Source organism: Burkholderia sp. 9777_1386 (assembly GCF_015712265.1).
Lineage (GTDB): Bacteria > Pseudomonadota > Gammaproteobacteria > Burkholderiales > Burkholderiaceae > Burkholderia > Burkholderia cenocepacia.
Genome location: NZ_JACCQB010000017.1, coordinates 57,672 through 112,337, shown reverse-complemented (window position 1 = coordinate 112,337; position 54,666 = coordinate 57,672). Strand labels below are relative to the sequence as shown.

The window sequence follows — 54,666 nt, the reverse complement described above, 5'->3', positions numbered from 1 at the left end:
GCGTCGCGCTCGGCGGGCTGTTCTTCAATTTCGTGTTCTGGGGCTTCGGCTTCCTGCGGATGGGGACGACCGGCCTCGTCGCGCAGGCGCATGGCGCCGGCGACGCCGCCGGGATCCGCCTGAACCTGCTGCGCGCGCTGATCGTCGCATTCGCGCTCGGCGCCGCGGTGCTTGCGCTGCAGGTGCCGCTGCTGTCGTTCGCGCTGTCCGCGCTCGGCGGCAGCGAGGCCGTCCGCGCGACGGCGCTCGGGTACAGCCACGCACGGATCTGGAGCGCCCCGTTCGCGCTCGCGAACTACGTGGTGCTCGGCTACCTGCTCGGCATGCAGCGCGTCCGACTCGCGCTCGTCGCGCAGGTGTTCATCAATGCGGTGAACATCGGTGCCGTGCTGCTCTATGTGTATGGTTTCGGCTGGGGGATCGCCGGCATCGGCGCCGCGACCGCCACCGCGGACGCGTGCGGCTTCGCGCTCGGTGCATGGATGCTGTGGCGGCTGCGGCCGCGCGGCCTCGCACCGCTCGCGGTACGCGCGCTTGCCGACCGTGCGGCGCTCAAGCGGCTGATCGCGCTCAATCGCGACATCTTCCTGCGCACGCTGTGCCTGCTCGGCGCCTTCGGATGGTTCGCGCATCTCGGCGCACAACAAGGCGACGCGACGCTCGCCGCGAATGCGCTCTTGCTGAATTTCCAGACCTTCATGGCGTACGGCCTCGACGGCTTCGCGCATGCGGCCGAGGCGCTCGTCGGCGCGGCGGCCGGCGCGCGCGATCGCCGCGCATTCCGGCAAGCCGTGCGCGTCACGCTGTTCTGGTCGGCACTCGGCGCGCTGCTGTTCGCGCTCGTTTATTGGGCCGCAGGCGGCTGGATCGTCGCGCGCCTGACCGATCAGGCCGAGATCCGCGCCGTCGCACTGCGCTACCTGCCGTGGGCCGCGATCTCGCCGATCGTGTCGGTCTGGGGTTTCCTGCTCGACGGCGTGTTCATCGGCGCCACGCAGACGCAATCGCTGATGCGCGCGATGGTCGCGTCGTTGTCGATCTTCGTCGCGGCCACGCTCGCCGCCGTCGGCACGTTCGGCAATCACGGCCTGTGGTTCGCGCTGCTGCTGTTCATGGCGGCGCGCGGCGCGACGCTCGCGCGCTATCTGCCGGCGCTGTTGCGGCGGGTCGGCGCCGACCCGCAGGCCGCATCGGCAGCCCGCGCGTGACAGCGGCCCCGGCCGACCGTTACTGCGACTGCACGGGTTTCGGCGACGGCGCGTCGAGCATCGACGGCGGCGTCATGTCGGTCGGCACGCCGTGATAGTCGGCCGGATCTTCCGGCGGGTGGCCGCGGCGCGCTTGACGGGGATCGCTGCTGCAAGCGGCAAGGAGGGATGCGGCCAGCACGGCCAGCACGAAACGGGTCATCAGGTAGGGCTCCGGAAAACGGCGCGCCGAACGCACGCCGAGACCGCGCCGAGTCTAGCGGAAATCGGGTTTCGGGGTTGCGCCGCGCATGTCCTACTATGTACGCATGGCGCTGTGCCGTTGAAAGGAGGCTGCCATGTCGTCTGAAGAAATTGCGGGCCTGATCGGCCTGTTCATCGGTCTGATGGTGCTCGTCGCGCTGTCGTACTTCGAGTCGCGCGAATACAAGCGCAGCCATGAAGGCGAAGGGATGATCCACCACTGGATGGCGGAACACCACCTGCTCGACTGGCGGCGCAAGCACTGAGCGCGTCGCTGCCGTCCGGCCCGTCCCCGGGGCCGGCGCGAACGTGCCGCTCGGCGGCACGGTGATCGCCGCATGTCGCCGAAATTATCGGGGCCCGATACACACACATCGACCGGATACACGAACGCCGTCGCGTGACGTCTGCCACGCGACGGCGTTCGCTTGCGCGCAGCGCGCCCTCAGAGGGCGCGATGCGATTCGGACCGCTCAGCCCAGGAAGTGGCGGGCGTAGCGCGCGTTGATGTCCGACAGGCGGAACAGCGTCAGGAAATCCGCGCAGTTGAAGTCGGGATCCCAGGCCGGTGCGCCGCAAATCTTCGCGCCAAGACGCAGATAACCCTTGATCAGCGGCGGCGGCGCAACGACGGTGCCCGTCTGCAGTTCGTCGACCGGCAGGGCCGTGTGCGGGAACGCGCGATACTCGGGCGCAGTCAGTGAGCCGGCCGACAGCGACTGGTACAGGTTCGCCGCGTAGTGGCCGCCGTCGGCCATCGACACGCTCGCGCAGCCGAGCATCGTCTCGTAGCCGTTCTGCATCATGTACGCGCCCAGCCCGCCCCACAGCGCCATGATGACGGCGCCGCTGCGATAGTCGCTGTGCACGCACGAGCGGCCGACCTCGACCATCTTGCCGCGCAGGTGCGTGAGGCGCGACAGGTCGAATTCGCCTTCGGCGTACAGGCGGCCGACCCGCGCCGCCTGGTGCGGCGGCAGCACGCGGTACGTGCCGACGACTTTCAGCGTGTCGAGATCGCGGACCAGCAGGTGGTCGCAATACGCGTCGAACGGATCGACGTCGAGACCGGACGGGCCGCTGACCTGCGCGCCCATCTCTTCGGCGAACACGCTGAAGCGCAGGCGCTGGGCTTCGCGCAATTCGTCTTCCGTGCGCGCCCATGCGGCGCGCAGGCGATACTCGGATGTGACGGTTTCACTGGCGCGCGGCAGGTGGCGCCGCGACGTGTCGAGGGGCAGCGAGGCAAAGGGGAGCGTAGGCGTCGGCAGTTCTCGCATTAGGCTTTCCTGATCGTAAGGAATAGGACGACATGCCCGCCAATGTAGTAATCGGCCGTGACCGTTATGTGGCACGACCGTGTCCTTTCAATGACGTGTCGCCGAATTGACTTTAGCAGAAAGCTTGCGAAACCGTATGATCAATCCCTTCAAACCTATTCAGACGGGGCTTTACACCAGTTCGGGCGTCAGTACCGCCCGCAGCACGGCCTGCCGGTTGCCGTCGCGCGTGCGGCTCGCCAGCCACACGATTCCGCCCTTCTTGACGCTCCAGCTGTCGTCGCTGCCGGCGACCAGCTGCGCGGCGACGCTGCCGAGCGTCGGCTGGTGGCCGACGATCACGACCGTCGGCGCGATGCCTTCCGGCCAGCCGGCCGCCGTCAGCACGTCGTCGACGCCGCCGCCCGGCGCGAGCGCGTCGACGGTCCGGTACTGGTCGGTCAGCGCCTCCACGGTCTGCACGGTGCGCGCCGCCGGGCTCGCGAGAATCACGGTATTCGTCTCGAGCCGCCCGCGCAGCCATTTGGCCATCGCCTGCGCGTCCTTGCGGCCGCGCACGGTCAACTGGCGCGCGAGATCGCTCGTTGCGTAATCTTCGGCTTCGGCGTGACGCCACAGGATCAGGTTCATCATGATGTTCTCCTTGCTTCGGCGAGCGCCCGCGCGCGCATGCGTACGGGCCGGCCGATCGTCCCGTGAATTGTCGCAAATCGCGGACCGCTCGCCGCCGCGGCATTTACCCGCATATCGTGATTGACCGAATCGGCCATTCGACGTTATTATCTTTGGCTCGTCGGAGCGTAGCGCAGCCTGGTAGCGCATCTGATTTGGGATCAGAGGGTCGAAGGTTCGAATCCTTTCGCTCCGACCACAGGAATCAAGGGGTTACGGTTGAACACCGTAGCCCCTTTTCCGTTTACGGGCGCTTTTTACCGGCCCTGGAATCGCCTACCCATTTCCCGCAGCGCGCGGCGGCCCGGGTACGGGCCCGCCACCACGTCGATGCGCCCGCGCATCCGCCGTCAAGCCCGCGCACGAAACTTGCTGGAACACGCGATAATACGTGTGAAACAACCCGGCAACCGCGCATGAAAAACAACGTTCTCAAGCCAGCCCTCTGCGCGTCGCTGCTCATGCTCGCGACCACCGCCGCCGGCACCGCGTCGGCGAAAGCGCTCGACGACGCGCTCGACTGCCATTCGACCGGCCACAAGTTCGTCGCACCGTTGCTCGCCGCCGGCGACATCCAGTCGGAGCCGATGCACGTCGAATCGAACTCGGTCAATGCGTTCCGCACGAACCACCCGCTGACGGCCTACGGCTTCGGCGTCTATGTCGTGCTCGGCTACCAGGCGAACGACCCGATCTTCCGTCCGGGCGACGGCACGCCGATCGGCGACTGGGCCTACGGCGTCGTCGTACGCGGCACGAAGGGCTCGGTCGAGGAAGCCGTGCGCAAGGCCGGCAGCGACGCCACCGTCAAGCAGGCATTCCCGTTCCTGACCGCGATCGTCTGCTCGTCGGACTGAGCGGGCCGCCAGCACGAGCGTGCGGCCGCGCCGAACGGATGGCGCAGCATACCGCCCACCCGGCTCGTGGCATCCCGAAACACCTTCCGGGCCCGCTATCGCCCCGTCACGCGCCGGTATACACCACGCGATACGGGATACCGACCTTCTCCCACTCCGCCGCCTCCTGGCTGAGGCTGTAGTCGGTCAACGGGTTCTGCTCGACCCACGCGTTCGGCAGGCGCACCTCATAACCGCCCTTCTTCATCTGCGAGACGGAAATATCGGGGAGCCCCGCATCGGTCCGGCGCCGGCACAGCAGCGCCGCGAGCCGCAGGCAGAACAGCAGCGGCCACTCGACCTCACGCGACTGCGACAGCTTGCCGAGCTTGCCCGCATGGCCGAGCACGAGCGCGGCGAGCCGGGCCTGGTCGGTGCGCGAAAAACCCGGCATGTCCGCATTGCTCGCGATATAGGCCGAATGCTTGTGATACGCGCTGTGCGAGATCGACAGGCCGATCTCGTGCAACGCAGCCGCCCAGCCGAGGAACATCCGCCCTTCCTCGCGCGCTTCCTCGTCGTCTTCCTCGAGCTCGTCGTAGAAACGCGCCGCGAGCGCCCCGATCCGCTCGGCCTGCGCGCGATCGACGCCGTAGCGGCGCGTGAAACCCTCGACGGTCACCGCACGCATGTCCTCGTGCTGCGTCCGGCCGAGCAGGTCGTACAGCACGCCGAGGCGCAGCGCGCCGTCGGTCGTGTCGACGTAGTCGACGCCGAGTTCCTCGAACACCGCCAGCATGATCGCTAGGCCACCCGCGAGCACCGGCACGCGGTCGGGCTTCAGCGCGATCAGCTTCAGCCGGTTGACGTTCTCCGACTTGATCAGCGCGCGCTTCAGCCGCTCGAGCCCGCCGCGCGAAATGCCGTGCGTGATGCCCGGATCGTTGAAGCCGTTCGCCTCGACGAGTTCCGCGAGCGCGCGCGCGGTGCCGGACGAGCCGATCGCCTGGTCCCAGCCGGCCTTCTTGTACTCGCTCGAAATAATCTGGATCTCGCGCTTGGCCGCGAGTTCGGCCTGCCGCATCGTGTACTCGTCGACGTTGCCGGCCGGGAAGAACGTGCGGCTATGGCTCACGCAGCCGATATAGAGGCTCTCCATCACGATCGGCGTGTAGTGCGAGCCGATGATGAATTCGGTCGAGCCGCCGCCGATGTCGACGACGAGCCGCTTGCCGGCGCTCGCCGGCACCGAGTGCGCGGCGCCCGCATAGATGAGGCGCGCCTCTTCGCGGCCCGCGATCACTTCGATCGGGAACCCGAGCGCCGCCTCGGCCTCGCCGAGAAATTCCGCGGCGTTCTTCGCGACACGCAGCGTGTTGGTCGCCACCGCGCGCACATGATCGGGATGAAAATCGCGCAGGCGCTCGCCGAACCGCTTGAGCGCCTCCCAGCCACGCTCCTGCGACGCGCGGTCGAGCATCTTGTCGCTCGACAGGCCCGCGGCCAGCCGGACCGGCTCGCGCAGCGCGTCGACCGGATAGATCTGGCTGCCTGCCGGCGTTTCCTCGACGCGCCCGACGATCAGCCGGAAGCTGTTCGAGCCGAGATCCACGGCAGCCAGCAAGTGGGGAGTTGTAACCATCAGAAGGGGGCTCCGTGCGCGTTCTTCCGCGGCAGCCGTTCCGGCAACCGAGGGCGATCAATCAAAGGCGACATTTTAAGCGTGGAACGCTTGCCGTTGCCACGCTTCACGGGCATGCACACTGCTCGATTCCATATAGCCGAAACATTTATGCGACGAAAGGGTTACGGCGTAGAATTTCCCGATATAAAACCATTATTGTCATCAGCACGTCATCGTACCGTGAGAGTTTCCGAGCGTCCTTTCGAATCATCGCCTGAATTACCCCCTACTCTGCCGATGTCCGTCCGTTACCCGCTTCTCAATCGTGAACTCGGCATCCTCGGTTTCAACGAGCGCGTGCTGGCCCAGGCGGCCGATCCGCAAGTCCCGTTGCTCGAGCGCCTGCGCTTCATCTGCATCACCAGCAGCAACCTCGACGAATTCTTCGAAGTCCGGATGGCCGGCCTGCAGGAGCAGATCCGCGACAACCCCGGCGCGCTGACGCCCGACGGCATGTCGTTACAGCACGCTTACGATCTCGTCGTCGAACGCGCGCAGCGGCTCGTCCATCGACAGTACACGATGCTGCACGAAACCGTGCTGCCCGCGCTCGAACAGGAAGGCATCTACTTCCACGCGAGCGACACGTGGAACGACGAGCAGCTCGAATGGGCGCGACACTACTTCCTCGACGAGCTGCTGCCCGTGCTGACGCCGATCGGCCTCGATCCGGCGCACCCGTTCCCGCGCGTGCTGAACAAGAGCCTGAACTTCGTCGTCGAGCTCGAAGGCCGCGACGCGTTCGGCCGCCAGGCCGTGATGGGCATCGTGCAGGCGCCGCGCGCGCTGCCGCGCGTGGTGCGCATGCCGCACGCGCTGTCGGGTTTCGAGCACGGCTTCGTGCTGCTGAGCTCGTTCATGCAGCGCTTCGTCGGCGAACTGTTCCCGCAACTCGTCGTGAAGAGCTGCAACCAGTTCCGCATCACGCGCAACAGCGAGCTGTTCGTCGACGAAGACGAAATCACCAACCTGCGTGTCGCGCTGCAGGGCGAGCTGCCCGCGCGCCACCTCGGCAACGCGGTACGCCTCGAAGTATCGGCGGACACGCCGCTGCACATCGTGCGACGCCTGCTCGAGGAAAGCGAACTCGGCGACAAGGACTGCTATCGCGTGGCCGGGTCCGTGAACCTCGTGCGCCTGATGCAGATTCCCGATCTCGTCGATCGACCCGACCTGAAGTTCACGCCGTTCACCGCGTCGACTCCCGCGGCAATCGCCAACGCGCCGACGATGTTCGATGCGATCGACGCCGGCGACCTCCTGCTGCACCACCCGTACGAGAGCTTCCAGCCGGTGCTCGAGCTGCTGCAGCAGGCCGCGAAGGATCCGAGCGTCGTCGCGATCAAGCAGACGATCTACCGCACCGGCACCGACTCGCCGCTGATGGACGCGCTGATGGAAGCCGCGCGCAACGGCAAGGAAGTGACCGTCGTCGTCGAGCTGCTCGCGCGCTTCGACGAGGAAACCAACATCAACTGGGCGTCGCAGCTCGAAGCCGTCGGCGCGCATGTCGTGTACGGCGTGGTCGGCCACAAGTGCCACGCGAAGATGATGCTGATCGTGCGGCGCGTCGTGCAGGCCGGCAAGGCATCGCTGCGCCGCTACGTGCACCTCGGCACCGGCAACTACCATCCGCGCACCGCGCGCCTCTACACCGACTTCGGGCTGATGACGGCTGACCAGAAGATCTGCGAGGACGTTCATCACGTGTTCCAGCAACTGACCGGCATCGGCGGCGAACTGACGCTGCACGAGCTGTGGCAGTCGCCGTTCACGCTGCATCCGCGCATCATCGATTCGATTCGCGCGGAGATCGACAACGCGCAGGCCGGCAAGCGCGCGCGCATCGTCGCGAAAATGAACGCGCTGCTCGAGCCATCGGTGATCGCTGCGTTGTACGAAGCGTCGCAGGCCGGCGTCAAGGTCGACCTGATCGTGCGCGGCGTCTGCGCGCTGAAGCCCGGCGTGCCGGGGCTGTCGGAAAACATCACGGTGCGCTCGATCGTCGGCCGCTTCCTCGAACACCACCGGATCTACTATTTCCACGCAGGCGGCGCCGAGGACGTCTACCTGTCGAGTGCCGACTGGATGGACCGCAACCTGTTCCGCCGCGTCGAAGTCGCGTTCCCGATCCGCGATCGCAAGCTCAAGCGGCGCGTGATCGCCGAGGGGCTGTCGGTGTGCCTCGGCGACAACCAGTCGGCATGGCAGATGCACAGCGACGGCCACTATCGCCGGCGCCGCGCGGGCAAGACGATTCGCAACGCGCAACTCGGGCTGCTCGCGAAGTTCTGTTCGTGAGCCGTCGGTGCGATGCGGGCGACGTACCGCATCGCCATGAAAAAAGCAGCCCGCGGGCTGCTTTTTTAACGCCGGAACGCGACGCGATCATGCTTCGTAGGCGGCCGGCCGGATCGCGATGATGCGCGAGCCCGGGAACCGCGCGGTGAACGTACTGCCGCGCCCTTCCTCGCTCTGCACGTACAGATGCGCATCGTGCCGCTGCAGCACGTGCTTGACGATCGCGAGGCCGAGGCCCGTGCCGCCCGTGTCGCGCGAACGGCTGCGATCGACGCGGTAGAAGCGTTCGGTGAGCCGCGGCAGGTCGGCGGCCGGAATCCCGAAGCCGCTGTCCGTGACGGAAAACACGCCCTGCGCGCCCTCGCGCCGCCACGACACGACGATCTTGCCGCCGTCCGGCGTATAGCGGATCGCGTTCGTGACGAGATTCGCGAACGCGCTGAACAATTCCGTCTGCGCACCGGTGACACCGAGCGTCTCGTCGATCGAGAACGCGATGTCGTGATGCCCGCTCGACAGCGTCTGCGCATCCTCCTTCAGATGGTCGAACACCGCACGCATGTCGATCGCGTGATCGACCGGCGGCTTGCTCTCGCCTTCCAGCTTCGCGAGCACCAGCAGGTCGGTCACGATGTGCCGCATCCGCGACGCCTGCTGCTCCATCATGTCGAGATAGCGCGCGCGGTCCTCCTCGTTCAGCGGCAGCTCGCGCATCGTCTCCAGGAAGCCCGACAGCACGGTGAGCGGCGTCTTCAGCTCGTGCGACACATTCGCGACGAAGTCACGCCGCATCGCGTCGGTACGCTCGAGCTCGGTGATGTCCTGCGTGAGCAGCAGCTTGCGGTTCTCGCCGTACGGAAACACCTGCACGGCCAGCACGTTCTGCCGCGAGTCGCCCATGCCGCGCATCAACAGCGTCTCGTCGTAATGCTGCGCGTTCAGGTAGCGGACGAAATCGGGATGGCGCACCAGGTTCGTGATGTGCTGGCGCAGGTCGCGCTTCGCATCGAGGCCGAAATGGACTTCGGCGATCGCGTTGCACCACTCGATCTGGTCGTGGTCGTCGAGCATCGCGACGCCGTTCGGCGACGCCTGGATCGCCTGGATGAAGCGCGAATGCTGCTGTTCGACCTGCCGCACCTGCGCATGCCACTGTTTCGCGAGCTTGTGCAGCCGGTAGTAGATCTCGCCCCAGATGCCCGGCGCGCTCGGCACTTCGCCGTAGACCGGCGCATCGAGCAGGCGCCACAGACGCTGCGTATGGAAGGTGCTGAAAAAGCCCTGCGCGACCAGCATCACGACCACGAACACGAGGCCCGCGGTCGGGCCGGCGAAGACGCCGACCAATACGCCGATCAGCACGAGCAGCACGAGCGACACCAGGAAGCGCGCCCAGATGATGTTCATGATTCAGCGTCCGAAAGAAGGAACGGCATGCCGCGGCACACGGCATGCCCGGATACGTTACGCGTGCTTGGCGAGGCGGTAGCCGCTGCCGCGCACGGTTTCGATCATCGCATCGCAGCCGGCCGGTTTCAAGGCCGCGCGCAATCGTTTGATGTGCACGTCGACGGTACGCTCCTCGACGAACACGTGGTCGCCCCACACCTGGTCGAGCAGTTGCGTGCGGCTGTGCACGCGCTCCGGATGCGTCATGAAGAAATGCAGCAGGCGGAACTCGGTCGGGCCGAGATCGAGCTTGATCTCGCTGCCGTCGCCGTGCGCGGCGACGCGATGCGTGGCCGGGTCGAGGCGCAGCCCGTTGATCGACACGACGTCCTCGGTCAGCTGCGGCGCGCGGCGGCGCAGCACGGCCTTGATCCGCGCCATCAGTTCCTTCGGCGAGAACGGCTTCGTCACGTAGTCGTCCGCACCGATTTCGAGGCCGAGCACCTTGTCCTGCTCGTCGCCGCGGGCGGTGAGCATGATGATCGGGATGTGTTTGGTCCGTTCGTTGTTGCGCAGGTCGCGCGCGAACGCGATGCCGGACTTGCCCGGCAGCATCCAGTCGAGCAGCACGAGATCGGGCAGCACGTCGCTGATCAGGTTCTGCGCCTGTTCGGCGTTGTACGCACGGATCGGGCAGTGACCGGCGTGCTGGAGATTCACCGAGATCAGTTCGGAAATCGCGGGCTCATCTTCAACGACGAGAATGTTGCTGGGCATCGGCACCTCTGTTCTTCCTGTACGGAGTCGATTAACTGTTGGCTTCGCGATCGAGCGTGTCGCGCGGCTGGTGCCGCACGTCGGTGCCCTTCACGATGTAGATGATGAATTCGGCGATGTTCTTCGCGTGGTCGCCGATCCGTTCGATCGCCTTCGCGATGAACAGGTATTCGAGGCCGACCGAGATCGTGCGCGGGTCTTCCTGCATGTACGACACGAGCTTGCGCACGAACGCGCGGAATTCCTGGTCGATTTCCTTGTCGTCCTTGACGATCTGCGCGGCGGCCACCGTATCGAGGCGCGCGAACGCATCGAGCGCGCGGCGCAGGATCGTCACGGCCATCTCGCCCGACACCTTGATCTCGGCGATGTTGACCGCGCGCGCGGCCGGCTCGTCGATCAGGCGGCGCACGCGCTTCGCGATCTTCTCCGCTTCGTCGCCGGCACGCTCGAGGTTCGTAATCGTTTTCGAGATCGACATCAAAAGACGCAGGTCACGCGCGGCAGGCTGTCTCCGCGCGATGATGTTGCCGCATTCCTGGTCGATGTCCACTTCCATCGCGTTCAGCGTTTCCTCGGCCGCGATCACCTTCTCGGCGCGCTCGCGATCGAATTCGTTCAGCGCGTGCATCGCGCCGACGATCTGCGACTCCACGAGTCCGCCCATTTCCAGTACTTTCGACGACACGGCATTCAGGTCCGCGTCGAACTGGCTCGACAGATGTTTATCCGACATGACTGTTGTTCTCCGTCATCAGCCGAAGCGGCCGGTGATGTAGTCTTCCGTTTCCTTGCGCACCGGCTTGATGAAGATCTTTTCGGTTTCGCCGAACTCGATCAGCTCGCCCAGGTACATGTAGGCCGTGTAATCCGAGCAGCGTGCGGCCTGCTGCATGTTGTGCGTGACGATCACGACCGTGTAGTCGCTCTTCAGCTCCGCGATCAGCTCCTCGATGCGGCCGGTCGAGATCGGGTCGAGCGCCGAGCACGGCTCGTCGAGCAGCAGCACTTCCGGACGGATCGCGATGCCGCGCGCGATGCACAGACGCTGCTGCTGGCCGCCCGACAGCCCGTAGCCGCTCTGGCCCAGCTTGTCCTTCACTTCGTTCCACAGCGCGGCCTTCGTGAGCGCCCACTCGACGCGGTCGTCCATTTCCGAGCGCGTGAGCTTTTCGAACATCTTCACGCCGAACGCGATGTTGTCGTAGATCGACATCGGGAACGGGGTCGGCTTCTGGAACACCATGCCGATCCGTGCGCGCAGCAGCGAGATGTCGCGCTTCGTCGTCAGCAGGTTCTCGCCGTCCATCAGGATTTCGCCTTCGGCGCGCTGCTCCGGATAGAGCGCGAACATCTTGTTGAACGTGCGCAGCAGCGTCGACTTGCCGCAGCCCGACGGGCCGATGAACGCCGTCACCTTCCCTTCGGGAATGCGCAGGTTGATGTTCTTCAGCGCGTGGAACTTGTTGTAGAAGAAGTTGAGGTTGTTGACCTCGATCTTCGCGTTCAGCGGCGCGAGCGGACGGCCGTGCGCCGCGTCTTGCGTGCCGGCGGGCGCAGCGGTGCGCTCGACGGGATTCAGGTGGCTTTCTGCCATATTCATCGGATTGCTCCGCCGTTACTTTTTCGAGAAGATCGAGCGCGCCAGGACGTTCAGTCCGAGCACCCCGAGCGTAATCAGGAACACGCCCGCCCATGCGAGCGACTGCCATTCCGCGAACGGGCTCATCGCGAACTTGTAGATCGTGACCGGCAGGTTCGCCATCGGCTGACTCATGTCGACCGAGAAGAACTGGTTCGACAGCGCGGTGAACAGCAGCGGCGCCGTTTCGCCGGCGATCCGCGCGACCGCGAGCAGCACGCCCGTCACGATCCCGCCGACCGACGCGCGCAGCGTGATCTTCAGCACCATGCGCCACTTCGGCGTGCCGAGCGCGACGGCCGCTTCGCGCAGCGCGTTCGGCACGAGCTTGAGCATGTTCTCGGTCGTGCGGATCACGATCGGAATCTGCAGCAGCGCGAGCGCGATCACGCCGGCCCAGCCCGAGAAACGCCCCGACTTCGCGACGACGATCGCGTACACGAACAGGCCGATGACGATCGACGGCGCCGACAGCAGGATGTCGTTGATGAAGCGGATCGTGCTGGCGAGCAGGTTCTTCTGGCCGTATTCGGCGAGATAGACGCCCGCGAGGATGCCGATCGGCGTGCCGACCAGCGTGCCGAAGCCGCACAGCAGCAGGCTGCCGACGATCGCGTTCGCGAGACCGCCGCCTTCCGTGTTCGGGGCCGGCGTCGACTCGGTGAACAGTTGCAGCGACAGGCCGCCGACGCCGAGGTGCACGGTCGTGTAGAGAATCCACACGAGCCACAGCAGGCCGAAAGCCATCGCGCCGAGCGACGCGGTGAGCGCGATCGCGTTGACGACCTTGCGCTGGCGCTGCAGACGATTGCGCATCGCGTCGAGCACGGCGCCGTCCGGCCCCGGGAAATTCATGATGGGCTCGCTCATTTCTTGCCCTCTCCCTTCTCGAGACGAAGCAGCAGCAGTTTGGAGATGGACAGCACGATGAACGTGATCACGAACAGGATCAGGCCAAGCTCCATCAGCGCCGACGTATGCAGGCCCGGCTGCGCTTCCGCGAATTCGTTCGCGAGCGCCGACGTGATGCTGTTGCCCGGCGCGAACAGCGACACGCTGTCGAGCAGGTTCGTGTTGCCGATCACGAACGTCACGGCCATCGTTTCGCCGAGCGCGCGGCCGAGGCCGAGCATCACGCCGCCGATCACGCCGGTCTTCGTGTAGGGCAGCACGACCTTCCACATCACTTCCCAGGTCGTGCAGCCGATCCCGTATGCCGATTCCTTCAGCAGCACCGGCGTGACTTCGAACACGTCGCGCATCACCGATGCGATGTACGGGATGATCATGATCGCGAGGATCACGCCGGCCGCGAGGATGCCGATGCCGATCGGCGGGCCGGACGTCAGCGGGCCGAGCACCCACACGTCCTTGAACAGGCGGCCGAGCGGCTTCTGGAAGTATTCGGCGAAGATCGGCGCGAACACGAGCAGGCCCCACATGCCATACACGATCGACGGGATCGCGGCGAGCAGCTCGATCGCGATGCCGAGCGGACGGCGCAGCCACACGGGCGCCAGCTCGGTGAGGAACAGTGCGATGCCGAAACTGACCGGCACCGCGATGACGAGTGCAATGATCGACGTCACGATGGTGCCGTAGATCGGCACGAGTGCGCCGTACACATCCGAGTTCGGATCCCACTCGGATTGCCACAGGAAGCCGATGCCGAACTTCTGGATGGTCGGCATCGACGCAATGATCAGGGAAACGATGATCCCGCCCAGCAGCAGCAGGGTCACGATCGCGGCGAGCCGTGCGAGGCCGCCGAACAGGACATCCCCGAGACGGCTCGGCGCGCGCTGCTGCGCACTGTCGGGCGATCGGGAGGACGTGTATGAAATATCAGACATGGGTGCCTGCTTTTGATCGCCGGGCGCCGTGACGCCCGGCTTTACCGCACACACTGCCCGACCGGCACGGCCGGGCAGCGAACCGCTGGATGGCTTACTCGGCGGCGACCGGCTTGCCCGAAGCGTCCGTCACCTTCGTCTTCCACTGCTTGCGGATTTCCGTCTCGACCGTCGCCGGCAGCGAGATGTAGTCGAGGCTGTCGGCAGCCTTCTCGCCGTTCTTGAACGCCCAGCTGAAGAACTTCAGCGTTTCCGCGCCCTGCTCCGGCTTGTCCTGCTTCGCGTGCAGCAGCACGAACGTCGCACCGACGACCGGCCATGCTTCCTTGCCCGGCTGGTTCGTCAGGATCTGGTAGAACGACTTCGACCAGTTCGCGCCGGCTGCCGCGGCCTTGAACGTTTCCGTCTTCGGCTCGACCACCGTGCCCGTCGAATTCTTCAGGGCCGTGTAGGTCATGTTGTTCTTCTTCGCGTACGCCCACTCGACGTAGCCGATCGCACCCGGCAGGCGCTGCACGAAGGCCGCGACGCCGTCGTTGCCCTTGCCGCCCGTGCCCGTCGGCCAGTTGACCGTCGTGCCTTCGCCGATCTTCGACTTCCACTCGTCGTTGACCTTCGACAGGTAGTTCGTCCAGATGAAGCTCGTGCCCGAACCGTCAGCGCGGCGGACCACGGCGATGTCCGTATCCGGCAGCTTGACCTTCGGGTTCAGCGCGGCGATCGCCGGGTCGTTCCACTTCTTGATCTTGCCGAGGTAGATGTCGCCGAGCACCGGGCCCGACAGCGTCAGTTCGCCGGCCTTCACGCCCGGCACGTTGACGACCGGCACCACGCCGCCGACCACCGTCGGGAACTGGAACAGGCCTTCCTTCGCGAGCTCTTCATCCTTCAGCGGTGCGTCCGAACCGGCAAAATCGACCGTCTTCGCGACGATCTGCTTCAGGCCGCCCGACGAGCCGATGCCCTGGTAGTTGACCTTCGAACCGCCGGACTGCTGGTAGTCCGCGGCCCATTTCGTATAGATCGGCATCGCGAACGTGCTGCCTGCGCCCGTGATGTCGGCAGCGTGGGCGGCGACGGCGAAAAGCGCGCCAGCCAGGCCGGCAATCGCGGTTTGCATCAATTTCATGAGACCTCCAGTGTGTGAGCGGATGACTACGGCACCGCGAAGGTTAGGGGCTGCTCATGACGGTAATGTGACAATCGATGAAACTGGCGTGACAGTAACATGACTGGTTGAAAGGGAGTATCGGGTGGCGCGTCGGGGCGCCGCAGCGGCGCTGGCGGCAAGAATTGCCTGCCTCGGAGGGGCGGGGTGAACGCCCGTTTTCAAGGGCGTGCGCGCGCATCGTAGCGCAGGGTCGGCCGGAGGGGGAGCCCGGTCCGGCGGCAGGCGTGATTCCGGGGTCGGATGCCTGAATTGATCGGAAGAATGCGTTTGGCGAAGGACCCTTCTATTAGGTGTCGCAAACCTTTGCGTCCGACAAAACCGCGGCGCCCGAGGGCGCCGCATGCACATTCACCGAAAACGGGCGCGCAAGCGGCCGGGCCGCCGCGCGCCCTGTCCCGGTCAGGTCGTCGCCGCCCGCACCGCGTCGGCGATCGTCTCCGCATGGCGCACCGCGTCGGCCGCCTGCTGCGCCTCGACCATCACGCGCAGCACGGGCTCCGTGCCCGATGCGCGGATCAGCACGCGGCCGCTGCCGGCAAGCGCGGCTTCGGCTGCGTCGATCGCCGCGCGAATCGACGCGCTGCCCTTCCAGTCGGCGCCCGGCTTCATCCGCACGTTGATCAGCTTCTGCGGGAACAGCGTGACGCCGTCGAGCATCTGCGCGAGCGTACGGCCGCTGCGCTTCAGCGCGGCCAGCACCAGCAGCGCCGACACGATGCCGTCGCCGGTCGAATGCCGGTCGAGCGACAGGATGTGGCCCGACCCTTCCGCGCCGAGCTGCCAGCCATGCTCGCGCAACTGCTCGAGCACGTAGCGGTCGCCAACCGCCGCACGGACGAACTTCACGCCCTCGCGCTGCAGCGCGACTTCGACGGCGAGGTTGGTCATCAGCGTGCCGACCGCGCCTTCGACCTTGCCGTCGGTGACGATGCGGTCCTTCACCAGCACGTAGAGCAGCTCGTCGCCGTTGTACAGGCGGCCGGCCGCGTCGACGACCTGCAGGCGATCGGCGTCGCCGTCGAGCGCGATGCCGAGATCGGCGTGGTTCGCCCGCACCGCGCGCACCAGCGCGTCCGGCGCGGTCGCGCCGACGCCGTCGTTGATGTTGAAGCCGTTCGGCGCGACGCCGATCGGAATGACGTCCGCGCCGAGTTCGTGGAACACGTGCGGCGCGATCTGGTACGCGGCGCCGTGTGCGCAATCGATCACGAGCTTCAGTCCGCGCAGGTTGAACGCGGCCGGGAACGTGCTCTTGCAGAATTCGATGTAGCGGCCGGCTGCGTCGTCGAGGCGGCGCGCCTTGCCGAGCCCGTCGGACGCCGCGCATTCGAGCGGCTTGTCGAGCCACGCTTCGATCGCGGCTTCGGTGTCGTCCGGCAGCTTGTTGCCGTCAGCCGAGAAAAACTTAATCCCGTTGTCGTGATACGGGTTGTGCGACGCGCTGATCACGACACCGGCCGACAGGCGCAGCGCACGCGTCAGGTACGCGACGCCGGGGGTCGGCATCGGGCCGGCCAGCATCACGTCGACGCCGGCTGCCGAGAAGCCGGCCTCGAGCGCGGCTTCGAGCATGTAGCCCGACACGCGCGTGTCCTTGCCGATCAGCACGGTCGGACGCGAGCCTGCCGCGACGTCGGCCGAGCCGGCCAGTACCTTGCCGGCCGCATAACCGAGACGCAATACGAAATCCGGCGTGATGGGCGCGTCGCCCACCGTGCCGCGAATACCGTCCGTGCCGAAATATCGACGTCCCATGGGGTCCTTCCTCCTTCGTTTTCTGACTTATCGTTGCCGCGCGGCTGCGCGCACGGCGTTCCAGACTCTGAGTGCATCGACCGTCGCCGCGACATCGTGCACGCGCACGATCGCGGCGCCACGCTCGACAGCGCACAACGCGGCCGCCACGCTCGCCGCGACGCGCTCGAGCGGCGGCTTGCCGTCGATCACCGCGCCGAGCATCGACTTGCGCGACATGCCCGCGAGAATCGGGTAGGCGCGCCCGTCGGGCCGCGCGGGCGCCGTGTCCGGCAACGCGGCCAGCAGCGCATAGTTGTCGTCGACGACCGCCTTGCCGAACCCGAAGCCGGGATCGACGCAGATGCGCTCCGCCGCCACGCCGGCGTCGCGCAACGCCTGCGCGCGCGCGGCGAGAAAATCGCGCACGTCGGTCACGACGTCGCCGTAGTCGGGCTCGCCGACCTGCATCGTCTGCGGCTCGCCGAGCATGTGCATCGCGCACAGGCCGCTGTTGCCGTCGCGCACCGCGTCGATCGCGCCCGGTTGGCGGAACCCCCAGATGTCGTTGATCAGGTCCGCGCCGGCGGCCAGCGCCGCGCGCATCACGGCCGGCTTGTAGGTATCGATCGACAGCGGCACGTTCAGCGGCCGCAGCGCCTCCACGAGCGGGATCACGCGCGCGAGCTCTTCGTCGAGCGGCACGGGCGGCGCACCGGGGCGCGTCGATTCGCCGCCGATATCGAGCAGGTCGGCGCCTTCGGCAATCATCCGCTCGGCCCGGCGCAGCGCATCGTCGCGCGCGAGGAAGCGGCCGCCGTCGGAGAACGAATCGGGCGTGGCGTTGAGGATGCCCATCACGAGCGGGCGTTCGAACGTCAGTTCGAAGCGGCCGCACTGGAGCGGCGCGGGAAGGAACGGGGACACTGCGGAGTCGGACACGAGCAACGGATGTGGATGAATGCAAAACGGGCCGGTGTGAAGCCACACCAGCCCGTGAACGGCGTTAAAGCGGAGATTATGCCGCCGGCGTGGCCGGCGCCGGCGCGTTGCCGGGTTTCACCTCGGCGCTGCTGCCGCCGCCCGACGAATCGCCGCCGACAGCCGGCGAACTCTTCGGCGAGCGCGGCGGACGGCCTTCCATGATGTCGTTGATCTGATCGGCGTCGATCGTCTCCCACTCCATCAGTGCGGCCGTCATCGCTTCGACCTTGTCGCGGTTCTCTTCGAGCAGGCGGCGCGCGAGGCCGTACTGTTCGTCGAGCACGCGGCGGATTTCCGAGTCGACCTTCTGCTGCGTCGCTTCCGAGATCGTGCGCGTGAAGCCCCGGCCAAACGGCGACGCATCGTTCTCGTCGTCGACATAGACCATCGGCCCGAGCGCGTCGGTCATGCCGAACCGGGCGACCATTGCACGCGCCGTCTGCGTGGCCTTGTTGAAGTCGTCCGATGCGCCGGTGCTGACCAGGTTCATGAACAGCTCTTCGGCCACCCGGCCACCGAACAGGATCGCGAGGCGGTCCAGCAGGTAATCCTTCGAATACGTCTCGTTGTCATGCTCCGGCAACTGCCACGTGACGCCCAGCGCGCGACCGCGCGGGATGATCGTGACCTTGTGCACCGGGTCGGCCTTCGGCAGCAGCTTCGCGATCACCGCGTGGCCCGACTCGTGATAGGCGGTTGCGCGCTTCGCTTCCTCGCGGATCACGGCCGACTTGCGCTCCGGACCCATGAAGATCTTGTCCTTCGCGTCCTCGAAGTCCTGCATCTCGACGATGCGCTTGCCACGACGTGCGGCGAACAGCGCGGCCTCGTTCACGAGGTTCGCGAGATCGGCGCCCGAGAAGCCCGGCGTGCCGCGTGCGATGACTGCCGCGTCGACGTCGTTCGCGATCGGCACCTTGCGCAGGTGCACGCGCATGATTTGCTCGCGGCCGCGGATATCCGGCAGGCCGACATAGACCTGGCGGTCGAAACGGCCCGGACGCAGCAGCGCCTTGTCGAGCACGTCGGAACGGTTGGTGGCGGCGATCACGATCACGCCGGAATTCGCCTCGAAGCCGTCCATCTCGACGAGCATCTGGTTCAGCGTCTGCTCGCGCTCGTCGTTGCCGCCGCCCATGCCGGCGCCGCGATGACGGCCGACCGCGTCGATTTCGTCGATGAACACGATGCACGGCGCATGCTTCTTCGCCTGCTCGAACATGTCGCGCACACGGGCCGCGCCGACACCGACGAACATTTCGACGAAGTCCGAACCCGAGATGCTGAAGAACGGCACCTTCGCTTCACCCGCGATCGCGCGGGCAAGCAGCGTCTTGCCGGTACCCGGAGGGCCGACCAGCAGCACGCCGCGCGGAATGCGACCGCCCAGTTTCTGGAATTTCTGCGGATCGCGCAGGAAGTCGACGAGCTCGGACACTTCTTCCTTCGCTTCGTCGCAGCCCGCGACGTCGGAGAAGTTCACCGCGTTGTTGTTTTCGTCGATCAGCCGCGCACGCGATTTCCCGAACGAGAATGCGCCGCCTTTGCCGCCCCCCTGCATCTGCCTCATCATGTAGAACCAGAACACGATGATCAGGATCGTCGGCCCGAGGTAGTACAGCGCGGACATCAGCGCGTTCGGCTCGTCGTCAGCCTTGCCGCTGACCTGCACGCCGTACTTCATCAGATCGCCGACCATCCAGATGTCGCCGGGCGACACGATCTGGTATTTCTGGCCATCAGCCGGAGTGACGGTGAGGTTGCGCCCCTGAACGATGACGTTCTTGACCTTGCCGTTCTTGGCGTCGTCCATGAACTGCGAATAGGACACGCCTTCCTGGACGCGGGGCTTGTCGAACTGCTTGAACACCGTAAACAGCACCAGTGCGATCACCAGCCACACCGCTGCCTTCGAAAACATATTGTTGTTCAAAGCACCACTCCTTCACTCGTAGACGAGCGCCTACATTTTCCTTGCGGCGCCCCTCGGTCATTCTAATCCAGTCCGACCACCCCCGCCATAAGCATTGACAACCGGGGCGATAGCGCTTCGCTTGTCTGGCAAGGGCCGGAGCCCGTTTGCGGCACCGCACTCCGCATCAGCGCGGATGCTTCAGCTGCCGACCCAAAATGAACGTTTCGGACGATTTGTCGCGGGATGCCTTGGGCTTGCGCGGCGCGACAACCTTAAACTGCTGTTTGAATTTCTCGACGATCTGGCTGTAGCCGCTGCCGTGAAAGCACTTCACGAGCAGCGCACCGTCCGGCTTCAGATGGTTCTGCGCGAATTCGAGCGCCAGATCGCAGAGATGCTCGATGCGCGCCGCGTCCGCCGAGGCCACGCCAGAGAGGTTGGGGGCCATGTCGGAAATAACAAGGTCCACCGCGCGGCCTTCGAGCACTTCTTCGAGCTGGTGAAGGACCTCGTCCTCGCGGAAATCGCCCTGCAGGAAGTGGACGTCGGCGATCGGCTCCATCGGCAGGATGTCGAGCGCAACGATCGTGCCGTCGATGCCGCCTTCGCGCTCCGCGTCGCGCTTCTTGCCCTGCGCGAGCTTGTTGCGGGCATACTGGCTCCAGCTGCCCGGCGTGGCGCCGAGATCGACGATCACCTGGCCCGGACGGATCAGCTTGTCCTGCTCGTCGATTTCCTTCAGCTTGTACGCGGCGCGCGCGCGATAGCCCTCCCGCTGCGCCATTTTGACGTACGGGTCGTTGATGTGGTCGTGCAGCCAGTGCTGGTTGAAGCGGTTTTTTGCCATTCGAGAGAGAGATTGCTGCCAATTGCTTCGTGAAGCCGCGCTTTTAGCGGATAATACGCGTGTTCTTCGCGCGGCTGCGGCCCCTTTTCAGGCCCAAGCCGCGATTTTACGTGGTTTCGGCGCACGGCTGACGCGGTAACGTCCCGCGATCGCTTTTCAGCCAGCGCGCCCTTATTTAGATTTCGACATTTCCATGCCCGCCCTTTCGCTTTCTCCCGCCGAGCGCTCCGCGCTGCGCTCCCAGGCCCATGCGCTCAAGCCCGTCGTGCTGATCGGCGCCGAAGGGCTGACCGACGCCGTGCTGAAGGAAATCAAGGTGCACCTCGATGCGCACCAGCTGATCAAGATCCGCGTGTTCGGCGACGAGCGCGACACGCGCATCGCAATCTACGACGAGATCTGCGACCGCCTGAACGCGGCGCCGATTCAACACATCGGCAAGCTGCTGGTGATCTGGAAGCCCGAGGCCGTGGTTGCGGCGCCGGCCCGCGGCCGTCGTGCCGGTGCGCTGCCGAGCGCGGCAGAAGCCGCGGACGACAAGAAAGGCCGTGCACCGCGCACCGTCAAGGTCGTCAAGGTGTCGCCGAACGCGAGCCCCGTGCGCCGTCCGCGGCCGGTCAAGGTCACGGTGCGCGGCAACGAACGCGTGACGGCAGGCGGTACCGTGAAGCGCGCGAAAAAGCGCCAGGCCAGCACCAAGCGGCCGTTCCAGGACAAGTAACGCGCCGGTGCGGCACGGATTGCCGTGCCGCCCTGCCCCGTCGTTGCGCAACGCGCAGCGACGGGCGTTCAGGCGTCGCGCGCCGGCAGACGCCAGATCAGCATCAGCCCCAGCACGCTTTCGACGAGATAGAACACGCTCGAGACGCCGTGCAGCATCCCGAAGCGGCTCGCATACGGCGAATTCGCGATATCGGTGCCCGCATCCATCGCGGCCACGCGCAGCGCGTTCATGAACGGCTGCAGCGCAAAATACCCGACCAGCACGCATACGACCATCGCGGCGACGATCCAGCGCACGCGGCGATACTCGCTGCTGCCGCGCCGCACCTGCTGATTCGACAGCGCGAGCAGCAGTACGCCGCACACGACGCCGAGGATCGCCTCGATACGGAACAGCTGGGCGGCGACCGAACCGGCCGTCATCCGCTCCAGCGTCTTGAACAATACGGGCGCGACCGCATACCCGATCGTCAGCAGGCTGCCGACCCACACGGCCGACAGCAGACGGAACACGCGATGCGGCATCACGTCGCCCCGCTTCAGATGTAGCTGACCGAGATGATTTCGTACTCGCGCACGCCGCTCGGCGCCTGCACGGCCGCGACGTCGCCTTCGGACTTGCCGATCAGCGCACGCGCGATCGGCGAGCTGACCGAGATCAGGCCGTGATCGATATCGGCTTCGTCGTCGCCGACGATCTGGTACTTGACGGTGTCGCCCGACTCGAGATCCTCGAGTTCGACCGTCGCGGCGAACACCACGCGGCCATCGGCGTCGAGCACCGTGGGATCGATGATTTGCGCGGCGGACAGCTTGGATTCGAGTTCCGCGATGCGGCCCTCGATAAAGCCCTGCTTTTCCTTCGCTGCGTCGTATTCGGCGTTTTCGGACAGATCGCCCTGTGCGCGGGCCTCCGCGATCGCGTTGATCACGGCCGGCCGCTCGACGGACTTGAGGCGCTGCAATTCATCGCGCAGTTGCTCTGCGCCACGCTTTGTCAACGGAATGGTGCTCATAAACGGCTCAATCGCTAAAAACGGCTATAAAAAAAATCACCGCGATTAAGCGCGCTTCCGATGCACTGGAAACACCGCCTAATCGCGGCACGTGTTGCTTCGACAGGTAACTGACCGCTTAGTTTAGGCGAGCGTGAAGACCTTGTAAATCATAGACTTCCAGATCCTTCAGGTAGCGCAGGCCTTCGACCGCCGCGCGCGCGCCCGACATCGTCGTGTAGTACGTGACCTTGTGCGCCTGCGCGCTCATGCGGATCGAGCGCGAATCGGCGATCGCCTGGCGCGTCTCGTCGACCGTCGTGAACACGAGTGCGATCTCGCCGTTCTTGATCATGTCGACGATGTGCGGACGGCCGTCCTTCACCTTGTTCACGACCTTCACCGGCACGCCGGCCGCTTCGATCGCGGCTGCCGTCCCCTTGGTCGCGACGATCGGGTAGCCGAGGTCGTGCAGCATGCGCGCGACTTCGACGGCCTTCGGCTTGTCCGCGTCCATCACGGTCAGCAGCACCGTGCCCGACTCCGGCAGGCGCGAACCGGCCGCGAGCTGCGACTTGAACAGCGCTTCGCCGAACGTCTGGCCGACGCCCATCACCTCGCCGGTCGAGCGCATTTCGGGCCCGAGGACCGGATCGACGGTCGGGAACTTGACGAACGGGAACACAGCTTCCTTCACGCTGAAGTACGGCGGCTCGACTTCCTTCGTCACGCCCTGCTGCGCGAGCTTCTGGCCGACCATCGCGCGCGCCGCGATCTTCGCGAGCGGCAGGCTGGTCGCCTTCGACACGTACGGCACCGTGCGCGACGCGCGCGGGTTCACTTCCAGCACGTAGATGATGTCCTGCTTCGAGCCGTCCGCCTGCGGCACCTGCTGGATCGCGAACTGCACGTTCATCAGGCCGACCACGTTCAGCGCCTTCGCCATCGCGCCCGTCTGGCGCTTCAGCTCGGCCACGGTTTCCTTCGACAGCGAGTACGGCGGCAGCGAGCATGCCGAGTCGCCCGAGTGAACGCCCGCCTGCTCGATGTGCTCCATCACGCCGCCGATGAACACCGCTTCGCCGTCGCAGATGCAGTCGACGTCGCACTCGATCGCATCGTTCAGGAAGCGGTCGAGCAGCACCGGCGAATCGTTCGACACCTTCACGGCCTCGCGCATGTAGCGCTCGAGGTCGCGCGGCTCGTGGACGATTTCCATCGCGCGGCCGCCGAGCACGTACGACGGGCGCACGACCAGCGGATAGCCGATTTCGTCGGCCAGCGCGAGCGCTTCGTCTTCGGCGCGGGCGGTACGGTTCGGCGGCTGGCGCAGGCCGAGGTCCTGCAGCAGCTTCTGGAAGCGTTCGCGGTCTTCGGCCGCGTCGATCATGTCCGGCGACGTGCCGACGATCGGCACGCCGTGCGCCTCGAGGTCGAGCGCGAGCTTCAGCGGCGTCTGGCCGCCGTACTGGACGATCACGCCGACCGGCTTTTCCTTGTCGACGATCTCGAGCACGTCCTCGAGCGTCAGCGGCTCGAAGTACAGGCGGTCGGACGTGTCGTAGTCGGTCGACACCGTTTCCGGGTTGCAGTTGACCATGATCGTTTCGTAGCCGTCCTCGCGCATCGCGAGCGCCGCGTGCACGCAGCAGTAGTCGAACTCGATGCCCTGGCCGATCCGGTTCGGGCCGCCGCCCAGCACCATGATCTTCTTGTTCGTGGTCGGCTGCGCCTCGCACTCTTCCTCGTAGGTCGAGTACATGTAGGCGGTTTTCGTCGCGAACTCGGCCGCGCACGTGTCGACACGCTTGTAGACCGGGCGCACGTTCAGTTCGACGCGACGCTTGCGGACGTCTTCCGGCGTCGCGCCGAGCAGCTTCGCGAGGCGGCGGTCGGAGAAGCCGCTCTGCTTCAGGTAGCGCAGCTCGTCGAACGTCAGCGACGCGAGCGTGCGGCCCGACAGCGCCTTTTCCTTCAGGATGATCTGCTCGATCTGCTCGAGGAACCACGGGTCGATCGCGGTTTCCGCGAAGATTTCCTCGGCCGTCATGCCGATGCGGAACGCATCGCCGACGTACCAGATGCGGTCCGGGCCCGGCTCGTGGATCTCGATCGCGATCTCGTCGCGGTTGGTCGACTTCTCGTCGAGGCCGTCGACCCCGACCTCGAGGCCGCGCAGCGCCTTCTGGAACGATTCCTGGAACGTGCGGCCGATCGCCATCACTTCGCCGACCGACTTCATCTGCGTGGTCAGGCGCGAATCGGCTTCGCGGAACTTCTCGAACGCGAAACGCGGGATCTTCGTGACGACGTAGTCGATCGTCGGTTCGAACGACGCCGGCGTCTGGCCGCCGGTGATTTCGTTCTTCAGCTCGTCGAGCGTGTAGCCGACCGCCAGCTTCGCGGCGACCTTCGCGATCGGGAAGCCGGTGGCCTTCGACGCGAGCGCCGACGAACGCGACACGCGCGGGTTCATCTCGATGACGACCATGCGGCCGTCCTTCGGGTTGATCGAGAACTGCACGTTCGAGCCGCCCGTGTCGACGCCGATCTCGCGCAGCACCGCGAGCGATGCGTTACGCAGGATCTGGTATTCCTTGTCGGTGAGCGTCTGCGCCGGCGCGACCGTGATCGAGTCGCCGGTGTGCACGCCCATCGGGTCGAGGTTTTCGATCGAGCAGACGATGATGCAGTTGTCGGCGCGGTCGCGCACGACTTCCATCTCGTATTCCTTCCAGCCGAGCAGCGACTCTTCGATCAGCAGCTCGCGCGTGGGCGACAGGTCGAGACCGCGCTTGCAGATCTCCTCGAACTCTTCGCGGTTGTACGCGATGCCGCCGCCCGAGCCGCCGAGCGTGAACGACGGACGGATCACGACCGGGTAGCCGCTGCCGCCGGTGGCCGCCATGATCTCGGCGTGCACCTTGGTCGCTTCTTCCATCGAGTGCGCGATGCCCGACTTCGCGGAGCCGAGACCGATCTTGGTCATCGCGTCCTTGAACTTCTGGCGGTCTTCAGCCTTGTCGATCGCTTCCGGAGACGCGCCGATCAGTTCGACGCCGAACTTCTCGAGCACGCCGTGGTGGTGCAGGTCGAGCGCGCAGTTCAGCGCGGTCTGGCCGCCCATCGTCGGCAGGATCGCGTCCGGGCGCTCCTTCTCGATGATGCGTGCGACGACTTCCCACGTGATCGGCTCGATGTAGGTCACGTCGGCCGTGTTCGGGTCGGTCATGATCGTCGCCGGGTTGCTGTTGACGAGAACGACCTTGTAGCCCTCCTCACGCAACGCCTTGCAAGCCTGCGCGCCCGAATAGTCGAACTCGCACGCCTGGCCGATGATGATCGGGCCGGCGCCGATGATGAGGATGCTCTTGATGTCTGTGCGTTTTGGCATGGCTTGTGAATTCAATAAGTAATCGTTGTCGTGGGTCGGCCGGCGGCGCTCAGCTCATGGTCGCGAGCGCCAGCTTCACCGAGAAACCGATGAACAGGCCGCCCACGCTGCTCGCCGCGCCTGCCGCGAGCTTGCGGCGGCGGCGGAAATGCTCGGCGAGCCGCGCGCCCGCGAAGATCAGCGTGCTCAGGTACAGGAAGCTCGCGCATTGCGCGATCGCCCCGAGCACGACGAACGACAGCGCGGGATGCGGAAATGCCGGGTCGACGAACTGGATGAAGAACGAGATGAAGAACAGGATCGCCTTCGGATTCAGCAGGCTCACGATCAGCGCCTTGCGGAACGGACGTTCGCCGTCCACCGCCTGCGGCGCATCGACCGGTGCATCACCGCGCGCGCGCAGCTTGCTCCACGCGCTGCGCAGCATCCCGGTGCCGATGTACAGCAGGTACGCGGCGCCGCCGTACTTGACGACGGAGAACAGCAGCGGGTTCGCCTTCAGCAGCGACGCGACGCCCGCGGCGGACAGCACCATCAGCACCGTATCGCCGACGAACACGCCGCAGGCCGCGCGGTAGCCGGCCTTCACGCCGCGCTGCGCGGCGAGCGACAGCACGTACATCGAGTTCGGCCCCGGCAGCAGGATGATGAAGATCACGCCGAACACGTAGGTCCAGATATCCGTGATGCCGAGTGCGTGGCCGAACATGATGTGAATCTCCCGTCCTTCGGTTGCGTCAGTGACTTAGGCGTTGCGCTGCTTCGCCGCATCCATCAGCGCGGTGAAACGGTCGAACAGGTAGCCGATGTCGTGCGGGCCGGGCGACGCTTCCGGGTGGCCCTGGAAGCAGAACGCCGGCTTGTCGGTCAGCTCGAAACCCTGCAGCGTGCCGTCGAACAGCGACACGTGGGTCACGCGCGCATTGGCCGGCAGCGAATCGGCGTCCACCGCGAAGCCGTGGTTCTGCGACGTGATCACGACCCGGCCGTCGCCGAGGTCCTTCACCGGATGGTTCGCGCCGTGGTGGCCCGTCTTCATCTTGAGCGTCTTCGCGCCGACCGCGAGGCCCATGATCTGGTGGCCGAGGCAGATGCCGAAGGTCGGCACGCCGCGTTCGATGAATGCCTTCGTGGCCGCGATCGCGTAATCGCACGGCTCCGGATCGCCGGGGCCGTTCGACAGGAACACGCCGTCCGGATTCAGCGCGAGCGCATCTTCCGCGCTCGCCTGCGCCGGCAGCACCGTCACATGGCAGCCGCGCTCGGCCAGCATGCGCAGGATGTTGTACTTGACGCCGAAGTCGTACGCGACGACGCGGTACTTCGGCGCTTCCTGCATGCCGTAGCCGCCTTCGAGACGCCATTCCGTCTGCTTCCACTCGAACGGCTTGGTAGTCGACACGACCTTCGCGAGATCCATGCCGGCGAGGCCCGGGAACGAGCGCGCCAGCTCGATCGCCTTCGCTTCGTCGTCGGAGCCCGTCAGGATGCAGCCGTTCTGCGCGCCCTTGTCGCGCAGGATGCGGGTCAGCTTGCGGGTATCGATGCCGGCGATCGCGACGACGCCTTCGTCGCGCAGGTAGTCGCCGAGCGTGCGGTCCATGCGGAAGTTCGATGCGAGCGTCGGCAGATCGCGGATGATCAGGCCGGCGGCATGGACTTTCGTGGCTTCGACGTCCTCGGCGTTGACGCCGACGTTGCCGATATGCGGATAGGTGAGCGTGACGATCTGGCGCGAGTAGCTCGGATCAGTCAGGATTTCCTGATAGCCGGTGATCGCGGTATTGAACACGACTTCGCCGATCGTATGGCCTTCGGCCCCGATCGAATAACCACGAAAGACCGTGCCGTCGGCGAGTGCAAGCAAGGCGGGAGAAAAAGACGGCAACACGGGAGGCTCCTTGGGGAACACCCTGCTGCCGACCTGTTTACCCTGCCGCGCGAGCGCCGCGCTGCGTGGGCGCGCGTGGTCGCTAGCTGGACGCGGCCTGCGTTGTCGAGACGCGAACCCGGCGCGTGGCGCACGAGGCTTCGCGGCATCGCCCGGCAGGCGGCGTGCGGCGGATGAACGGGATGAATGAGGTAGGCGCTAGGGTGCGAGGTTGATCAGCACAAACTTTCAAATTATAGCCTGAAAATGGGCCTATCTTCAATCGATATGGCCGTCCGATCGTGCGCGCGCCGCGCCCTGCCGCCCGGCGCGACGTGCTGCGGCCCTGTTTTCGCGGCCGCCCTGCCCGTCAGCGTACCGCCGGATCAGTGCGCTTGGCCAGCGCCGCGCGCGGGCCACACATACCAGACCGCGCTCGCGAGCTGCAGCGCGAGCAGCACGCCCCAGGCGGTGAAGTGCGCGGCGGCCGGATAACGGCCGTCGACCGCCGGCCAGTGCGACAGCACGGCGCCGACGCCGATCTGGAACGCGAAGATCAGCAGGAAGATCACGAGCGTGAGCGTCGTGTTCGCGCGGCCGATCAGATGAGCGGGAAAGTGGCCGGCCATCACCGCGTAGGTCAAGATACCCACGCCGCCGAACACTCCGTAGGCGGCCCACAGCATGGCGGGCGGCAACGGCACGCGCGCGACGATCGCGAATTGCGTCGCGACGAACAGCGCCATGCCGATGCCGCAAGTCGCGTAGACCGACACGCCGCGCCGCTCGAGCACGCGCGCCGCCGCGCCGAAGCCGACGCAGCCGGCCATCATCGCGAAGCCGAGCACCGACACGAGACGCGCGGCATGCTGCGCATCGAACCCGCCGACATCGCGAAGATACGGACCGACCCATAGCGACTGCATCGCATAGAACACGCCTTGCGTGACGACGGAGAACGACGCGATCTTCCAGAACGCGCGGCTGCCCAGGATGTGCCACGTGCCCTTGAACTGGCTGACGAGCCCGCCCTGATGGCGTGCCTGCTGCGCGTCGGGCGCGCCGAAGCCGATCGATGCCGCGACGACCACCGTCAGCACCGCGAGGCCGAAACAGATCGCGCGCCAGCTCGCCCAGCCGAGCAGCCAGGTCAGCGGCGAACCGACCATCACGCCGCCGAGGCCGCCCACAGCCATCACGAGGCCGTTGACGAGCGGCAGCCGGCCGACGGGGAAATGTTGCGCGAGCGCCTTGAACGCCGCGCCGAGACACACCGATACGCCAACGCCGATCAGCAGCCGGCCGACCATCATCGTGCCGATGCCGTGCGCCGCGCCGAACACGGCCGCGCCGGCCGCCGCAAACAGCAGCATGCCGGCCGTCACGCGGCGCGGGCCGAAGTGGTCGAGCATCACGCCGGCCGGAATCTGCGCCCCCGCGAAACCGAGGAAATAGAGGCTGGTGAGGAGACCGAGATCGGCGGCCGACAGGCCGAGCTCGTGCGTGACGAACGGCGCGAAGCCCAGATTGACGCCGCGGAACACATACGATACGAAATACCCGACCGAAAACAGCGCGAGCACCCTCACCTGCACCGACGACATCGCTCCCCCTTGCCCCATGAAGATGAAGACGCGCGACGTAGCGCCGCCCGCCGCGCACAAACGAAAACGCCGTCACCTCGGTGACGGCGTTTCGTCGAATTCGTCGGATGATAGCGCAATCGTGCCGGCCTGACCGGCCGCCACGCTAGCCGCGCTTACTTCTTCTTGCCCTTGTGCGCGGCGGTCTTGGCCGGCGCGGCTTTCGCGGGAGCGGCCTTCGCCGACTTCGCCGCCGGCCGGGCCGACGACTTGGCGGCGCCGCGCTTGCCGCCGTGCGACTTGCCGCCGACCGCCAGGCTCGCGCGCTCGATGTGCGCACCGCCCGTCGACGTCGCGATCCGCTCCGGACCGGGTTCCGCCGGCACCGAACGGCCGACCGGCACGTGCAGCACGAGCGCCTGCCCCGGCATCACGACATCGCGGTGCGTCCGGTTCCACGCCTTCAACTGGCCGACCGACACGCCGTAGCGGCCGGCGAGCGCAGCCATCGACTGCTTGCGACGCACGCGGATCAGCATCTTGCGCGTATCGGGGACGTCGGGCTCCATCGCGAGTGCGCCGTTTTCGGCGACGTCGGCGCTGATGTCCTCGTCGTCGTCATCGCCGCGCGGCACGACGATCGTCGAGCCCGGCTTCAGGCGCATGCCGGCCGGAATCTTGTTGACCGACATCAGCGTATCGGCGTCGACGCCGATCTTCTCGGCGATCGCAGCCGGACGCGCACGCTCGCTGACCGTATAGGTGGTCCACGACGACAACTGGCCGCTATAGGCTTTCAGGTTCTTCTCGAACGCGGACGCGTTGTCGAACGGCAGCAGGATCTGCGGCTCGGTCGCGCCGAGGATCACGGGCTTCGAGAACGACGGGTTCAGCGAGCGGAACTCGTCGAGCGGCAGGTTCGCGAGCTTCGCGGCCACCGCCACGTCGATGTCGCGCGACGTCGTGACCGTCACGAAATACGGGTGGTTCGGGATATCCGGCAGCGTCAGGCCGTACTGCTGCGGGCTCGCGATGATGTTCTTCACCGCCTGCAGCTTCGGCACGTAGTTGCGCGTCTCGTTCGGCATCCGCAGGCTCTGGTAGTCGGTCGGCAGGCCGGCCGCCTGGTTGCGCGCGATCGCACGCTGCACGTTGCCCTCGCCCCAGTTGTACGCGGCCAGCGCCAGATACCAGTCGCCGAACATGTCGTGCAGACGGGACAGGTAGTCGAGCGCGGCGCTCGTCGACGCGAGCACGTCGCGGCGCTCGTCCTGCCACATGTTGCGCTTCAGGTTGTACGTGCGGCCGGTGCCGGGCATGAACTGCCACATGCCGGCCGCCTTCGCGACCGACAGCGCCTGCGGGTTGTATGCGGACTCGATGAACGGCAGCAGCGCGAGCTCGGTCGGCATGTGACGCGCCTCGAGTTCCTCGACGATGTGATACAGGTACTTCTGCGAGCGCTCGGTCATGCGCTGCACGTAATCGGGACGCTGCGTATACCAGGTCGTCTGCATGTCGACGAGATCGCTCTGCAGATCGGGCATCTGGAAGCCGCGGCGGATGCGCGCCCAGAGATCGGAGTCTGCACTGGTCAGGTCGCCGACGGATTGCTTGTCGACGTCGACAGTTTCTTTGGCGGTGGCTGATTTACGGAGGTAGTTGGACGTCGCCTGCGAATCGGCGGCGTTGTTGGCGACAGGAGGCTGGCTCGCACAAGCGGCGAGTAGCAGCACCACCATCGCACTCAATATAAGTCGCATGAAAATCTCGGCTTCCGACGGCTGGAAATTGCAGGCGATACTACGGAAGTGCGTGCTTCACGTCAATAAAAACACCGAAAACTCAGCGAAATCCTACATTTGGAGCAATTTTTACAGACACCGCTTGAGCTTTGGAGTCCTCCGGAAAACGTCATCGGAACCGGTTTTTCCATTCGCGCATCAGCGTGAATGCCGCCAGACGATCCGTCACCGTTTCGTGCAGCTCGGCCGCGAGCGTCGCGTGGATCGCCGCGCTGTCGGCCCGCATGAACGGGTTAACGGCACGTTCGTGGGCGATCGTAGTGGGCAGCGTCGGCACGCCACGCGCACGCAGCGCCTGCGCGTCGTCGCGCCACGCGGCGAGCGCCGCATTGCCCGGCTCGCACGCGAGTGCGAAGCGGATGTTCGACAGCGTGTATTCGTGTGCGCAATGCACGCGGGTATCATCCGGCAGCGCCGCGAGCGCGTCGAGCGACGCGAGCATCTGCGCGGGCGTGCCTTCGAACAGGCGGCCGCAGCCACACGAGAACAGCGTGTCGCCGCAGAACACGTGCGGCACGGCGTTGCCCCGCCCGCCCGCGCCTTGGCCGGCCGCCTGAAAATACGCAATGTGGCCGCGCGTATGGCCCGGCACGTCGAGCACGTCGAATGCGACGGCCGGCGCGTCGAGCGTCACGCGATCGCCGCCCGACAGCGGCCGCGTGACCACGTCGATCGCTTCGGCGGCGGGGCCGTAAACGGTGAGCGGCGCATCGGCCGGTTGGCTATGCAGCAGCGCATCGACACCGCCGACGTGGTCGGCGTGGTGGTGCGTGAGTAAAATAGCGGTCAACCGCCAGCCTCGTTCGGCAAGAACCCGGCGTACGGGCGCGGCTTCACCCGGGTCGACGGCGATCGCATCGCGGCCGTCCGAGACGAGCCAGATATAGTTGTCTTCGAATGCCGGAACCGGCACGTATTCCAGCTCGTTCATAGGCGCGCAATCATCGTTATGTCTGACCGTCAAATTATAGACTGGCCCGCCTGGACCGACTCGCCGCCCGGCCGCTACGTGCTGGGCTGGGAGCAGGCGCAGCTCGACCGGATCGTATCCGACGTCTTCGGCTTCCACGCGCTGCAGCTCGGCCTGCCGCAGCTCGACGCGCTGCGCGAGAACCGCATGCCGTATCGCGGCCTCGTGCTCGACCCGGCGAGCGGCGCGAGCGCGCCGTACCAGTATCCGTGGGCGCGCGAAGCACACACGGCGGTCCACGCGCCCGCCGATCGCAGCACGACCTGGTGCGACCTGCTCGACCTGCCGTTCGAGTCGCAGAGCGTCGACCTGATCGTGATGCCGCACACGCTCGAATTCACGTCCGACCCGCACCGTCTGCTGCGCGAGGCCGAGCGCGTGCTGATGCCGGAAGGCCAGCTCGTGATCACCGGCTTCAATTCGCTGAGCCTGTGGGGCATGCGGCAGTCGTTCGGGCGCATGGCGAACCGCCCGTTCGTGCCGGCCACGCGCGACCAGATCGCGTTCATCCGGCTCAAGGACTGGATCAAGCTGCTCGGCTTCGACCTCGAACGCGGCCGCTTCGGCTGCTACCGGCCGCCGCTCGCCACCGACAAGTGGCTGGCCCGCTACGGCTTCATGGAGGCCGCCGGCGACCGCTGGTGGCCGATCTTCGGCGCCGTCTACATGGTGACGGCCGTCAAGCGCGTGCGCGGCATGCGCCTCGTCGGCCCGATCAAGATGAAGAAGCCCGTGCTCGCACCGGGCCTGACGCCGGCGGCCTCCCCGACCACCCACCAAGAACGTTCATGACAACCGACACCATCGACATCTATACCGACGGCGCCTGCAAGGGCAACCCCGGCCCCGGCGGCTGGGGCGCCCTGCTGCGCTACGGCAGTCAGGAAAAGGAACTGTTCGGCGGCGAGCCGAACACGACCAACAACCGCATGGAGCTGATGGGCGTGATTGCCGCGCTCGAAGCGCTGAAGCGGCCGTGCCGGGTGATCGTGCATACCGACTCGCAATACGTGCAGAAGGGCATCAGCGAGTGGATCCACGGGTGGAAGAAGAAAGGCTGGGTCACCGCGGCGAAGACGCCCGTGAAGAATGCCGACCTGTGGAAGCGGCTCGACGCGCTCGTCGCGCAGCACGAGATCGAGTGGCGCTGGGTCAGGGGTCACGCGGGCCATCCCGAAAACGAGCGCGCGGACGCGCTCGCGAATCGCGGCGTCGAATCGCTGGTCGCCTGAACCGCGGCCGCCCTCTCCTGTTTTTGTTGCTTTTCCCGATATGCGCCAGATCATTCTCGATACCGAAACCACCGGCCTGAACGCCCGCACGGGCGACCGCCTCATCGAAATCGGCTGCGTCGAGCTGCTGAACCGGCGGCTCACCGGCAACAACCTGCACTTCTACGTGAACCCCGAGCGCGACAGCGATCCGGGCGCACTGGCGGTGCACGGCCTCACGACCGAATTCTTGAGCGACAAGCCGAAATTCGCGGAAGTCGCCCACCAGATCCTCGACTTCGTGAAGGACGCCGAGCTGATCATCCACAACGCGCCGTTCGACCTGGGCTTCCTCGACGCCGAATTCGCGCGGCTCGGCCTGCCGCCGTTCACCGAGCATTGCGGCGGCGTGATCGACACGCTGGTGCAGGCCAAGCAGATGTTCCCCGGCAAGCGCAACTCGCTCGACGCGCTGTGCGACCGCTTCGGCATCAGCAACGCGCACCGCACGCTGCACGGCGCGCTGCTCGACTCGGAGCTGCTCGCCGAGGTGTATCTCGCGATGACGCGCGGCCAGGACAGCCTCGTGATCGACATGCTCGACGACGCGAGCGCCGACGGCGGCGCCGCGAACGGCAAGCGCGTGTCGCTCGCCGCGCTCGACCTGCCTGTAGTGGTCGCAAGCGACGACGAGTTGGCCGCGCACCAGGCTCAGCTCGACGAGCTCGACAAGTCGGTCAAGGGCACCTGCGTGTGGCGCCAGCCCGCCGACACGGATACCGCCGAAGCGGCCTGACGCACGCGGCCCGCGCCGCGGCCGCGCTTACGCGCGCGGCTGCAGCGCGATGACGGCCATCCCGCCGAGCGCGAGCACCGCGCCGGCCACGTCCCAGCGGGTCAGCGCGACGCCGTCGACCACCCGCAGCCAGACCAGCGCCACCGCGATGTACACGCCGCCGTACGCGGCATACGTGCGCCCCGCCGCACTGGGGTGCAGCGTCAGCAGCCACGCGAACAGCGCGAGCGACAGCGCGGCCGGCACCAGCAGCCAGGCCGGACGCCCGGCCTTCAGCACGAGCCACGGCAGATAACAGCCGACGATTTCGGCCAGCGCGGTAGCGGCGAACAGCGCCGCGATCCTGATCAGTTCGGTCATCCGGTTCCTCGCGAATTCAGCCCCGTCGCGACGGGCGGCACGGCCGCGCCGCGCGCCGCCGATCATACCCGAGCGGAGCGCGCCGGAGGCCCCGCCAGACGGGCGACTCCCGGCAATTTGCACGATCATCCGTCATCGTGCTATCATGTCGCCTGTTTCAACATTCAATCTCTGTCTTTTCGATTTTGAGAGAAGTCCGTCCGCACGCTGCGGGCCGGTGCCTCGATCGAAATTGCATCCACAGGAAAGCCCGCCCGACAGGCCCGCTTTTCTCGTTTCGCTGCCCCTCCGGGGCGTTGCCGGCACGCCGGACACCTCGTCCGCACCGGCATCCGCCGCCTGCATCACGCGGCCCATTCTTCATGAGCGCACTGTCGCGACGGCCCACCGGGCCCGCGTCGAAGCAGCCCCTTGCAGCCCGTTACTGCCCCCTGTGCAGTAAGTGCTTAATGGTCTGCCCCGACGCGCAGCACACGACGCCGCGCTCGCCGGCAAACCGTGTCGGACGGCCCGCCCGTTCCGGCGCTGTCAAAGGAGTGCATGACCTTGACCGCAACACACGTCAGCCCGACCGCTGTCTCTTCCCCCGCTTCGTCGTCCGGCGAGGCCCCGCTCGCCGCGGACGACATCACCGTCGTCGACCAGAGCCTGCTCAAGCGCGCCGTCAGCGCGATGGCCATCGGTAACGCGATGGAATGGTTCGACTTCGGCGTCTACAGCTATATCGCCGTCACGCTCGGCAAGGTGTTCTTCCCGTCCAGCAGCCCGTCCGCGCAGCTGCTCGCGACCTTCGGCACGTTCGCGGCCGCGTTCCTCGTGCGCCCGCTCGGCGGCATGGTGTTCGGCCCGCTCGGCGACCGCATCGGCCGCCAGCGCGTGCTCGCCGCGACGATGATCATGATGGCCGTCGGCACCTTCGCGATCGGCCTGATTCCGAGCTATGCGTCGATCGGCATCATGGCCCCGGTCCTGTTGCTCGTCGCCCGCCTCGTGCAGGGCTTCTCGACCGGCGGCGAATACGGCGGCGCGGCGACCTTCATCGCCGAGTTCTCGACCGACAAGCGCCGTGGTTTCATGGGCAGCTTCCTGGAGTTCGGCACGCTGATCGGCTATGTGCTGGGCGCGGGCGTCGTCGCGCTGCTCACCGCGTCGCTGTCGCAGGAAGCGCTGCTGTCGTGGGGCTGGCGCGTGCCGTTCCTGATCGCCGGCCCGCTCGGCCTGATCGGTCTCTACATCCGGATGAAGCTCGAGGAAACGCCCGCGTTCAAGCGCCAGGCCGAAGAGCGCGAAGCGCAGGACAAGGCCGTGCCGAAGGCGCGCTTCCGCGAAACGCTGCTGCGCAACTGGCGTGCACTGCTGCTGTGCGTGGGCCTCGTGCTGATCTTCAACGTGACCGACTACATGGTGCTGTCGTACCTGCCGAGCTTCATGTCGTCGACGCTGCACTTCGACGAATCGCACAGCCTCGTGCTGGTGCTGATCGTGATGGTGCTGATGATGCCGATGACGCTGTACGCCGGCCGCCTGTCGGACAAGGTCGGCCGCAAGCCGGTGATGCTCGCCGGCTGCGTGGGCCTGCTGGCGCTGTCGATCCCGTCGCTGATGCTGATCCATGCGGGCACCACCGCGTCGGTGTTCGGCGGTCTGCTGATCCTCGGCGTGCTGCTGTCGTGCTTCACCGGCGTGATGCCGTCGGCGCTGCCCGCGCTGTTCCCGACCGAGATCCGCTACGGCGCGCTCGCGATCGGCTTCAACGTGTCGGTGTCGCTGTTCGGCGGCACGACGCCGCTGGTCACCGCGTGGCTCGTCGACGTGACGCACAACCTGATGATGCCCGCGTACTACATGATGGGTGCCGCGTTGATCGGCATCGTGTCGGTCGTCGCACTCGCCGAAACCGCGCGCCAGCCGCTGAAGGGCTCGCCGCCCGCCGTCGCGACGCGCCGCGAAGCACACCAGCTCGCGCTCCAGTTGCGCGAGGAGGACGACGAACAGGAAATCTACGGCGTCGCGACTCCCGCCCGCGCGTGAGCGTCACCCCATGAAAAAGCCCCGGCCGAAGCCGGGGCTCGATCGAAACCGATCCGCCCGACCGGCTTGCGCCGGCCGGGCTTTTTTTCATCCTTCCGATGCGGATGCCTTCACGCGCGCGCTTCGCAATGGCGGCAGAAGATCAGCGCACGCGAGCGCGACACCGCCGCCTGGGCACCGCGCGTGGCCATGATCAACCCGACCTGGCCGAGATTGAAATCGCGCTCGACCATCAGTTGCGTCAGCGCGGCAAGCGGCAACACGACGGACGGGTGGTACAGGCTCGATTCGATCAGGGCTTTCATCATCGGCTCCATCTGGCAATGCGTGATTTGATGGAGTGGATTCTAGGGATCGGTCGGGTCCGGATAAACAGCGCGAATGCGAAGTCACTTGTCAGCCGTTGAGAACAATCGGCCGCGGCTTGCCGGACAAGGCCGCGCGGCCGCCGACAGCGGCGTGCGACAGCCCGGCGCCCCGCTTCGAAGCCTAGACGAGCGGCGTGTCGACGAAGGCCGGCAGCGCTTCCGCCCGCGCGGAATGCGCGGCGAGCGCCGGATAACGGGCCGGATCGATCCGCGCGAGCACCGGATAGTCGGCCGCCATGAACTGCGTGAAGCGCCACGCCACCGCGACGGTCACGTCCGACTGCAGCAATCGCGCACCGCCGAACCAGCCGCGGGTAGCCGCGACCAGTGGTTCCAGCGCGCCGTATGCCCCTTCGAGCTGGCTCAGCACGCGATCGACCCACGGTTCGTGCTGCTTGTCCGACGGGCGCAGCGCCTGCTCGTAGACGACCTGCACGGTTTTCTCGGCCGCGGCCAGCGCGAACCCGATCGGCACCAGCGCGCGCAGCCGGGCCTCGACGGCGTCGGGCAGCAGGCGCCGCTCCGGCGCGGCCAGGTGGTCGAGATAGTCGACGATCAGCGACGAATCGAGCAGCGTCGCGCCGCCGTCGGTCACGAGCGTCGGCGCCTTGACGGCCGGGTTGAGCGTCCTGAACCGCTCGAGATGACGGAACACCGAGATCGACTCGTGTTCGAACGGCAGGTCGAGCAGCTTCGCCGAAATGGCGACGCGGCGCACGAACGGGGAATCCAGCATGCCGATCAGCTTCATCGCGAACGCTCCGCTTCGAGGGAATGGGACTGACGACTGTAGCAGCGGCGCGCGGCAATGCCTAGCGTGCCCGTGCGCTTGATGTGCATCAGCCGGCCGCGCACCGGGCTCCCGCTGCCCGGCCACTGTGACCATAATGGAGATTCACGCTTCTTCCGCCCCAGGGTCCGCCATGTGGTATGCCGTCGTCGAGCAGCAGCGGGAATGGATGCGCGCATGGCGCGCGGCGACGCGCTACGCGTTCGACGCATGGCCCGCAGCGTCGCTGCCGCACGCCGCGTCATCGTGCTACGACGACCTGTTCGAACCGCTGCTCGGGCCGCAGGCCGCGCCGCCGGGCTTCGACCTCGCGTGGCCTGCCGTCAGCGAGCAGATCGTCGCGCACACCCCGTTTTGCGACCTGCGGCGCTTCGCGCACGCCGATGCGCACCGCACGGTGCTGCTGTGCGCGCCGCTCGTCGGGCACGCGGCCGTGATGATGCGCGAAACCGCCGAAACGCTGCTCGCCGATGGCGACGTCTGCGTGACCGACTGGCGCAATGCGCGCGACGTGCCGCTCGCGGCAGGCCGTTTCGGGCTCGACGAATACGTCGCGATGCTCGACGGCTTCGTCAGCACCCTCCAGCACGACGATCGGCCGCTACACGTCGTCGCCGTATGCCAGGCGACCGTACCGGCACTCGGCGCACTCGCGCTGCGCGCCGCGCGCGGCCTTGCGCCGCCCGCGAGTATCACGCTGATCGGCGGTCCGATCGATGCCCGCCTGAACCCGAGCGCGCTCGGCGCCGCGGCCGCCGCCCATTCGCTCGACTGGTGCCGGCGCCACCTGATCGACATCGTGCCGCCCGGCTTCGCGGGGCACGGCCGCCACGTGTTTCCGACCTATCTGCAACAGGGCGAGATCGCGCTCCTGTATCCGCAACGCTTCCTGACGCTGATCGAGACCTACGCGCTGGCGGCTTCCCGCTTCGACATGACCGGGCTTGCCGACGCGCGGCGTGCGCTGCGCGAATACACGGCGCTGCTCGACATGCCGGCCGACTATTTTCTCGACACGGTCGACGTCGTGTTCCAGCGCATGTTGCTCGCGACCGGTGCGTGGCGCGTGCACGGCCGGCGCGTCGACCCGGCGGCGCTGCGCGACGTCGCGCTGCTGACCGTCGAAGGCGCCCGCGACGCGGTTACCGGCGCCGGCCAGACGCATGCGGCGCTCGAGCTGTGCAGCGGCCTGTCGACCGACGAGCGCCATCGCGTCGACATCGACGATTGCGATCACTACGGGTTGTTTACGGGGCCGCGCTGGCACGGCAACGTCCATCCGGCGCTGCAGCGCGTGTTCGCGGCGGCGGAAGCCGGCCGACCGCGCCCGCGCCGGACCACGCGAAACTGATGGCGCGTCAGGGACGGGCCGCGTCGAGCAGCGCGCGCACCTCGTCGTCGCTCGTCTGCTCGAAGCGCGCGTAGAACTGGCTGATCCCGAAGAACCGCAGCGGCTGCGACACCGTGACGAACGCATCGGCCAGCCCGTCGAACGCATGCGCCGCGGCCGCCGGCGCGACCGGCACCGCCGCGACGATGCGCGCCGGGTGGCGCTCGCGCAGCGCCTGCAGCGCAACGCGCATCGATGCGCCGGTCGCGACGCCGTCGTCGACGACGATCGCGATGCGTCCGTCCACCGCCAGCGGCGGCACCGCGCCGCGGTACAGCGCTTCGCGGCGTTGCAGTTCGGCCGTCTCGCGCGCGATCACGTCGGCGAGTTGCGCATCGGATACGTCCATCGCGCGGATCACCGACCGTTGCAGATGCGTCGCGCCGCCCGTCGCGATCGCGCCCATCGCGAGCTCGGGATCGAACGGCACGCCGAGCTTGCGCACGACCAGCACGTCGAGCGGCGCGCGCAGCGCGCATGCGACCGGATACGCGACGGGCACGCCGCCGCGCGGCAACGCGAGCACGACGACATCGCTTCGCCCCGCGTATTCGCGCAACGCATCGGCCAGTTGGCGGCCGGCATCGGCGCGATCGGCAAAACTGCTTTCGGTCACGATCGGCTCCCTGCCGTTGCACCGGACGAGCGAAAGCCGCGTCGGCGCCTGTCAACGAGGATGGTTCATCGGTCGCGCCGATGCAAGCAGGGTCATACCGGCGCACAAGGCGCCGCAGGAAAGGGTCAGAGGCCGCCGGCCTGCCGGTACAGCCGCCAGAACGACTGCGCGTAGGACTGCGCGAGTTCGGGCGCGCGCCGGAACACGTTCACCGTGTCGGCCTGCGCGGCCGCGCCGTCGGACAGCGTCGTCAGCGCGACGCTGTCGTCGACGATCAAGAAGCGCGACGCGGGGCCGCCATGCCGCGAATCGATCGCGACGTCGATACCGGCGGATTTGAGATAACCGGCGCCGCTGTACTTCCCCGCGCGCGGCGGGCGCACCAGCACGACGCGTACCTCGATCCCCCGCGCGCGGGCCGCGCGCAGCGCGCTCGCGACGGCCGGCGGCACCTGCGCATAGCCGGCCAGCAGCACGCGGCGCTGGGCCTGTTCGATCAGATCGACGGTCGCGTCGGCCGCCGCGTTGTCATACGAAAAGTACGTGCCGACCGATGCGGCGTCGGACGGAATCTGGCTGGCGTGGACGCTCGTCGTGCAGCAAAGCGCGGCGAGAAAGAAGGCGGCTGGTCTCATGGCGGGCGCCATTGTAGCGGCGCCAATTCGCGTGACAAGGGGCGGCTGCGACGCTGCTGCGCCGGCGCAACACACCGGGCAAAACAAGGGCGCGGCGACCGGGTTTCACGCCGGTTTCACCCGCTCGATCAGCCCGCTGCGACGCGCGCGAGCCAACTCGTCACGCCGTCGACCGAACGGAAATCCGCGAGGCTGCGCGCCGGCAACGCGGGATACGCGCCGCCCGCCATCTCGGCCAGCGCGCGCCCCGGGCCGAGTTCGAGAAACGCGGTGGCGCCGGCCTCCACGCACGCGGCGAGGCACGCTGCCCACTCGACCGGCTCCGCGATCTGCCGCGCGAGCTTGTCGAGGCCCGTATCGACATCGAGCACCGACGCGCCGTCGATTCCCGAGAACAGCCGCGTGCCGGGCGGCGGCCGGCGCACGCGCGTCGCGGCCAGCGTCGCGCGGAATGCCGGCACGGCGGCGGCCAGCCGGCGCGTGTGCGACGCGATCCGCACGCAGACGGGCGCGACGCGCAGCGCGCCGGCGCGCTGCGCGTCGTCGGCCACGGCATCGACATCGGCATGCCGCCCGGCGACCACGAACGCATCGCCGGGGTTCGCGATCGCGATGGCCGCGTCGCGACCGTCGCACAACTGCGCCAGTTGCACGCGCGTCAGGCCGCGCACGAACACCATCCGCTCGTCGCCGCCGCTCGCGGCATCCATCGCGCGCGCCCGCGCATCGGCCAGGTCGAGCGCGTCGTGCGGCCCGATCATCCCCGCGACGCTCCACGAGCCGACCTCGCCGACGCTGTAGCCGGCGACACAGCGTCGGCGCGGCCACACCGCGTCGAGCAGCGCGGCCGCCGCGAGTGCCTGGACCGTGCAGAGGATCTGCGCGGCACGGTTGTCCCGCAGCGCATCGGGCCCGGCCTGCCGGACCCACATGCGCGGATCGTCGCCGAGCAGCCGGCCCGCATGCGCGAACAGTGCATCGGCCTGCGGCGCCGACCCGGTGAGGTCGAACATGTCGGCGCGCTGCGCGCCTTGGCCCGAGCACAGGATGGCCAGCGTCATCGCGCGTCCCGTTCGGCTTCGAGCGCATCGACGAACACGCTCATCGCGAGCAGGTCGGCCGCCCCGCCCGGGCTCAGCCGGCGCGCCACGAACGCACGATGCGCGGCCGTCGCGCGCAGCCGCCAGTTGCGCGCCCGCACGCCGCCGCACGCGACGAACGCACGGGCAGTCGCGCGGGCGAAATCGAGGCCGTCCTGCCCGCCCCGGTGCAGCAGATTCGTGTCGTCGAGCGCGGCGATCAGCGCGAAACACGCGGCGACCCGCGCGGCTTCCGGATCGTCCGGCAGGTCGCGCCGGGCGCGGCGCAGCGCCGGCAATCCGACCGCGTACACGGTCGGAAAGCCGTCGGCCGCCTCACGACGCGCACCGCCGACACCGTAGCGCCGGCTCGCGCGCTCGCCGTGGCTGTCCGGCAAACGCGGGCCGCCGAGGATCTCGACGCCCCACCGGCGCGACACGAACGCGCCAAGCGTCGTCCCGGCCGGCACCGCGCCCGGCATCGCGCACCGGCCGGCGGCCGCGCACAGCAGCCCGAGCCCGAAGATCGCGCCGCGATGCGTATTGACGCCGCCGGTCGCGGCGAGCATCGCGTGCTCGGCGCGCAGGCCGATCTTGCGCAGTACGGCCATGTCGGCGTCGCGCGCGCCCGCGTCGGCGAGTTCCGCGAAGTACGGCTGCAGCACGGCGGCGCTGCGCGCGAACGTCGCGGCATCCATGTCCGTGTGACTGCCGGTGTCGACGTGGCTGACGAGGCCCGGCTTCGGATAGGTGTCGATCTCGAGCACGAGGCTGCGCTCGGCCAGCGCCGCGATGCGTTCGGCATCGGACGGCGCCGCTACGCGGCAGGCAGCCCGTGCGGTCATCGCGGGCCTCCGGTGAAGGCGTCGGCGCGCATCAATTCGACCGCAATCGCGGTCTTCACCGCGACTTCGGGCAACCGCGCGTGCAGTTCGCGCCAGTTGACGCCCGCGCCGTCGGCGCGCAGCAGTTCGCCGTCGATGCGCATCGGTGCACGCGCGTCGATCGCCGCGAGGCCGTCGAGCAACGGGGCGAGCGATGCGGAATCCGGCAGCGGAAACACGATGTCGAGATCGGACGAGGCGCCGAGGTAAGGCTCGCCCGTCAGCGCCTGCCAGGCGAGGCTACCGAACACGCGACCCTGCACGCCGCAGCGTGCACCGAGCGCCGCGAGCTCGTGCAGCGGCGCATGCCATGCCGCGGGCGCGGCGGCGAGTACGTCCGTCAAGGTCGGCAGCGGGCCGATCGTCGCGAGCGCGTCGGCGGCCGCGTTCAGCACGATGCGCCGCTTGCCCGCCGACGGCGGCAACGGCAGGCCGAGCGGCACGCGGCCGGCATCGGCTTCATCCGGCGACGCGCGACGCACGATCAGCGGCCAGCCGCGTTCGGCCCATGCACGCACGAGCGGATCACCCGCGAGCGCGGGGTCGCGGGCGAATGCCGCGCCCCACCCGGCCGCCGTCAGCGTGACGAGCGTGTGGCGGCGCAGCGGCAGCTCAGCGTGCGGCACGCGCGAGTGCCTCGACGCGGGCGGCGACGTCGGTCGCGACCGGCCGGCCGCGCGCCGCGCGCCGGTCGATGCGCTCGGCCGGCTTGCCGAGCCATTCGCCGACCTGCGCGTCGAGCGCGCGGGACGGATCGAGCACGGCGTCGACGGCGCCCATCTTCACGAGGTTGTCGAGCCCCGGCGCGAATACCGGTGTCGAACGCGCCATCTCCTTCAGCACGTCGATCGGCAGCTTGGTCACGCGCGACATCGACGGCAGGTCCATCACCTCCGGCTCGGCGCCCGGCACCGCGAGCAGCGTGCGCGTCGCGAGCGCGGTCGCGATGAACGCGCCGGCGGCCGTGTGGCCGTACAGCACGCCGATCGTCCGGTGCCCGGCGAGATCCGCATGCATCAGGCACTTCGCGAGATGCGACAGCCCTTCGTTCAGGCCGAGCAGTTCGTCACGCTTGCTCATCCGCTGGCTGTCGCTGTCGACCAGCACGAGGATCGGCGTGTCGCCGCCACGCGCGATCGTGTCGAGCACGCACGACGCGAGCGTCAGCGCCTCGTCGATGCCGAACGGCAGGCGGTCGGCCACGCCGATCACGTCGACGCGCGTGCCGGCCAATGCCGCGTGGCCCGTCAGCAAGCCGCCATTGCGCGCAATCGAATGGCCGGCGGGAAACAGCGAGTTCAGTACTTCATCGAGCGTCATGCTGGGGCTCCTGCAGTTGATCGGCCAGCTTCGCGAATTCATCGTCGGACATTCCGGGAATCGCTTCGGGCCGACCGGCCCCGAGCGCACGCCACACGTCGAGCGCATCGTTGCAGCCGCCGAACCGTTCGACCCGCGCTTCGAGACGCGCCTGTTCCGCGCGCAGCATCGCCGCATCGAACGTCGGCGCGCGGCCGATCAGATCGAGCGCGGCCGCGCGAAACGCGTCCGGCGTATCGGCCACGTAGCGATCGGCGCCGCCGATCAAGCGCCGATGCTTGCCACCCATCGTGCGCCAGATCAGCGCGCGATCCTTCGAGTCGAATTCCTCGACGCCGCGATTGGTCTCGATCACTTCGGGACCCGACACGCTGATGCGCCCCTGCTCCGACACCGCGAGCGCCGAACAGCACGCGGCGAGCAATCCGCCGCCGCCGTAGCAGCCCGCGCGCCCGCCGATCAGCCCGATCACCGGCACGCCGGCGGCCCGCGCGTCGACGAGCGCGCGCATGATCTCGGCGATCGCGAGCTCGCCCGCATTCGCTTCCTGCAGCCGCACGCCGCCCGTATCGAACAGGATCAGCACCGGCTTGCCGACTTCGCGCGCGGCGCGCAGCAACCCGGTGAGTTTCGCGCCGTGCACTTCGCCGAACGCGCCGCCCATGAAACGGCCCTCCTGCGCGGCGACGAACACGGGCCGGCCGTCGAGCCGGCCGTGCCCGACCACCATCCCGTCGTCGAACTGCTGCGGCAGCGCGAACAGCGGCAGGTGCGGGCTCGTCACGCGCTCGGCCGGCCCGAGGAATTCCGTGAAACTGCCTGCGTCGAGCAGCCCGTCGATGCGCTGTCGCGCGGACGCTTCGTACCAGCTCGCCGCGTTCGCGACGAACGCCGGTGCGTCGTGGATCACGTCGCTCATCGTGCGTCCCCCTCGATCGCGCGCACGGCCTGCGCGAGCCGCAGCGACACCATGTCGGGCCGCGCGCCGCCGTCGTTGATCGACAGCTTCAGGCCGCCCGGCGTACGCCGTTCGACGAAATCCGATACGACCGCCTGCCAGACCGCGCCGAAACCGACGGCCGCGGTGCGGATGTCGATCTCGCATTCGTTGCCCGGCAGCACGCGCTCGACGAGCACCTCGAGATTGCCGGACGCGACCACGCCGACGAGCGCCGCGGCCTGCTCGCCCTTCGCGCGTTCGCGCGCGGTGAAGCGATAGTTCAACTGTTCCATGCCCTCTTCCTCACCAGTTGCGGAACCGGGCCGGCGGCGCATAGAGCCCGCCCGACCAGTGCACCAGATCCTTGATCGACCGCGCGGCGAGCCAGCGGCGGTCGGCGTCGAGCGGATCGATGCCGAGATCCTCCGGGCGGCGGATCACGCCGCGCTCGCGCAGCCGCTCGACCATCTTCCGGTCGCGGCCGCGGCCGACGTCGGTATAGCCGGCGACGCCGCGGATCGCGTGCTCGCGTTCGTCCTTGTCGCGGCACATCAGCAGGTTCGCGATCCCTTCCTCGGTGACGATGTGCGTGACGTCGTCGCCATAGACCATGATCGGCGCGAGGTCGAGCTGCAGCTTGTCCGCGAGCTTCAGCGCGTCGAGCTTCTCGACGAACATCGGCACGTTCTTGTCGCCGAACGTCTCGCCGATCTGCACGACCAGCTTGCGGCCGCGCCGCAGCGCCGCCGGCGTGTCGGGGTCGGCTTCCGCGCCGGCCTTCAGCCACGGCTCGCTCGGATGGCGCCGGCCGCGCGCGTCGCTGCCCATGTTCGGCGCGCCGCCGAAGCCGGCGATCCGCTCGGCCGTGACCGTCGACGAGTGGCCGGACAGGTCGATCTGCAGCGTCGAGCCGATGAACATGTCGCACGCATAGAGGCCGGCCGTCTGGCAGAACGCGCGGTTCGAGCGCAGCGACCCGTCGGGGCCCGTGAACCACACGTCGGAGCGCGCGCGGATGTAGTCGTCCATCCCGACCTCGGAACCGAAGCAGTGGATCTGCTCGACCCAGCCCGATTCGATCGCGGGAATCAGCGTCGGATGCGGGTTGAGCGCCCAGTGCGTGCAGACCTTGCCCTTCAGCCCGAGCTTTTCGCCGTAGGTCGGCAGCAGCAGCTCGATCGCGGCCGTGTTGAAGCCGATCCCGTGGTTCAGGCGCCTGATCCCGTACGGCTCGTAGATGCCCTTGATCGCGAGCATCGCGGTGAGGATCTGCGTTTCGGTGATCGCGGCCGGATCGCGCGTGAACAGCGGCTCGACGTAGAACGGCCGGCCGGCCTCGACGACGAAATGCACGCGATCGCCGGGGATGTCGACGCGCGGCACCTTGTCGACGATGCGGTCGACCTGCGCGATCACGATGCCGTCCTTGAAGGCGGTGGCCTCGACGACGGTCGGCGTGTCCTCGGTGTTCGGGCCCGTGTACAGGTTGCCGTCGGCGTCGGCGCTCACGGCCGCGATCAGCGCGACTTGCGGCGTGAGGTCGATGAAGTAGCGGGCGAACAGTTCGAGATAGGTATGCACCGCGCCGAGCGCGATCTTGCCGCCGAACAGCAGCTTCGCGATGCGTTGCGACTGCGGGCCCGAATACGCGAAGTCGAGCCGCTTCGCGATGCCGCGCTCGAACACGTCGAGATGCTCGGGCAGCACGACGCCCGACTGCACCATGTGCAGGTCGTGGATCTTCGCGCTGTCGACGTCGGCGAGCGCCGTCGCGAGCAGGTCGGCCTGCTTCTGGTTGTCGCCTTCGAGGCACACGCGGTCGCCGGGCCGCAGCACCGCTTCGAGCAGCGCGACGGTGTCGCGCGCATCGACCCGCTTGCCTTGCGCGTAAGCCGCGCCGGCCGCGAGGCGTGCATCGCGCGCCTGCCGCGCGTGATTCCATCCCGTCATGAACAGTTCTCCGCTTCGAGGGTTCAGCGGCATTCTAAGCCTGGCGCCGCTGTCGATTGATGAAGTTGCAGAATGCGACTCAGAGGACGCCGCGATGGATGGGCGGCCCGCACGCGGACCGCGTCGCATCGCCCTACCCGCCGACCAGCGCGCGCGTCGTGAAGAACAGCAGCGACGGCCCGAGCAGGCAGCCGATGCCGGTATGGAACGTGGCGACCAGCGCGCCGTACGGGACGAGCCGGCGATCCGTCGCGGCAAGGCCCGCGCTCACGCCGCTGACGGTGCCGGCCAGCCCGCCGAAGATCATCGCGGAGCGCGGCGTCTTCAGGCCCATGAAGTTGGCCGCGACCGGCGTGCCGACCATCACGATGATCGCCTTCACGAGCCCGGTCGCGATGCTGAGCGCGATCACGTCGGAACTCGCGCCGATCGCCGCGCCGGTGACGGGCCCGACGATGTAGGTGACGGCGCCCGCGCCGATCGTCGTCATGCTGACCGCGTCGGTGTAGCCGAATGCGCGCGCGATGCAGGCGCCGACGATGAACGGCAGCACGGTGCCGAGCAGCAGCGACACGACGCCGACGAGCCCGGCCTTGCGCGCCTCGGTCGGCTGCACTTCGAACGCGGTCGCGACGATCGCGAAATCGCGCAGCATCGCGCCGCCCATCAGGCCGATGCCGGCGAACAGCTTGACGTCGGCCAGCCCCTTCTCGCCGCCGGTGAATCCGCCGCCGACGTAGGCGAGCACGAGACCGATGACGATCGCGATCGCCGAGCCGTGCACGCGGCCGAACGTGAGCTTGCGCGACGCGATCGACGACAGCCACATGATCAGGCCGACCAGCGCGAACGACGCGACGAGCCCGTTGTGGGCGACGGTTTTTTCGAGCATCTGCAGCATGGCGGCCTCCGTTATTGTTCTTCGAATTGCGGCACGCCCGCGAAGGCCGTGTCGTCGCGCCCCGTGCGCGCGAGTACCGCGATGCAGCAGGCGCAGATCGCGACCGCGCCGACGGCGGCCAGCAGCGCGACCGGGCCGCCCTTCAGCGCGGCGACGACGTTCTGGTTCGCGGCCATCGCGACGACGACCGGGATGTACATCGCGCCCCAGAAACCGACGCCGGCCTCGGTCTCCTTCGGCAGCCAGCCGCGCCGGTGCAGCCACAAGCGCAGGCAGATCAGCAGCAGCATCGCGATGCCGACGCCGCCGACGTTGGTCTTCACGCCGATCGCGCTGCCGAGCAGGTCGCCGAGGAACAGTCCGGCCAGGTGGCAGAACGCCAGCAGCGCGGTTCCGTAGATGATCATGAGTCGTCTCCAGTCTCTTCGTGACGGGCGCCTGACGCGTGCGGGAGTCAGGCCCGCACGCCGATCCCGGGCGGACTGTCTGTCTCCTGCGGCGGGGCGCCGCGGCCCGGCGGCTCGTCGTGCGAGCACGTTCTCGGGGTCGATGGGATGATGCGGTTTCGGGCCGGACGCCGGATGGCTTAGACTGACCGAAGCAGCCGGCGGCGCGACACGGGCTACGCGCCCGGCGCCCTCGTTCGCGGAGGCCGCACTGGCGCGTGATCCGATACTAGCGCCGCAAAATCCGGCCATTTATGAAGTTGTCGAAACCGATTCAGTGGATTTAGCAATGCGTCCGTTACCGCCCGAGCTGCTGCGCAGTTTCGTCGCCGTCGCCCAGTCCGGCAGCTTCACCGCCGCGTCCGAGCGCGTGAACCTGTCGCAATCGACCGTCAGCCAGCATATCCGCCGCCTCGAGGAGCTGCTCGACCGGCCGCTGTTCGAGCGCGACACGCGCAACGTGCACCTGTCGCAGCACGGCGACGCGCTGTTCCGCTACGCGGTGCGCATCCTCGAACTGATGGACGAGGCCGTCACGTCGGTATGCGGGCCGCCGCTGTCGGGCAAGGTGCGGCTCGCGATGTCGGAGGATTTCGCGTCGGCGCACCTGACGGCCGCGCTCGCGAGCTTCGTGCAGCGCAACCCGGACGTCGAGCTCGCGATCTCGACCGGGCTGTCGGGCGACCTGTTCGACGCGCTCGACGAAGGCCGGCACGATCTCGTGTTCGCGAAACGCATCGCCGGCAGCCGGCGCGGCCGCGTGATCCGCAGCGAACCGCTGTACTGGTGCACCGGCCCCGATTCGCGGATCACCGGCCACGAGGCCGTGCTGCCGCTCGCGATGCATCCGGAGCCGAGCGTGTCGCGCCGCCGCGTGCTCGAATCGCTCGAGGCCGTCGGGCGACCGTACCGGATCGCCGTCGTGAGCAGCAGCATCGCGGTATTGCGGGCGGCCGCGAGCGCGGGGCTCGGCGTCAGCGCGTTCGCCGGCTACGTGATCCCGGCCGGGCTCGCGCGGCTCGAGGCGGGGCTGCCGGAACTCGGCGAACTCGAATACGTGATCGACCGCCCGGCGGCCGCGTCGCGTTCGACGCTCGCGCTCGAAGCCACGCTGATCACCGCGGCGGCCGAGTTGTAGCGCCGCCGCGCGCACCGCACGGGTGCGCCCGCCGCACCTGACAGCTTTGCCCGGAACGCGTCATCGTCCGCGCAGCACCCGCTCGCGACAATGGGCCCCATCGGAACGCACGGTATCGCGCCGCGCGCCACCGGTACCCGTCCCCTTGATCGGAGCCCGCCATGAAGAACGTCCTGCGATTCGCCGTCGCGACTGCTGCAGCCGCGCTGCTGTCCCCCGCCTTTGCCCAGACCGATGCGGCGGCCCCCGCACCGGGCCTGACGCGCGCGGAAGTCATCGACCAGCTCAAGCAGGCCTATCTCGACGGCGAACTGCCGACGAACGACGGCAACTACCCGCCGAACGCCGCGACCCGCGCGCGCAACCGTGAACTCGTGCAGGCCACGAACCCCGGCTGGCTGGCGCAGACGCCGTCCGCTCCGCAATCGACGTCGCAGCAATAGCCGGCGCGCCGGATCAGGGCAGGAAGCTGCGGCGCCGCGCGTCGATCAGTTCGACGAGCAACCGGTCGCGCTCCGCCGCCAGTTCCTGCATCGAGCGCTCGCCCTGGATCGCGCGCAGCTCGTCGTTCAGCTTGCGATCGACTTCCGGATCGAACGAAGGCGCGCCGAGGTCGTCCCACCAGCTCGTGATCGGCCCCGACAGGTGTTCGAGGAAGTGCGCGATCCCGCCCGCGCCGCCGCCGAGGTGATAGGTCAGGCACTGCCCCATCAGCCCCCAGCGCAGGCCGGGGCCCCACGCGACGGCCTTGTCCGCATCGGCGACGCTCACGACGCCTTCGCCGACGAGGTGATACACCTCGCGGAACAGCGCGGCCGCGAGCCGGTTCGCGACGTGGCCCGTCATTTCCTTGTTGAGGACGATGGTCTGCTTGCCGAGCGCATCGTAGAACTGCTTCACGCGCGCGATCACGTCCTGGCCGGTCGCATCGCCGCCGACCAGCTCGACGAGCGGGATCAGATGCGGCGGATTGAACGGATGTGCGATCAGGCAGCGTTCCGGATGCTTCGCGCACGCGGTCTGGATGTCGGACATCTTCAGGCCCGACGAGCTCGACGCGATCGGCACGTGCGCGGGCAGCACGTCGTCCATCTGGCGATAGAGCGCACGCTTCAGGTCGAGTCGCTCGGGGCCGTTCTCCTGCACGAAGTCGACGCCGTCGAGCGCCCGCAGGAGATCGGCGTCGAACGACAGCCGCGCGGCAAGTTCGGCGGCCCGCTCGCCGAGGAACGCGGCCAGCGCGTCGCGCAGCCGCGCGTCGGCTTGCGGCGCCGGGTCGGTCACGACGACGTCGAAACCCTGCGTCAGGTAGAAAGCGGTCCAGCTCGCGCCGATCACGCCGGCGCCGACGATCGCGATACGTCGAATGTCCATGGTTGTCCCGTGTCGTTGGTCTGCAGATATGCCGCAGCGATTGTCGCATCGAATCCCGCTCACCTGCGTCGACGCCGATTGCGGATGCCCTCTTGAAATGCGCGACGGCGGCCACTAATTAAGCGTCGTCGGGCAGTGCCGATTACCACGCACCGCCCCCGTATCGACCCAGTGGAGCCACCCGTCGCGCCCGCCGCAGGCGTCGCGCCGTCACGTCTCCCGCGTTCCCTGTTCAGGAGGACCAACATGAGCGGTATCCATTTCGGCCACGATCTGTTCGACGAATTCGCCCGCGTGCAGCGGCAGATGGCGAGCCTGCTCGGCGAACGCCCGTCCGGCATCCGCGCGGTGCGTCCCGGCGCGTTTCCCGCGCTCAACGTCGGCGCCACCGACGACGCGATCGAGATCGTCGCGTTCGCGCCCGGCATGGCCGCGGCCGACTTCGACGTGTCGATCGACAAGGATCTGCTGACGATCAGCGGCGAACGCAAGCCGGCGCCGCGCGAAGGCGACGACGTGCGCACGTATGCGCAGGAGCGCTTTCACGGCGCGTTCCGCCGTGTGGTCGAACTGCCGCGCGACGCGGACCCCGACCAGGTCAGCGCCCGCTATGAAAACGGCTGCCTGCTGATTCGCGTCGGCCGGCGCGAAGCGGCGAAGCCGCGCGCGATCACCATTCAGTAATCTTCAGGATATCGACATGAACACGAACCCGACCCTGGCCGAACGCCAAACCGACACCGTTCACCCCGCGGCTGCCGAAGCCGCGCGCCGGCCCGCGATCATCCCGTCCGTCGACATCGTCGAGGATCAACGCGGCGTCACGCTGCGCGCCGACCTGCCGGGCGTGCCGCGCGAGAATCTCGACGTGAAGGTGCACGACACGACGCTGACGATCGAAGCCACGACGCACATCGACACACCGGCCGACCTGCGCGTGCGACATGCGGAAGTGCGCGCGACGCGCTATGCGCGATCCTTCGTGCTGAGCGCCGACCTCGACACGTCGCGGATCGACGCGAACCTGCGCGACGGCGTGCTGACGCTGACGATCCCGCGCCGCGAGCAAACGCGTCCGCGCCGCATCGACGTGACGGCCGGCAACGCGTAAGTGCCGATGCGTGTCCTGACGCGACGCGCATGAAAAAGCCCCGTCCGGCGCGCTGCCGGCGGGGCTTTCTTGCATCGGGCCGCGCGCGTTCACGCGCGCGGACGCCCGCTTCAATCGAAATCGAACAGGTCGAACACCGACTTCTTGCGACGCCGGCCGTCATGCCGGTCACGCTCGTCGTACGAGCGACCATCGCGCCCCCAGCCATCGTCACGGCCGCGCTGCGCATGCGTATCGTGTTGTGCGGGCGCGGCGTCGCGACGTACCGGCGCGTCGCCGGTTTCCCGGGCGATCAGCTTGTCGAGTTCGCCGCGATCGAGCCACACGCCGCGGCAGGTCGGACAGTAGTCGATCTCGATCGACTGGCGCTCGGCCATCAGCAGGTCGGGCGTCTTGCAGACAGGACATTTCATCGCGCTTCTCCTTTCCGTGCGAATTTCATTCGGATTCCGTATGATGCGCGCGAACCGGCCGCCGCAGCGGCCGGCGTCACGCGCGCCGGCTCAGTCGCGTGCCGCGCGCGCCGCCCGCTTCGCCTTCGCGCGCCGCGCCAGCATGTTCATGCCCTCGACGAACGCCGAGAACGCCATCGCCGCATAGATGTAGCCCTTCGGCACGTGCGACCCGAACCCTTCGGCGATCAGCGTCATGCCGATCACGACCAGGAACGACAGCGCGAGCATCACGATCGTCGGGTTGCGGTCGATGAAGCGCGCGAGCGGCTGCGCGGCGAACAGCATCACGGTCACGGCGACGATCACGGCGACGAACATGATCGGAACGTGCTCGGTCATGCCGATCGCGGTCACGATGCTGTCGATCGAGAACACGATGTCGAGCATCACGATCTGGCCGATCGCGGCCCACACCGTCAGGCCGGCCGCGCCGGCCGCCCCGCCCGCGGCGTCGCCGTCGTGCGACACGTGGTGATGGATTTCGGTGGTCGCCTTCCACACGAGGAACAGGCCCCCCGACAGCAGGATCATGTCGCGCCACGAGAACGCATGGTCGAACAGCGTGAACACGGGTTCGGTCAGGCTCGCGATCCACGCGACGCTGCCCAGCAGCGCCAGGCGCATCACCAGCGCGAGCCCGATGCCGAGGCGCTGCGTGCGTGCGCGCTGCGCTTCGGGCAGCTTGTTGCTGAGGATCGAGATGAAGATCAGGTTGTCGATCCCGAGCACGACTTCCATCACGACGAGCGTCAGGAGCGCGGCCCAGACGGCGGGGTCGGTGGCAAGCGTCAGCAGGTAGTCCATGGGAGGGCCGATACGAAAGTGGAAAGCCTGATGATATGCCGCCCCACACTTCGAAAAAACCAGAGAAAATCTGATTTCAGGTTCGGTTTTTACGATATATCCCCACTGCGATGCTGAATTTTCGACATCTGTACTATTTCTGGGTCGTCGTGAAGGAAGGCGGCTTCGCACGCGCCGCCGCCCGGCTGGACATGGCCGTGCAGACGATCAGCGCGCAGGTGCGCGAGCTGGAGAAATCGCTCGGGCACCAGTTGTTGCGCCCGGCCGGGCGCGGCGTGGCGATGACCGACGCCGGGCAGGCCGCGTTCGCGCGCGCGGAAGTCATCTTCGAGATGGGCCGGCTGATTCCCGACGACGTGCGCGCGGCAGCCAGCCAGCCGACCGTGCGGCTCGCGGTCGGCCTCGCGGACGGCATCTCCAAGCTCGCCGCGCACGCGCTCCTGGCCCCGGTGCTCGACACGCCGACGCTGCGGCTGCTGTGCCACGAGGGCGAGCACGACGCGCTGCTCGCGGAGCTCGCGCTGCATCATCTGGATCTCGTGCTGGCCGGCCAGGGCGCGCCGTCCGGGTCGAACCTGCGCGTGACGAGCGAGCGGCTCGTGGCGTCGCCAGTCGACTGGTACGGGCCCGCGGCACTCGTCACGCCGGCCGCGCGGCAGCGCTTTCCGCAGTGCCTCGCCGAGCTGCCCGTGCTGCTGCCGACCGCGCATTCCGCGTTGCGCGCGCGCCTCGACGGGTGGTTGGAAAGCGAGCGGATCGTGCCGCGCGTGGCCGGCGAGTTCGAGGACAGCGCGCTGATGGCCGTGTTCGCGGCGCGCGGCCTCGGCGTGTTTGCGCTGAGCGAACTCGGTGCGAACGATGCGTCGCTGCTGCGCGGGCTCAGGCGGCTCGGGCGCGCGGGCGACGTGACCGAGGAGATCCACGCGATCCGCTCCCGGCGCGGCGAACACCATCCGCTGACGGCGCAATTGCTGGCCGCGGCGCGCGGCGCGCCGGCCGGCTGAAGCGAGCGCGACATCAAACGAAACTATAATGTCGCCCCGGCCATACGAGATGTGCACGCGCGCGCCATCCAGGCACCGCCCTTGCGCCGCCTCTCGCCGAGCCTTCTGAAAGACGCCATGCACAACCGATTTCGCCTGTTTTCCGTTTCGTGCGCGCTCGCGGCCGCGACCGTGCTGGCGGCATGCTCGTCGCCGCCCAAGCCGATCTACCAGCAGGAACAGTTCGACGCGACGAGCAGCCCGTATGCGCATACGTTCCACTCGAAATCCGACGCGGCCTGCGAGGCCGCGCGGCGCGCGCTGCTGAGCCAGGGCTACGTGGTGTCGTCGTCGCGCAACGACGCGGTCGACGGCAGCAAGAATTTCCAGCCGAGCAACGACATGCACGTCGTGATCGAGTTTCACGTCGTGTGCGCGGACGCGAACGCGGACGGCTCGTCGAGCATCGCGTACGTGAACGCGGTGCAGGACCGCTACACGCTGAAGAAGTCGAATACGTCGGCCAGCGTCGGCCTCAGCGTGTTCGGCTCGCTGTCGCTGCCGATCGGCTCGAGCGACGATGCGCTCGTCAAGACCGCCAGCGAGACGATTCCCGCCGGCGTGTTCTACGAGCGGTTCTTCAATCTCGTCGAGCATTTCCTGAAGATCGACCCGGCGCGGCGCGACCGCGCGACCGTGAAGGCCGCCGAGAAGGAGCCCGTCGCGCCGCTGCCCGAACCCGCGCCGACGCCGCAAGGCGAACCGATGAAAATGACGACGCCGGTCGTGCCGACGCCGCCCGCGGCGCCGGTGCCGCTTTCGGTGCCGGGTGTCACGCCCGGGTCGGGCGCGAATGCCGTGCCGGCCGCGGCATCGGCCGTCGCGGTGCCGGCGGCGATGCGCGCTGCCGCGCCGGCGGCGTCCGGGCCGGTGCCGGCCTCGGGTGTGGCGCCTGCGGCGGCTTCCGCACCTGCGCCGGCTTCGGCTACGGGCTCGGCACCTGTATCGGCTCCGGCTCCCGCGTCGGCTGCGGCACCGGCTTCGGCGCCCGTGCCGCCTCCGGGTCCGGCCACCGCGCCGGCACCCTCCTCGTCGACCTCCGGCTCGACGGCCGCGCCGGTTTCCGCGCCCGCGTCTGCCGCGGGTCCGGCCGCACGGCCAGCCACCGCCACTCCGTCATCCACTGCGTCCGCGCCTTCGTCGGCGGC

Annotated in this window: 56 protein-coding genes and 1 tRNA gene (2 of these 57 running past the window's edge); 17 read left to right on the top strand and 40 right to left on the bottom strand. The window is 67.8% G+C overall.

The features are described 5' to 3' along the window. Positions 1-1,208 carry the 3' portion of an MATE family efflux transporter gene (locus H0X91_RS15700; protein WP_006490551.1) on the top strand. Its footprint begins 172 nt before the window's first position, so the window shows 1,208 of its 1,380 coding nt (coding positions 173-1,380); its start codon lies beyond the left edge, outside the window; it ends in the stop codon at positions 1,206-1,208. 19 nt (positions 1,209-1,227) lie between these two features. On the opposite strand, the gene H0X91_RS15695 is transcribed toward H0X91_RS15700, so the two are convergent. Then, positions 1,228-1,410, bottom strand: coding sequence for a hypothetical protein (locus H0X91_RS15695; RefSeq protein WP_006490588.1), 183 nt, complete (start codon positions 1,408-1,410; stop codon positions 1,228-1,230). A 136-nt stretch (positions 1,411-1,546) separates the two neighbouring features. Here H0X91_RS15695 and H0X91_RS15690 point away from each other — a divergent pair, with 136 nt between their 5' ends. Continuing rightward, positions 1,547-1,717: a hypothetical protein gene (locus H0X91_RS15690; protein ID WP_006476323.1), complete on the top strand. Its 171-nt coding sequence runs from the start codon at positions 1,547-1,549 to the stop codon at positions 1,715-1,717. A gap of 207 nt (positions 1,718-1,924) precedes the next feature. Here the strand turns inward: H0X91_RS15690 and H0X91_RS15685 are convergent, their stop codons facing one another. Both H0X91_RS15685 and sixA read right to left on the bottom strand, forming a co-directional pair. Further along, positions 1,925-2,731: a GNAT family N-acetyltransferase gene (locus H0X91_RS15685; protein ID WP_006490555.1), complete on the bottom strand. Its 807-nt coding sequence runs from the start codon at positions 2,729-2,731 to the stop codon at positions 1,925-1,927. Between the two features lie 171 nt (positions 2,732-2,902). After that, positions 2,903-3,364 carry a phosphohistidine phosphatase SixA gene (gene sixA / locus H0X91_RS15680; RefSeq protein WP_062910843.1) on the bottom strand — a complete coding sequence of 154 codons (462 nt, stop codon included), beginning with the start codon at positions 3,362-3,364 and terminating at the stop codon, positions 2,903-2,905. A gap of 161 nt (positions 3,365-3,525) precedes the next feature. On the opposite strand from sixA, the gene H0X91_RS15675 reads away from it, so the two are divergent. Both H0X91_RS15675 and H0X91_RS15670 read left to right on the top strand, forming a co-directional pair. Beyond that, positions 3,526-3,602, top strand: a tRNA-Pro gene (locus tag H0X91_RS15675). A gap of 217 nt (positions 3,603-3,819) precedes the next feature. After that, the gene (locus tag H0X91_RS15670; protein ID WP_034200760.1) at positions 3,820-4,260 is read left to right on the top strand and encodes a hypothetical protein; all 441 of its coding nucleotides are present in this window, start codon (positions 3,820-3,822) and stop codon (positions 4,258-4,260) included. Between the two features lie 106 nt (positions 4,261-4,366). Here the strand turns inward: H0X91_RS15670 and ppx are convergent, their stop codons facing one another. Further along, positions 4,367-5,881 (bottom strand): exopolyphosphatase, encoded by a 1,515-nt coding sequence (gene ppx / locus H0X91_RS15665; protein WP_006490522.1) that lies wholly within the window; start codon positions 5,879-5,881, stop codon positions 4,367-4,369. A 279-nt stretch (positions 5,882-6,160) separates the two neighbouring features. Between ppx and ppk1 the strand changes: the two genes are divergently transcribed. Continuing rightward, positions 6,161-8,224, top strand: a complete 2,064-nt coding sequence (gene ppk1 / locus H0X91_RS15660) for a polyphosphate kinase 1 (protein ID WP_006490552.1) — start codon at positions 6,161-6,163, stop codon at positions 8,222-8,224. Positions 8,225-8,311: 87 nt separating this feature from the next. On the opposite strand, the gene phoR is transcribed toward ppk1, so the two are convergent. From phoR to H0X91_RS15605, 11 genes are all read right to left on the bottom strand, one after another. After that, on the bottom strand, positions 8,312-9,631 hold the full coding sequence (gene phoR, locus H0X91_RS15655) for a phosphate regulon sensor histidine kinase PhoR (RefSeq protein WP_006490622.1): 1,320 nt from the start codon (positions 9,629-9,631) through the stop codon (positions 8,312-8,314). A gap of 57 nt (positions 9,632-9,688) precedes the next feature. Next, positions 9,689-10,390, bottom strand: coding sequence for a phosphate regulon transcriptional regulator PhoB (gene phoB, locus H0X91_RS15650; RefSeq protein WP_006750313.1), 702 nt, complete (start codon positions 10,388-10,390; stop codon positions 9,689-9,691). Positions 10,391-10,421: 31 nt separating this feature from the next. Next, positions 10,422-11,126 carry a phosphate signaling complex protein PhoU gene (gene phoU / locus H0X91_RS15645; protein ID WP_006490618.1) on the bottom strand — a complete coding sequence of 235 codons (705 nt, stop codon included), beginning with the start codon at positions 11,124-11,126 and terminating at the stop codon, positions 10,422-10,424. 18 nt (positions 11,127-11,144) lie between these two features. Continuing rightward, positions 11,145-11,993 (bottom strand): phosphate ABC transporter ATP-binding protein PstB, encoded by an 849-nt coding sequence (gene pstB / locus H0X91_RS15640; RefSeq protein ID WP_006490515.1) that lies wholly within the window; start codon positions 11,991-11,993, stop codon positions 11,145-11,147. A 15-nt stretch (positions 11,994-12,008) separates the two neighbouring features. Beyond that, entirely contained in the window at positions 12,009-12,902 is an 894-nt protein-coding gene (gene pstA / locus H0X91_RS15635) for a phosphate ABC transporter permease PstA (protein ID WP_034178403.1), read from the bottom strand. Continuing rightward, positions 12,899-13,885: a phosphate ABC transporter permease PstC gene (gene pstC / locus H0X91_RS15630; protein WP_006490596.1), complete on the bottom strand. Its 987-nt coding sequence runs from the start codon at positions 13,883-13,885 to the stop codon at positions 12,899-12,901. Before pstC ends, pstA begins: the two co-directional genes overlap by 4 nt. 94 nt (positions 13,886-13,979) lie before the next feature. Beyond that, positions 13,980-15,014 carry a phosphate ABC transporter substrate-binding protein PstS gene (gene pstS / locus H0X91_RS15625; RefSeq protein ID WP_006490565.1) on the bottom strand — a complete coding sequence of 345 codons (1,035 nt, stop codon included), beginning with the start codon at positions 15,012-15,014 and terminating at the stop codon, positions 13,980-13,982. A gap of 441 nt (positions 15,015-15,455) precedes the next feature. Next, on the bottom strand, positions 15,456-16,811 hold the full coding sequence (glmM, locus tag H0X91_RS15620) for a phosphoglucosamine mutase (RefSeq protein WP_006497611.1): 1,356 nt from the start codon (positions 16,809-16,811) through the stop codon (positions 15,456-15,458). A 27-nt stretch (positions 16,812-16,838) separates the two neighbouring features. Next, positions 16,839-17,732 carry a dihydropteroate synthase gene (gene folP / locus H0X91_RS15615; RefSeq protein ID WP_162838534.1) on the bottom strand — a complete coding sequence of 298 codons (894 nt, stop codon included), beginning with the start codon at positions 17,730-17,732 and terminating at the stop codon, positions 16,839-16,841. A 76-nt stretch (positions 17,733-17,808) separates the two neighbouring features. After that, positions 17,809-19,707: an ATP-dependent zinc metalloprotease FtsH gene (ftsH, locus tag H0X91_RS15610; RefSeq protein WP_006490511.1), complete on the bottom strand. Its 1,899-nt coding sequence runs from the start codon at positions 19,705-19,707 to the stop codon at positions 17,809-17,811. A gap of 166 nt (positions 19,708-19,873) precedes the next feature. Next, on the bottom strand, positions 19,874-20,536 hold the full coding sequence (locus H0X91_RS15605) for an RlmE family RNA methyltransferase (RefSeq protein ID WP_006497613.1): 663 nt from the start codon (positions 20,534-20,536) through the stop codon (positions 19,874-19,876). A gap of 193 nt (positions 20,537-20,729) precedes the next feature. On the opposite strand from H0X91_RS15605, the gene H0X91_RS15600 reads away from it, so the two are divergent. Continuing rightward, on the top strand, positions 20,730-21,257 hold the full coding sequence (locus H0X91_RS15600) for a YhbY family RNA-binding protein (RefSeq protein WP_058901318.1): 528 nt from the start codon (positions 20,730-20,732) through the stop codon (positions 21,255-21,257). A 68-nt stretch (positions 21,258-21,325) separates the two neighbouring features. Here H0X91_RS15600 and H0X91_RS15595 read toward each other — a convergent pair whose 3' ends face one another. The 8 genes from H0X91_RS15595 to gloB form a co-directional block, all read right to left on the bottom strand. After that, positions 21,326-21,784: a DUF4149 domain-containing protein gene (locus H0X91_RS15595; RefSeq protein WP_006497614.1), complete on the bottom strand. Its 459-nt coding sequence runs from the start codon at positions 21,782-21,784 to the stop codon at positions 21,326-21,328. A 14-nt stretch (positions 21,785-21,798) separates the two neighbouring features. Continuing rightward, positions 21,799-22,275 carry a transcription elongation factor GreA gene (gene greA / locus H0X91_RS15590; protein ID WP_006476345.1) on the bottom strand — a complete coding sequence of 159 codons (477 nt, stop codon included), beginning with the start codon at positions 22,273-22,275 and terminating at the stop codon, positions 21,799-21,801. A 118-nt stretch (positions 22,276-22,393) separates the two neighbouring features. Continuing rightward, on the bottom strand, positions 22,394-25,648 hold the full coding sequence (gene carB / locus H0X91_RS15585) for a carbamoyl-phosphate synthase large subunit (RefSeq protein WP_006490587.1): 3,255 nt from the start codon (positions 25,646-25,648) through the stop codon (positions 22,394-22,396). Between the two features lie 49 nt (positions 25,649-25,697). Next, positions 25,698-26,357, bottom strand: a complete 660-nt coding sequence (gene leuE / locus H0X91_RS15580) for a leucine efflux protein LeuE (protein ID WP_006490589.1) — start codon at positions 26,355-26,357, stop codon at positions 25,698-25,700. A gap of 36 nt (positions 26,358-26,393) precedes the next feature. Then, positions 26,394-27,539, bottom strand: coding sequence for a glutamine-hydrolyzing carbamoyl-phosphate synthase small subunit (carA, locus tag H0X91_RS15575; RefSeq protein ID WP_006490550.1), 1,146 nt, complete (start codon positions 27,537-27,539; stop codon positions 26,394-26,396). Positions 27,540-27,904: 365 nt separating this feature from the next. Further along, complete coding sequence (locus H0X91_RS15570) at positions 27,905-29,122, bottom strand: MFS transporter (protein WP_080331315.1); 1,218 nt, start codon at positions 29,120-29,122, stop codon at positions 27,905-27,907. A 155-nt stretch (positions 29,123-29,277) separates the two neighbouring features. Further along, on the bottom strand, positions 29,278-30,864 hold the full coding sequence (locus H0X91_RS15565) for a transglycosylase SLT domain-containing protein (RefSeq protein WP_012492491.1): 1,587 nt from the start codon (positions 30,862-30,864) through the stop codon (positions 29,278-29,280). 151 nt (positions 30,865-31,015) lie between these two features. Next, entirely contained in the window at positions 31,016-31,837 is an 822-nt protein-coding gene (gloB, locus tag H0X91_RS15560; protein WP_084750106.1) for a hydroxyacylglutathione hydrolase, read from the bottom strand. Positions 31,838-31,855: 18 nt separating this feature from the next. On the opposite strand from gloB, the gene H0X91_RS15555 reads away from it, so the two are divergent. Genes H0X91_RS15555 through dnaQ form a run of 3 tightly spaced genes read left to right on the top strand, consistent with a single transcriptional unit; the run spans position 31,856 to position 33,883 of the window. Next, complete coding sequence (locus tag H0X91_RS15555) at positions 31,856-32,668, top strand: class I SAM-dependent methyltransferase (RefSeq protein WP_006490597.1); 813 nt, start codon at positions 31,856-31,858, stop codon at positions 32,666-32,668. Continuing rightward, entirely contained in the window at positions 32,665-33,108 is a 444-nt protein-coding gene (gene rnhA / locus H0X91_RS15550; RefSeq protein ID WP_058901315.1) for a ribonuclease HI, read from the top strand. Before H0X91_RS15555 ends, rnhA begins: the two co-directional genes overlap by 4 nt. 40 nt (positions 33,109-33,148) lie before the next feature. Continuing rightward, positions 33,149-33,883 carry a DNA polymerase III subunit epsilon gene (dnaQ, locus tag H0X91_RS15545; protein WP_006490614.1) on the top strand — a complete coding sequence of 245 codons (735 nt, stop codon included), beginning with the start codon at positions 33,149-33,151 and terminating at the stop codon, positions 33,881-33,883. 27 nt (positions 33,884-33,910) lie between these two features. On the opposite strand, the gene H0X91_RS15540 is transcribed toward dnaQ, so the two are convergent. Then, a complete protein-coding gene (locus tag H0X91_RS15540) occupies positions 33,911-34,243 on the bottom strand; it encodes a YnfA family protein (protein ID WP_034200763.1) in 333 nt (110 codons plus the stop codon). A 540-nt stretch (positions 34,244-34,783) separates the two neighbouring features. On the opposite strand from H0X91_RS15540, the gene proP reads away from it, so the two are divergent. Next, a complete protein-coding gene (gene proP / locus H0X91_RS15535; RefSeq protein WP_058901314.1) occupies positions 34,784-36,274 on the top strand; it encodes a glycine betaine/L-proline transporter ProP in 1,491 nt (496 codons plus the stop codon). Positions 36,275-36,384: 110 nt separating this feature from the next. Here the strand turns inward: proP and H0X91_RS15530 are convergent, their stop codons facing one another. Continuing rightward, a complete protein-coding gene (locus H0X91_RS15530) occupies positions 36,385-36,591 on the bottom strand; it encodes a hypothetical protein (protein WP_006491323.1) in 207 nt (68 codons plus the stop codon). Positions 36,592-36,763: 172 nt separating this feature from the next. Continuing rightward, entirely contained in the window at positions 36,764-37,393 is a 630-nt protein-coding gene (locus H0X91_RS15525; protein WP_006491322.1) for a glutathione S-transferase family protein, read from the bottom strand. Positions 37,394-37,565: 172 nt separating this feature from the next. Here H0X91_RS15525 and H0X91_RS15520 point away from each other — a divergent pair, with 172 nt between their 5' ends. Beyond that, positions 37,566-38,783 (top strand): esterase, encoded by a 1,218-nt coding sequence (locus H0X91_RS15520; RefSeq protein ID WP_048989191.1) that lies wholly within the window; start codon positions 37,566-37,568, stop codon positions 38,781-38,783. Positions 38,784-38,790: 7 nt separating this feature from the next. Here the strand turns inward: H0X91_RS15520 and H0X91_RS15515 are convergent, their stop codons facing one another. From H0X91_RS15515 to madL, 11 genes are all read right to left on the bottom strand, one after another. Then, a complete protein-coding gene (locus H0X91_RS15515; protein WP_058901313.1) occupies positions 38,791-39,438 on the bottom strand; it encodes a phosphoribosyltransferase in 648 nt (215 codons plus the stop codon). Positions 39,439-39,563: 125 nt separating this feature from the next. Then, positions 39,564-40,085, bottom strand: coding sequence for a phospholipase D-like domain-containing protein (locus tag H0X91_RS15510; protein WP_034200766.1), 522 nt, complete (start codon positions 40,083-40,085; stop codon positions 39,564-39,566). Between the two features lie 116 nt (positions 40,086-40,201). Then, entirely contained in the window at positions 40,202-41,134 is a 933-nt protein-coding gene (locus H0X91_RS15505; RefSeq protein ID WP_196433124.1) for an acyltransferase domain-containing protein, read from the bottom strand. Then, positions 41,131-41,997, bottom strand: a complete 867-nt coding sequence (gene mdcB, locus H0X91_RS15500; RefSeq protein WP_062884634.1) for a triphosphoribosyl-dephospho-CoA synthase MdcB — start codon at positions 41,995-41,997, stop codon at positions 41,131-41,133. The genes H0X91_RS15505 and mdcB overlap by 4 nt, the downstream gene beginning before the upstream one ends. Beyond that, entirely contained in the window at positions 41,994-42,662 is a 669-nt protein-coding gene (gene mdcG, locus H0X91_RS15495; RefSeq protein WP_062910849.1) for a malonate decarboxylase holo-[acyl-carrier-protein] synthase, read from the bottom strand. Before mdcG ends, mdcB begins: the two co-directional genes overlap by 4 nt. Continuing rightward, positions 42,649-43,356: a biotin-independent malonate decarboxylase subunit gamma gene (gene mdcE / locus H0X91_RS15490; protein WP_006485321.1), complete on the bottom strand. Its 708-nt coding sequence runs from the start codon at positions 43,354-43,356 to the stop codon at positions 42,649-42,651. Before mdcE ends, mdcG begins: the two co-directional genes overlap by 14 nt. Then, on the bottom strand, positions 43,343-44,275 hold the full coding sequence (locus H0X91_RS15485) for a biotin-independent malonate decarboxylase subunit beta (protein ID WP_062910850.1): 933 nt from the start codon (positions 44,273-44,275) through the stop codon (positions 43,343-43,345). Before H0X91_RS15485 ends, mdcE begins: the two co-directional genes overlap by 14 nt. Further along, positions 44,272-44,589, bottom strand: a complete 318-nt coding sequence (gene mdcC, locus H0X91_RS15480) for a malonate decarboxylase acyl carrier protein (protein ID WP_034200771.1) — start codon at positions 44,587-44,589, stop codon at positions 44,272-44,274. Before mdcC ends, H0X91_RS15485 begins: the two co-directional genes overlap by 4 nt. Before the next feature lie 10 nt (positions 44,590-44,599). Further along, positions 44,600-46,246 carry a malonate decarboxylase subunit alpha gene (mdcA, locus tag H0X91_RS15475; protein ID WP_062911442.1) on the bottom strand — a complete coding sequence of 549 codons (1,647 nt, stop codon included), beginning with the start codon at positions 46,244-46,246 and terminating at the stop codon, positions 44,600-44,602. 133 nt (positions 46,247-46,379) lie between these two features. Continuing rightward, complete coding sequence (madM, locus tag H0X91_RS15470; RefSeq protein WP_059721247.1) at positions 46,380-47,147, bottom strand: malonate transporter subunit MadM; 768 nt, start codon at positions 47,145-47,147, stop codon at positions 46,380-46,382. Between the two features lie 11 nt (positions 47,148-47,158). Then, positions 47,159-47,554 carry a malonate transporter subunit MadL gene (gene madL, locus H0X91_RS15465; protein ID WP_006485307.1) on the bottom strand — a complete coding sequence of 132 codons (396 nt, stop codon included), beginning with the start codon at positions 47,552-47,554 and terminating at the stop codon, positions 47,159-47,161. A gap of 328 nt (positions 47,555-47,882) precedes the next feature. Here madL and H0X91_RS15460 point away from each other — a divergent pair, with 328 nt between their 5' ends. Together H0X91_RS15460 and H0X91_RS15455 are read left to right on the top strand one after the other, a co-directional pair. Then, complete coding sequence (locus H0X91_RS15460) at positions 47,883-48,731, top strand: LysR substrate-binding domain-containing protein (RefSeq protein ID WP_006497633.1); 849 nt, start codon at positions 47,883-47,885, stop codon at positions 48,729-48,731. A gap of 161 nt (positions 48,732-48,892) precedes the next feature. Then, the gene (locus tag H0X91_RS15455; RefSeq protein WP_062910851.1) at positions 48,893-49,174 is read left to right on the top strand and encodes a DUF4148 domain-containing protein; all 282 of its coding nucleotides are present in this window, start codon (positions 48,893-48,895) and stop codon (positions 49,172-49,174) included. A 13-nt stretch (positions 49,175-49,187) separates the two neighbouring features. Here H0X91_RS15455 and H0X91_RS15450 read toward each other — a convergent pair whose 3' ends face one another. After that, positions 49,188-50,105: a 3-hydroxyacyl-CoA dehydrogenase NAD-binding domain-containing protein gene (locus H0X91_RS15450; RefSeq protein ID WP_062910852.1), complete on the bottom strand. Its 918-nt coding sequence runs from the start codon at positions 50,103-50,105 to the stop codon at positions 49,188-49,190. Between the two features lie 246 nt (positions 50,106-50,351). On the opposite strand from H0X91_RS15450, the gene H0X91_RS15445 reads away from it, so the two are divergent. Both H0X91_RS15445 and H0X91_RS15440 read left to right on the top strand, forming a co-directional pair. Beyond that, a complete protein-coding gene (locus tag H0X91_RS15445; RefSeq protein WP_006485305.1) occupies positions 50,352-50,789 on the top strand; it encodes an Hsp20/alpha crystallin family protein in 438 nt (145 codons plus the stop codon). Positions 50,790-50,805: 16 nt separating this feature from the next. Then, complete coding sequence (locus tag H0X91_RS15440) at positions 50,806-51,216, top strand: Hsp20/alpha crystallin family protein (RefSeq protein ID WP_006485316.1); 411 nt, start codon at positions 50,806-50,808, stop codon at positions 51,214-51,216. Between the two features lie 110 nt (positions 51,217-51,326). Here H0X91_RS15440 and H0X91_RS15435 read toward each other — a convergent pair whose 3' ends face one another. Beyond that, positions 51,327-51,629 (bottom strand): TFIIB-type zinc ribbon-containing protein, encoded by a 303-nt coding sequence (locus H0X91_RS15435; protein ID WP_006485320.1) that lies wholly within the window; start codon positions 51,627-51,629, stop codon positions 51,327-51,329. A gap of 90 nt (positions 51,630-51,719) precedes the next feature. Beyond that, positions 51,720-52,475 (bottom strand): TerC family protein, encoded by a 756-nt coding sequence (locus tag H0X91_RS15430; protein ID WP_034200775.1) that lies wholly within the window; start codon positions 52,473-52,475, stop codon positions 51,720-51,722. 110 nt (positions 52,476-52,585) lie between these two features. Between H0X91_RS15430 and H0X91_RS15425 the strand changes: the two genes are divergently transcribed. Both H0X91_RS15425 and H0X91_RS15420 read left to right on the top strand, forming a co-directional pair. After that, positions 52,586-53,479 (top strand): LysR family transcriptional regulator, encoded by an 894-nt coding sequence (locus tag H0X91_RS15425; protein WP_006497636.1) that lies wholly within the window; start codon positions 52,586-52,588, stop codon positions 53,477-53,479. 117 nt (positions 53,480-53,596) lie between these two features. After that, positions 53,597-54,666, top strand: partial view of a DUF2242 domain-containing protein gene (locus tag H0X91_RS15420; protein ID WP_196433123.1) — the 5' portion only. The gene runs 118 nt beyond the window's last position; the window shows 1,070 of its 1,188 coding nt (coding positions 1-1,070); its start codon is at positions 53,597-53,599; its stop codon lies off the right edge, out of view.

Excerpts from the sequence above, each read along its gene's own strand:
- H0X91_RS15695 (WP_006490588.1), bottom strand. The coding sequence starts at position 1,410 with ATGACCCGTTTCGTGCTGGCCGTGCTGGCCGCATCCCTCCTTGCCGCT.
- H0X91_RS15690 (WP_006476323.1), top strand. The coding sequence starts at position 1,547 with ATGTCGTCTGAAGAAATTGCGGGCCTGATCGGCCTGTTCATCGGTCTG.
- H0X91_RS15685 (WP_006490555.1), bottom strand. The coding sequence starts at position 2,731 with ATGCGAGAACTGCCGACGCCTACGCTCCCCTTTGCCTCGCTGCCCCTC.
- sixA (WP_062910843.1), bottom strand. The coding sequence starts at position 3,364 with ATGATGAACCTGATCCTGTGGCGTCACGCCGAAGCCGAAGATTACGCA.
- H0X91_RS15670 (WP_034200760.1), top strand. The coding sequence starts at position 3,820 with ATGAAAAACAACGTTCTCAAGCCAGCCCTCTGCGCGTCGCTGCTCATG.
- ppx (WP_006490522.1), bottom strand. The coding sequence starts at position 5,881 with ATGGTTACAACTCCCCACTTGCTGGCTGCCGTGGATCTCGGCTCGAAC.
- ppk1 (WP_006490552.1), top strand. The coding sequence starts at position 6,161 with ATGTCCGTCCGTTACCCGCTTCTCAATCGTGAACTCGGCATCCTCGGT.
- phoR (WP_006490622.1), bottom strand. The coding sequence starts at position 9,631 with ATGAACATCATCTGGGCGCGCTTCCTGGTGTCGCTCGTGCTGCTCGTG.
- phoB (WP_006750313.1), bottom strand. The coding sequence starts at position 10,390 with ATGCCCAGCAACATTCTCGTCGTTGAAGATGAGCCCGCGATTTCCGAA.
- phoU (WP_006490618.1), bottom strand. The coding sequence starts at position 11,126 with ATGTCGGATAAACATCTGTCGAGCCAGTTCGACGCGGACCTGAATGCC.
- pstB (WP_006490515.1), bottom strand. The coding sequence starts at position 11,993 with ATGAATATGGCAGAAAGCCACCTGAATCCCGTCGAGCGCACCGCTGCG.
- pstA (WP_034178403.1), bottom strand. The coding sequence starts at position 12,902 with ATGAGCGAGCCCATCATGAATTTCCCGGGGCCGGACGGCGCCGTGCTC.
- pstC (WP_006490596.1), bottom strand. The coding sequence starts at position 13,885 with ATGTCTGATATTTCATACACGTCCTCCCGATCGCCCGACAGTGCGCAG.
- pstS (WP_006490565.1), bottom strand. The coding sequence starts at position 15,014 with ATGAAATTGATGCAAACCGCGATTGCCGGCCTGGCTGGCGCGCTTTTC.
- glmM (WP_006497611.1), bottom strand. The coding sequence starts at position 16,811 with ATGGGACGTCGATATTTCGGCACGGACGGTATTCGCGGCACGGTGGGC.
- H0X91_RS15605 (WP_006497613.1), bottom strand. The coding sequence starts at position 20,536 with ATGGCAAAAAACCGCTTCAACCAGCACTGGCTGCACGACCACATCAAC.
- H0X91_RS15600 (WP_058901318.1), top strand. The coding sequence starts at position 20,730 with ATGCCCGCCCTTTCGCTTTCTCCCGCCGAGCGCTCCGCGCTGCGCTCC.
- H0X91_RS15595 (WP_006497614.1), bottom strand. The coding sequence starts at position 21,784 with ATGCCGCATCGCGTGTTCCGTCTGCTGTCGGCCGTGTGGGTCGGCAGC.
- greA (WP_006476345.1), bottom strand. The coding sequence starts at position 22,275 with ATGAGCACCATTCCGTTGACAAAGCGTGGCGCAGAGCAACTGCGCGAT.
- carB (WP_006490587.1), bottom strand. The coding sequence starts at position 25,648 with ATGCCAAAACGCACAGACATCAAGAGCATCCTCATCATCGGCGCCGGC.
- leuE (WP_006490589.1), bottom strand. The coding sequence starts at position 26,357 with ATGTTCGGCCACGCACTCGGCATCACGGATATCTGGACCTACGTGTTC.
- H0X91_RS15570 (WP_080331315.1), bottom strand. The coding sequence starts at position 29,122 with ATGTCGTCGGTGCAGGTGAGGGTGCTCGCGCTGTTTTCGGTCGGGTAT.
- H0X91_RS15565 (WP_012492491.1), bottom strand. The coding sequence starts at position 30,864 with ATGCGACTTATATTGAGTGCGATGGTGGTGCTGCTACTCGCCGCTTGT.
- gloB (WP_084750106.1), bottom strand. The coding sequence starts at position 31,837 with ATGAACGAGCTGGAATACGTGCCGGTTCCGGCATTCGAAGACAACTAT.
- H0X91_RS15555 (WP_006490597.1), top strand. The coding sequence starts at position 31,856 with ATGTCTGACCGTCAAATTATAGACTGGCCCGCCTGGACCGACTCGCCG.
- rnhA (WP_058901315.1), top strand. The coding sequence starts at position 32,665 with ATGACAACCGACACCATCGACATCTATACCGACGGCGCCTGCAAGGGC.
- dnaQ (WP_006490614.1), top strand. The coding sequence starts at position 33,149 with ATGCGCCAGATCATTCTCGATACCGAAACCACCGGCCTGAACGCCCGC.
- H0X91_RS15540 (WP_034200763.1), bottom strand. The coding sequence starts at position 34,243 with ATGACCGAACTGATCAGGATCGCGGCGCTGTTCGCCGCTACCGCGCTG.
- proP (WP_058901314.1), top strand. The coding sequence starts at position 34,784 with ATGACCTTGACCGCAACACACGTCAGCCCGACCGCTGTCTCTTCCCCC.
- H0X91_RS15530 (WP_006491323.1), bottom strand. The coding sequence starts at position 36,591 with ATGGAGCCGATGATGAAAGCCCTGATCGAATCGAGCCTGTACCACCCG.
- H0X91_RS15525 (WP_006491322.1), bottom strand. The coding sequence starts at position 37,393 with ATGAAGCTGATCGGCATGCTGGATTCCCCGTTCGTGCGCCGCGTCGCC.
- H0X91_RS15520 (WP_048989191.1), top strand. The coding sequence starts at position 37,566 with ATGTGGTATGCCGTCGTCGAGCAGCAGCGGGAATGGATGCGCGCATGG.
- H0X91_RS15510 (WP_034200766.1), bottom strand. The coding sequence starts at position 40,085 with ATGGCGCCCGCCATGAGACCAGCCGCCTTCTTTCTCGCCGCGCTTTGC.
- H0X91_RS15505 (WP_196433124.1), bottom strand. The coding sequence starts at position 41,134 with ATGACGCTGGCCATCCTGTGCTCGGGCCAAGGCGCGCAGCGCGCCGAC.
- mdcB (WP_062884634.1), bottom strand. The coding sequence starts at position 41,997 with ATGACCGCACGGGCTGCCTGCCGCGTAGCGGCGCCGTCCGATGCCGAA.
- mdcE (WP_006485321.1), bottom strand. The coding sequence starts at position 43,356 with ATGACGCTCGATGAAGTACTGAACTCGCTGTTTCCCGCCGGCCATTCG.
- H0X91_RS15485 (WP_062910850.1), bottom strand. The coding sequence starts at position 44,275 with ATGAGCGACGTGATCCACGACGCACCGGCGTTCGTCGCGAACGCGGCG.
- mdcC (WP_034200771.1), bottom strand. The coding sequence starts at position 44,589 with ATGGAACAGTTGAACTATCGCTTCACCGCGCGCGAACGCGCGAAGGGC.
- mdcA (WP_062911442.1), bottom strand. The coding sequence starts at position 46,246 with ATGACGGGATGGAATCACGCGCGGCAGGCGCGCGATGCACGCCTCGCG.
- madM (WP_059721247.1), bottom strand. The coding sequence starts at position 47,147 with ATGCTGCAGATGCTCGAAAAAACCGTCGCCCACAACGGGCTCGTCGCG.
- madL (WP_006485307.1), bottom strand. The coding sequence starts at position 47,554 with ATGATCATCTACGGAACCGCGCTGCTGGCGTTCTGCCACCTGGCCGGA.
- H0X91_RS15460 (WP_006497633.1), top strand. The coding sequence starts at position 47,883 with ATGCGTCCGTTACCGCCCGAGCTGCTGCGCAGTTTCGTCGCCGTCGCC.
- H0X91_RS15455 (WP_062910851.1), top strand. The coding sequence starts at position 48,893 with ATGAAGAACGTCCTGCGATTCGCCGTCGCGACTGCTGCAGCCGCGCTG.
- H0X91_RS15450 (WP_062910852.1), bottom strand. The coding sequence starts at position 50,105 with ATGGACATTCGACGTATCGCGATCGTCGGCGCCGGCGTGATCGGCGCG.
- H0X91_RS15445 (WP_006485305.1), top strand. The coding sequence starts at position 50,352 with ATGAGCGGTATCCATTTCGGCCACGATCTGTTCGACGAATTCGCCCGC.
- H0X91_RS15440 (WP_006485316.1), top strand. The coding sequence starts at position 50,806 with ATGAACACGAACCCGACCCTGGCCGAACGCCAAACCGACACCGTTCAC.
- H0X91_RS15435 (WP_006485320.1), bottom strand. The coding sequence starts at position 51,629 with ATGAAATGTCCTGTCTGCAAGACGCCCGACCTGCTGATGGCCGAGCGC.
- H0X91_RS15430 (WP_034200775.1), bottom strand. The coding sequence starts at position 52,475 with ATGGACTACCTGCTGACGCTTGCCACCGACCCCGCCGTCTGGGCCGCG.
- H0X91_RS15425 (WP_006497636.1), top strand. The coding sequence starts at position 52,586 with ATGCTGAATTTTCGACATCTGTACTATTTCTGGGTCGTCGTGAAGGAA.